Consider the following 56,885-nt stretch of genomic DNA (forward strand, 5'->3'; position numbering starts at 1 on the left):
GGAGCCCGAGGGGAAGCAAAGGGATGGGTGGGTGGGAGATCGCGCGCGAGCAATTTTCAGGCCGGGAGGATGGCTTCCTGGAGTTCGGTTACCCAGGTGGAGGGGTCGCCCATGCCGTACTCCAGGTAGACCTCGCGGGTGAAGCCGACGCTGCGGTAGCCGTTCTCTTCGATCCAGCGGGCCAGTTGCTGGACGGAGGAGTCGACGTCGTCCATGGGGCCGTGGTGGAGGAGGGTGGCGACCTTGTCGATGGCTGGGAGGTCGACGATGGTGAAATCGTGGGTGTCGCTTGGGTCTACGTTGACCGGGACGCTGGCGTGGACGCGGACTCCCTCGGGGACCAGCTCGTAGTAGGCGATTCCAGGGCCGGTGAGGGTGATTCCGGCTTTCTCCAGGCGGCTCATCAGCTCGGGGTAAAGGGGCTGGATCACCGGGCTGATGTGTTCGAATTCATAGCTTTCCGCCACGCCGGAGAGTTCGGCGACGCGGATGGCGGGGACGCTCTTGACGACGATGTCGGCGGGCATGACGCCCTCCCTTTCGATCGTTCGGATCCTCGCCAGGACACCGGCCAGCCGGGCCCGATCCCGGACCACCTGGGCTTCCAGCTCGGCCTGCCGCAGCCGCAGCATGCCGTGCAGCTCATCCACGCTGAGCTTGTCATCGAGCACACCCGCGACCTGCTGCAACGTGAACCCGAGGTCCTTGAGCGCGATCAGCCGGTTGAGCCGCGACAGCTGGGCGGCCTGGTAGTAGCGGTAGCCGGTGGCCGGATCGACCCAAGCGGGTCGTAGCAACCCCACCGTGTCGTAGTGCCGCAACATGCGTATCGACACGCGGCCGATTCTGGCGAAATCTCCGATGCTGAACATAACGCCCCCAGGTCTAGACCCTCACACAATGTCAGAGTCAAACCCCAAGCCCGACCCGGACGGCGCACCCTGACTTATCCCTGAGGTTGCGGTCCAGGACGCGCTTCTTGGGCGTACGCGTCGTACCGTGAAGGCATGGGACGCATTCTTATGATCGCCGCGCTGGTCGTGGTGGGCTTCTTCGTCATCGGCTGGCTGATCGGCTTCGTGGTCAGCATGCTCAAGTGGGTTCTGATCATCGGCGTGCTCGCGCTCGTCGCCATGGGCGTCATGCGCCTGACCAGGTCGGGAGGGTCCAAGACCAACCATTCCGACTACTCATAGGTTTCGTATATTCGTCACATGAGCGGTGACGCACACGGACACGGTCATGGGCACGCTCTCACCAGGGAAGCAGACGGACGTTACCTGACCGGGGCCCTGCTCCTGATCGTCGCGTTCATGGTCGGCGAGGTGATCGCCGGCCTCATCGCTCACTCGCTGGCGTTGATCTCCGACGCCGGCCACATGCTCACCGACGCGGCGGCCATTGTGGTGGCCCTGATCGCGATGCGGATCGCCGCCCGGCCCCCGCAGGGCGGCTTCACCTACGGCCTGAGACGCGCCGAGATCATCAGCGCCCAGGCCAACGGCATCACGCTCCTGCTGCTCACGGCCTACTTCACCTACGAGGGCATCCGCCGCCTGATCACCCCGCCCGAGGTCGAGGGCGGGCTCGTAGTCGTCATCGGCCTGGCCGGGATCGTCGTCAACCTGGCCGCCACCTGGCTGATCAGCCGCGCCAACCGGACCAGCCTGAACATCGAGGGCGCCTTCCAGCACGTCCTCAACGACCTGTACGCGTTCATCGCCACCACGATCGCCGGCGTCGTCATCCTGCTCACGGGCTGGTCCCAGGCGGACGCGCTGGCCGCCCTGGTGGTGGCCGCGCTGATGCTGAAAGCCGGCTGGGGTCTGGTACGCGACTCCGGCCGCGTCTTCATGGAGGCCGCCCCGGCGGGAATGAACCCGAACGAGATCGGCGGCCGGATGGCGGCGCTCGGCTCGGTGGTCGAGGTGCACGACCTGCACGTCTGGGAGGTCACCTCCGGTTACGCCGCGCTGTCGGCGCACGTCCTGGTGGACCCGTCCGCCGACTGCCACGCCATCCGCCTGGCCACCGAGCACCTCCTGCACGACACGTACGGCATCGAGCACACCACCCTCCAGGTCGACCACGCCACCCCCGAACTCCTGCGGATCGGCGACCCGGACTCGCACTGCCACGCCCCCCACGGCCCTGCCCACAAACCAGGAAGCATCGCTTAACTCTCAGCGAACCAGATCTAACTGGACCTACACCATCCGGTTCTCCCAGAGTCGTCGTATGACGATGCTCGTGGCGATGGTGACGCCCTTCCACACTGACGGTTCACTCGACGCCGAAGGTGCCCAGACCCTCGCGACGTACCTGATCGAAAACCAGGCCTGCGACGGCCTGGTGCTCAACGGCACCACCGGCGAGGCGCCGACGACCTCGGACGAGGAGAAGGAGACCCTGATCCGCGCGGTCGCCGAAGCGGTCGGCGGCCGGGCGACGATCATCGCGGGGGCGGGCAGCTTCGACACCCGCCACGCCGTCGAGCTGGCCAGAACCGCCGAGAAGGCGGGCGCCGAGGGCCTGCTGGTGGTGACGCCCTATTACAGCCGCCCCACCCAGGAAGGCATCCGCTACCACATCACCACGATCGTCTCCGCGATCACGACCAAGGCCCCCGGCACCGTCGCCGTCAAAGCCCTGCTCAACGACCGCGGCCTCCCCGCGGGCCCCGTGCGCCTCCCGCTCGTCCCCGCCGACACCGACCTCCTGAACCACCTCAGACAAGCATGCGAGTAGGCTCCGGAGGACATACTTTTCGCCAAAGGGGATCGTCATGACCGTCAAAGTGACCGTCACCGGCGCGGCCGGGCAGATCGGTTACGCCCTGCTCTTCCGCATCGCTTCGGGGCAACTGCTGGGGGCCGAAACCCCTGTCTCACTGAGCCTGCTGGAGATCACTCCGGCACTCAAGGCGGCCGAGGGCACCGCGATGGAGCTCGACGACTGCGCGTTCCCGCTGCTGCAGGGCATCGAGATCACCGACGACCCGAACGTCGCCTTCGACGGCGCTAGCGTGGCGCTCCTGGTGGGCGCCCGGCCGCGGACGGCCGGGATGGAGCGCGGCGACCTGCTGTCGGCCAACGGCGGCATCTTCGGCCCGCAGGGCAGGGCCATCAACGACCACGCCGCGGACGACGTCCGGGTGCTCGTGGTGGGCAACCCGGCCAACACCAACGCGCTGATCGCCCGCAGCCACGCGCCGGACGTCCCGGCCGACCGGTTCACCGCGATGACCAGGCTCGACCACAACCGGGCGCTCTCCCAGCTGGCCGCCAAGCTCCAGGTCCCGGTGACCGAGATCAAGAAGCTGACCATCTGGGGCAACCACTCCCCCACCATGTACCCCGACCTCTACCACACCGAGGTGGGCGGCAAGATCGCCGCCGAGCAGGTGGACGGGGAGTGGCTGCGGGACACGTTCATCCCGACGGTCGCCAAGCGCGGCGCCGCCATCATCGAGGCGCGCGGCGCGTCCAGCGCGGCCTCGGCCGCCAATGCCGCGATCGACCACGTGCACACCTGGGTGCACGGCACGCCCCCCGGCGACTGGACCTCCGCCGCCGTCGTCTCCGACGGCTCGTACGGCGTGCCCGAAGGCCTCATCTCCTCCTTCCCGGTGACCTCCACCGGCGGCCACTGGGAGATCGTCCAGGGCCTGGCCATCGACGCCTTCTCCCGCGAGCGCATCGACCTGTCGGTCCGCGAGTTGCTGGACGAGCGCGACGCGGTCCAGGCGCTGGGTCTCATCTAGCCTTTCCAGCCGGTACGCGTGCCCGGCGGCCACCAGCAGCGCGGCGACCTCCGACAGGACGGTCACCCGCTGGGTCAGCCCGCCGGGCACCAGGCCGGGGTCAAGCCCGAGCATCCTGATCGCGTACGGCACGACCACCATCACCAGCGAGCCGATCGCCACGTAGCTGAGCACCCGGATCACTCGTGACCCGGTCCGCCTGGCGATCAGCAGCCCCGCCGCAGGCATGGCGATGAACGCGACCAGCGCCGCATACCGGTGCACACCCCCGGCCAGCGACAACGACAACCCCGGGCGGTCGGTCGGGAACGCGCCCACCATCAGCAGGCATCCGGACCACACCCCGACCAGCAGCGCCGCCCTGCGGTCCAGCCGCGCCAGCCCGATCGCCAGCACCGCAGAACCGACGGCCAGCGCGGTCAGCGCGACCGGCAGCAGCCAGCCATGCGCCGCCCAGGCGTATTCGCTGATCATGTCCCGCAACGGGTTCAACCCGGACACCGCATGCAGGACCGCCATGGCGGCCACGCCAACCGAAGTGATCAAGAATCCGAACACCATTCCCATGACATCGACTGTCCTGGGAAGCGTCCTTCACCCCCATCGGAGATCGGCCCCACCAACCCCTGATAGCCCCCTTATCCCGCCCTAGGCCGATAGTTCGGTATGCATCGGGGTTGGGGTGGGGTGGGCACCTATCGGCCCAGGTCAGCGCCTAAGGGACCCGTCAGGGTGACGTCGAATCCGCGGGCGCCGTTTCCGGAGCCGAGGCACGGAACCAGCGGCAACCATAGGGTTCCAGGTCGAATCTGGCCAAGCCCTTGTCGGAGATCTCGATCGTCCCATCCAGCAGCAGATCGGTGAGCACCTTGCCGGAGTCCAGCCCGTCCAGGGTGAGCTCGATGTCGATCTTCCGGTCGGCGAAGTTGTGCACCGCCAGGACGGTTCCGCCGTCGATGTCGGCCCGATGGGCCAGCACGGCGGTGTCCCCCGCGTCGAGCACGGCGTAGTCGCCCCAGGCGAGTTCGGGGCATTCCCGGTACTGCTCGATCAGCCGGGTGATCCAGATCAGCAGCGAGCCGGGGTCGCGCCGCTGGGCGCTGACGTTGACCCGCTTCGGGCCGTACGCGCCGGAAGTGATCGGGATCGCGGGTTCGGCGGTGGAGAAGCCGCCGTGCAGGTTCGGGGTCCACTGCATGGGTGTGCGCACCGAGGATCGGCCCTCGATGGCGAGGTTCTCGCCCATGCCGATCTCCTCGCCGTAGAAGAGCACGGGGGTGCCCGGCAGCGAGAACAGCAGGCTGTAGGCGAGCCGGACGCGCCGCTGGTCGCCGGCCAGCATCGTGGGCAGCCGCCGCCGGATCCCCCGGTCGAAGATCCGCATGTCCTGGTCGGGGGCGAAGACCTCGAAGACCTCCTCGCGCTCCTTTTCGGACAGCTTGTCCAGGGTGAGTTCGTCATGATTTCTGACAAAAATCGCCCACTGGCTGTCCCTGGGCGGCTTCGGCCGGTCTCGCAACGAGGCGGCCAGGGGCCGGGCGTCCTGGCGGGCCAGGGCCAGATACATGCGCTGCATGCCGATGAAGTCGAAGCACACGGTGATCTCGTTGCCCAGCAGCGTGTTGCCAAAATAGGTCAATATCTCGGCATAGGGGAGGTTGACCTCGCCGAGAAGGATCGCGCCACCGTCCCGGCGGTTCATGAACGCCCGTAACTCGGCGAAGTAGTCGTGCGGGTCGGGGAGCGTGTCACTGTCCACCACCCGCTCCACCACGAACGGCACCGCATCCACCCGGAACCCGGAAAGTCCGAGTTCCATCCAGAATCCGAGGATTTTTGCGATTTCATTGCGAACGTCCGGGTTGGCGGTGTTTAGGTCTGGCTGAAATTTGTAGAAACGATGGAAGTAGTATTGGCCGCTTCCCTCGTCCAGCTCCCACAGGCTGTCCTCCTGATCGGGAAAGACCACGCCCTTCGGATCGTCGGGTTCCGGCCGATCCGACCAGATGTACCAGTCCCGATGCCGGGAGTCCCGGCTGGCGCGCGCGTCCTGGAACCAGGGATGCCGGTCGGAGGTGTGATTGACGACCAGGTCGGCGATAACTCGAATGCCCCGATCCCGGGCAACCCGCACGAACTCCACGAAATCCCCCAGCGTGCCCAGCCGGGGATCGACGCTGTAGAAGTCGACGATGTCGTACCCATCGTCCTGGTCAGGGGTGGGAAAGAACGGCATCAGCCAGACGCAGGTGACGCCGAGCCGGTCCAGATGATCGATGCGCTGGATCGCCCCCTGGAAGTCACCGATCCCGTCGCCGTCGCCGTCCGCGTAGGTCTCGATGTCCAGGCAGTAGACGATCGCGTTCTTCCACCACAGTTCAGAGGTCTGGCTCAGCCGCATGACCGCGGCACCTACCCGGAAAACAACAACCCGCACCACAGATGTGATGCGGGTTGCTGTCTCGAACAGGCTTAGAGCGGCGTTACGTTCTCGGCCTGGGGGCCCTTCTGGCCCTGAACGGTCTGGAAGCTGACGCGCTGGTTCTCGTCGAGGCTGCGGTAACCACTCGACGTGATCGCCGAGTAGTGCACGAACACGTCAGGGGTACCGTCGTCCGGAGCGATAAACCCAAAGCCCTTTTCGGCGTTGAACCACTTGACCGTGCCTTCAGACAACTGCTTCTCCTTTTACGGGAGCCTCACCGTGCCACCAGGTCGGGGACACGGGGCTGCTTAGCGGACCCTACCCTGCATCCGCGCAATACGCTGGAGAAGCAAGCACGCCCGCTGTCGGAACATTCCATCGGGAAGGTCCCGAGGCGCTTTTTTACAAACACCACTGCAACACGAGCAGCCTACCCGCCCTCGGCCGGATGTCCAAACAGGGCCCCTCCCCGCAGCTCAGACCCCCTGTCAGCTGAGGGTCGGGGCCGCCATGTACCACCGCGCCTCGCCGTCACCCCGAGTCAAGGAGTCAAGTCGCCGGGGCAACTCCTGCCGGGAGAACGGGTCGCCGGTCGCGTTCCTAATGTGGACGCCCACCGCGTACATGTCCCTGATCTCCATCAGGGTGCCGAAGTCCGGCCACTCCCGCAGGTCCGAGCCGTACGCGTGGGCGAACGCGTCCACCTCGCCCGGGGTCAGGCCGAACCGGCGCTGCCCGTGGTAGGTGTGCACCAGGTCCCACTCGCGGGGGCCGACCGCGACGCCGTCCCAGTCGCAGAGCACCGCCTGGCCGTCCCGGCAGCGCAGCAGGTTGTCGATCCAGGCATCCCCGTGCAGGAGGACCGGAGGGCCCGACTCCAGGCTCTGCCAGCGGTCGGTGAGGCTGGAGATCCGGTCGCCGAGCCAGGCCCGCTGGTACGGCGTGAGGACTTCGGCCCGGTGCTCGACCGCGTGCCGCACCTCCGCGAGCGGATCGGTGAGGCGGCGCAGGTTGATCGGCGGGACCGGTTCGCGGTGCAGGTTGCGCAGGACCCGCCCGAGCTCCAGGGTGGTCGGGCGGCCGTTGGAGCGGACGTAGCGCCAGAAGGTGACGGCGCGCCCGCCGTACACGATGGGCTGGCCGGGGATCTCGTCCACCGGGCGCACCGTGGGGAAGCCCCGGTCGGCGAGCCAGCGGGCGACGGCGAGCACCACCGGGAGGCGGGTGAGCGCGTCGGGGGCGGTCGCGATCCGGACCACCATCTCGCTTCTGAGCTTGAACACCGCGTTGCTGCGCAGCCGCATCAGCCGGGCGCCCTCGGCCTCGACGCCGATCTGCCCGCAGACCGCGCGCAGCACTCCGAAGGCCTCTTCGGCCAGGGGTTTCCCGGTGAAGGGATGCGCGATGGTGTGGTTCATATGGCTAGCCGGAGGGAGGACTCCGACAGGACTTGGTTGAGGTGCCGGACCGACGGCAGCCGGGGGTCGGCGTCGGCCAGCAGCGCCCTGGCCCGGGTGACGACGATCGAGGTGCGGTGCTCGGCCGGGACCTGGCCGAGCGCCTGGGCGGCCAGCCGGCAGGCCTCGTCGTGGTCGCCGTGCCGGGCCAGGTGGGTGGCCTGGTCGAGCAGGATCAGGGCGGGGTCGATGGTCTGGAAACCGGTCTGGATGTCGCCGCCGAGCGATTCCAGGCCCTGCACCTGGGATTCGTCGCCGAGCTCCAGCAGGGTGCCGGTGCGGTAGAAGGTCATGCGCTTCTCGGTGAAGACGAAGGCCAGGTCGTCCTGGCTCATGCCGCGCATCCGGGCGAAGATCTGCTCGGCCTCGGCCAGCGCGATCCTGGCCGCCTTGCGGTCGCCCATCCGGGCCAGCGCGCGCGCCTCGGCGGCGGCGGCCAGCGCGGCCGGGGAGCTGGGCGCGGAGCCGGCCAGCATCCTGGCCTCGCGGGCCAGCCGGACGGTCTCGGTGAGGTCGCCGTAGTAGTAGGGCAACATCGTCTGGTTGGCCCGGACGAGGGCGCGCAGGCGCAGGTCGCCGATGTCGTCGGAGGCGGTGCGGGCGGTGCCGTACCAGGCGTGGGCCTGGCGGGTGTCGCCGAGTTTCATCAGCGCGTCGGCGGTCAGCAGGGAGAGCATGGTGGTGGCGGTGAGCAGGCGGCGCTGCACGCTGGCCAGCTGCCGGGCCCCGGCCAGCTTGCGCACGTCGGCGAGTTCCAGCATCACCCGGCAGAGCATCGGCATCGGCGGGGTGGTCATGTACTCCCGGCGGTAGCGGAGCACCTGCTCGTCCAGGCGGTCGAGCTGGTCCTCGGTGACGCTGCCGGTGGCGAGGGACCGATCCACATCGTGGCGGGTGCCCTCCACCTCGGCGAAGAAACGTCCGTTCGGGGTGCCCGCGAGCATCGCCTGGTGGAACAGGGCGCGCCGGTCGGTGTCGTCGTCGGCGAGGTCCTCCACGTGCACGCCGTCGTCGCTGGAGCCGTTGGCGACCACGACCACCTTCTGGCCGCCGCCGCCCGGGTCGTCGCAGTAGTCGGCGGCTAAGCCGAGCCGGACCGCGTTGGCCTTGTACAGCCGGGCCAGCAGGTCGATGGTCTGCGGCCGGGGGCGGGCCCGGTTGTTCTCCCAGGCGTTCAGCAGGTCGATGCTGGCCCGGGGCAGGCCGAGCGCCTGCTGCTCGCAGAGGAACTCCAGCTCCTCGATCGCCTGGCGGGCCGACCAGCCGCGCCCGAGGCGATGGGCCTTCAGCATGCTGACGCCGCAGCAGCCGTGGATCGCCTGGACCGTCTGCCACAGTGTCCACTGCCGGGCTTCCGCCTGCTCGCGCCAGCGGCGCGCGCACGCTGGAGAGTGTTCTCCTCGGGCCATGGTGCCTGCCCTTCCACTACTGGATACGGGGCGTCAGGGTTGAACGGTTGGGGGTCGGGCCGTACCCCAGTCTGCCCGGGAACCACCCTGTTCGGCTATTACGGATATTTCCCACAGGTTAACCGGCACGCACCCAACCGCCAGTACCGTTATGCGTTCGTGCCCCCAGAACCGTGTCTGTTCCACGGAATACCGCAGAGTTCCCTGGTTATTGCACGTATACGTCGAATGGGTCGGATTGCCGGTAGGTCATCCCGGGTTCACCCTTTCCGGTGAAAGGTCCCAACATCCCCGGGAGACCACGATGGCCATGAAGGCAGATCGCAGCGAGGCGATGGACCACCTTGAGCGGCTGGCCGCCCAGTTGGAGGCGCACTCGTTCCAGGTGCGCCTGACGGCGCCGGCCGGCCTCTACCCGCGGTTGCGGGTGGTCAACCCGATGGCCCCCACGGTGGCCGAGGACGTGCTCGCGTCCAACGCCAACGACGGCGAGTGGTGGTACTGGCTGTCCTGGGCGGGCCGCATCGGCCACGCCTCCGACGTCGTCACCGCCGCCGAGCGCATCGCGAGCGTGCTCCACGTCATCCGCCGCTAGCCCATCCCGCTGCTAGCTCCGCCACCCAGCCGGTACGGCTCGCGCCACGCGATCCATGCGACCCGCGTGCCCCCATTCCACCCACACCGGGACGCGGGCCGTACCTTGGGGTGTTAGCAGAGCGTTAGCCGCGGTAGCTGCGGTGTTAGCGGAACAACGGCAGGATGTCTACCATGGAAGCGGGATCCCGGGGTGGTTCCGGCCTATTAATTGCCGTTTGACGTGTCTCACAATCAGGCATTCGTGATGTGCAGCCCTCACCTCGTCGAATCCTATCGACAGCGACGGGAATGGTCGCTTACCCTCGGGTAGGTGGGTCTCCGCCTTTACGATACTTTCAGTCGCTCGGTCCGCGATTTCTCCCCCCGAATTCCGGGAAAGGTCTCGCTTTATCTGTGCGGTCCCACCGTGGTCGTCCCGCCGCATGTCGGCCAGATCAGGTCGCAGGTGAATTTCGATATTCTGCACCGCTGGCTGAGGCACCTGGAATATGAGGTCATATTCTGCAGGAATGTCACCGACATCGAGGACAAGATCATCAGTAGGTCGCTCAGCGAGGGCGTGCACTGGTGGCGGATCACCGATCCGGTGTACCGCTCGTTCCGCAGCACGTACGAGGCTCTCGGCTGCCTTCCGCCCAGCGTGGAGCCCCGGGCCACCGGGCACATCCCGGAGATGATCGAGCTCGTCGAGCAGTTGCTCGGGGCCGGGAACGCGTACGAGGCGGACGGCGACGTGTATTTCTCGGTGAGTTCCTTTCCGGCGTACGGCGCGCTGTCCGGGCAACGCCACGACCAAATGCGCGGCACCGAGGAGAACAGCCACGGAAAACGCGATCCACGCGATTTCGCATTATGGAAGAGAGCCCGCCCCGGCGAGCCGATCTGGACCGCGCCGTGGGGTGAAGGCCGCCCCGGATGGCATCTCGAATGTTCCGCGATGGCCCGCAAGTATCTCGGCCACGAATTCGACATCCACGGCGGCGGCGCCAATCTGATTTTCCCGCACCACGAAAACGAGATCGCCCAGTCCCGGGCCGCCGGAGATGAGTTCGCGCGTTTCTGGATTCACAACGGACCGGTCACCCACCGGGGCGAGAAGATTCGCAAAGTCGTGAAGAATCCGATGGCCGTGCACACGTTACTCCGGCGCATCAGGCCGGTCGAACTCCGCTATTACCTGGCGGCCGCGCACTACCGTTCGCCGATGGAGTTCTCGGTGGCCGCGGTGGAGGAGGCGGCCACCGCCTACCGGCGGGTCGAGCGGTTCGTGGACCGGGTCGCCGAGCGCCCCGCCGACCGGCTTCCGGCCCAGTTCAGCGAGGCAATGGGGAACGACCTAAACGTGCCGCAGGCGCTGTCGCGGGTGCACGCGGCGGTGAACGAGGGAAACGCCGCCCTCGATTCCGGCGACCCGAAACTGGCCGCCGAAAAATGCGGCGAGGTGCGCGCGATGCTGGAAATCCTGGGGCTTGATCCGCTGGCCGGGAACTGGGCCAGAGAAACCCGGCTCCAGGAGGTCGCGGGGGCGGTGCTGCACGTGGTCAGGAATCTCGCCGACGCGAGCGCGGCACAAGGCGAGGTGGAGCGGGCGCACGCCATGCATCGGCAGATCGACACCGCCTTGATCGACGGCGCTCTCATCGATCGCCGGGTGAATCACCGGCTGCGGGTCTGACTACTAAGCTCCAATCCGTGGCACCAAAAAAGATCGTTATCGATTGTGATCCGGGGATTGACGACGCGCTGGCGATCGCGCTGGCGCACGGCAGCCCCGCGCTGGAGATCGTGGGCATCACCACCGTCGGCGGGAACGTCTCGCTGGAGCGCACCACCGACAACGCGCTCCGGCTGCGGGAGTTCCTGGGCTTTCCCGAAGTGCCGGTGACCCCGGGCGCGGCCGGGGCCATGCTGCGCAGCGCGATCGAGGCGGCGCATGTGCACGGCACCGGCGGGCTGGGCGGCGCGGTGCTGCCCGAGGCCACGCTGCCGGTGGCGCCCGGGCACGCCAGCGACTACATCATCGAGACGCTGCGCGCCCACCCGGGCGAGATCACCCTGGTCGCCATCGGGCCGCTCACCAACATCGCGCTGGCCGTGCTCAAGGAGCCGCGGGTGGTCGACTGGGTGCGGGAGTTCGCCATCCTGGGCGGGACGTACACCCGGGGGAACCGCACCCCGGCCGCCGAGTTCAACATCGCCGCCGACCCGGAGGCGGCCGCGATCGTGTTCCGGGCCGGGTGGACGGTCACCCAGATCGGCCTGGACGTGAGCACCACCGCGCAGGCCACCGAGGCCGTGGTGAAGCGCATGCGCGCGCTCGGCCGCCTCGGCGAGGACCTGCTGGTCCCGTGCGCGACCTTCTACGGCATGGTCAGCGCCAGCGAAGGGCCGGCCATCCACGACGCGTGCGCGCTCGCCTACCTGGCCGACCCGAGCCTGATCGAGTTCGAACCCGCCTGGGTCGAGGTGGAGACGGCCGGCCGGTTCACTTCGGGGATGACGGTGATCGATTTCGCGCTGGGCGACCGTGTGGCCAACGCGCAGGTGGGGACGTCCATCCAGGTGGACCGGTTCTGGGAGCTCGCGTTGTCGGCGTACGAGCGGGTGAGCTTGCGCCTCCCGTGAGGATGAGCCGCAATCTCCGTGGCGGAACGACCAATGCCCGAAACAATCCCGGAGTTTGCGCGAAACATCCGTTTCCTACCCTCCGGTCATGGCGGACATATTCGACTCATATGCCCTGGCCGATGCATGGGACGAGATGTTCGAGCGTCCGGGCGTGCCCCGGGCGCCCTACCAGGGGCTGTTCGCGGCCCTGCAACCGCTCGGAGCCGACGAGCTGCGATTCCGGGCCGACCAATTAGCCCGCGTCTTCACCGATCGAGGGGTCACCTTCGACTACGCGGGCGAAGAGCGCCCGTTCCCGCTCGACCTGATCCCCCGCGTCATCGACGCGGCCGAGTGGGACCTGATCGCCCGCGCGGTCCGGCAGCGGGTGCGCACCCTGGAGGCCTTCCTCGCCGACGTGTACGGCGGCCGCCAGGTCTTCCACGACGGCATCGTGCCCTGGCGGCTGCTCCACTCCTCCCCGCACTTCCACCGCGTGGCCGACGGCATCCGCCCGGCCAACGGCGTCCGGGTGCACATCGCCGGAATCGACATCATCCGCGATGAGGCGGGCGACTTCCGGGTGCTGGAGGACAACGTCCGCACTCCCTCGGGAGTGAGCTATGTGCTGGAGAACCGGCTGGCCATGATGCGGACGCTGCCCGCCCTGTTCGCGGGGCCTGGACGGGACGGCGTCGGAGCCGAGCAGCGGGTGCGGCCGGTGGACGACTACCCGCCGCGCCTGCTGGCGGCCCTGCGCAAGGCCGCCCCCGGCAGCGTGACCGACCCGACCGTGGTGGTGCTCACCCCCGGCGTCTACAACGCCGCCTACTTCGAGCACGCGCTGCTGGCCCGGCTGATGGGCGTCGAACTGGTCGAGGGCCGGGATCTGGTCTGCGAGAACAATCGCGCGTACATGATCACCACGCACGGCAAGCGCCCGGTGCACGTCATCTACCGGCGGGTGGACGACGACTTCCTGGACCCGCTGCACTTCCGGGCCGACTCCACGCTCGGCTGCCCCGGCCTGCTCAACGCGGCCAGGGCGGGCACGGTCACGATCGCCAACGCGGTCGGCAACGGCGTCGCCGACGACAAGCTCCTCTACACCTACGTGCCGGACCTGATGAAGTACTACCTCGGCGAGCAGCCGCTGATCGGCAACGTCGAGTCGCACCGGCTGGCCGACGCCGACACCCTCGAATGGGCGCTTGAGCACCTGGACACGCTGGTGCTCAAGCCGGTGGACGGCGCGGGCGGCAAGGGCATCGTGATCGGGCCGCGGGCCGACGAGCAGACCCTGGCCGCGCTGGCCGAGGCGGTGCGCGCCGACCCGCGCGGCTGGATCGCGCAGCGCCCGGTGGCGCTGTCCACCTCGCCCGCGCTCATCGGCGACCTGCCCCGGCCGCGCCACATCGACCTGCGCCCGTTCGCGGTCAACGACGGCGACGACGTCTGGCTGCTGCCCGGGGGTCTCACCCGGGTGGCGCTCCCGGAAGGAGAACTGGTGGTCAACTCCAGCCAGGGCGGCGGCTCCAAGGACACCTGGGTGCTGTCGGAGCCCGGCCCCCGCCCGGCCCCGCCGGAACCCACCCCCGCCCAAGTGCACTGGGAGCCCACCAGGAACGCCGCCTGGGACGGCCAGCAATGACCCGCGAGCTGCTCAGCCGGATCGCCGAGACCCTCTACTGGATCGGCAGGTACGTCGAGCGCTCCGACGACATCGCCCGCCTGCTGGACGTCTCCCTGCACCGCGCGCTGGTCGGCCAGGAGGACTGGGCCACCGTCTTCGCCACCCTCGGCCACCAGGGCGCCGAGTCCCCCACCACCGAGACCATGGTCCAGCGCCTGGCCTACGACTCCGACACCCCCGGCTCGATCGCCGGCTGCGTGCGCGCCGCCAGGGAGAACGCCCGCGGGGTACGGGAGATCGTCTCCAGCGAGGTGTGGGAGTGCCTCAACGTCACCTGGAACCAGCTGCCGCTCCGCCAGGTCGGCGCGGAACGCCTCGGCCCGCACGGCTACCTCCGCTACGTACGCGAACGAGCCGCGCTCTTCTTCGGCCTGGCCGACGCCACCATGAGCCGCGACGACGGCTGGCGCTTCATCGTGCTGGGCCGCAGCCTGGAACGGGTGGACATGCTCGCCCGCCTGCTGACCGTGCACCACGAACCCGGCCACACCGGGAACGTACGGCTGCTGCTGGAGGCCTGCGGCGCGGACGAGTCGTTCACCCGGACCCATCGCGGCGACGCCCGCCGGGTGCTGGAGTTCCTGCTGCTGGACCGGCTGTTCCCGCGCTCGGTCATGCACGCGCTGGCCACCGCCGAACAGTGCCTGGCCGAGCTGACCCCCGACCACGACCGGGCCGGCATGTCCGACACCGCCCGCGCCGCCATCGGCCGGGTCCGGATGACCCTGGAGTACGCCGACGTGGCCGACCTGGACGACCAGCTGCCCGAGCTGCTCACCGCCCTCCAGGCGGTCTGCGTGATCGCGTCCGAGGCGATCACCGACCGGTTCTTCCAGCACGTGGCGTGGGGAGGCGCGACATGGCAGACGGCTGGCGTGTGAGGATCAGGCACCTCACCCTGCTGGAGTACGAGGGCGAGGCGCAGTCCTCCTACAACGAGGTCAGGATGACGCCGCTGGACGACCGCGGCCAGACCACCCTGGACCAGCGGCTGACCATCCGCCCGACTACGCCGGTCTGGACCTACCGCGATTACTGGGGCACCCAGGTGAGCGTCTTCGACGTGCCGAACGGGCACCGCGCGCTGACCATCGAGGCGGTGAGCCGGGTGGAGACGGCGGGACCGCGCCCGCTGGGCAAGCCGCTGAGCTGGGCGGCGCTGCGGGCGGCGGACGGGCCGGTCGCCGAGTACCTGCGCCCCACCGAGCGGACCACGATCACCCCCGGCGTCGGGCTGGCGCAGGTGCCCGGCCGCGACCCGCACGAGGCGGCCGAGGCGATCGCCTGGGCGGTGCACGAGCGGGTGGCCTACGTGCCAGGCTCCACCGGGGTGCTGACCAGCGCGCAGGAGGCCTGGGACCGGCGCGAGGGCGTCTGCCAGGACATGGCCCACGTCACCGTGGCGCTGCTGCGCGAGGCCGGGCTGCCCGCCAAGTACGTCTCCGGCTACCTGCACCCGCACCGGAACGCGGCCATCGGCGAGCCGGTGCTCGGGCAGAGCCACGCGTGGGTGGAGTACTGGGCCGGGGACTGGGTCGCGCTTGATCCAACAAATCAGTCAAAAGTGGGCGAATCACACGTGGTGGTAGCGCGCGGGAGAGATTACGCTGACGTACCCCCTTTGAAAGGTATTTACCAAGGACCACCTGCGGGAAGACAAGTAGTGAAGGTCGAAGTGACCCGCCTGGCGTGATCTTGGCGCAATTATGGGAAAGCTGAGACCAAACGATGAGAGGAGCGCCTCTGTGAAAAGGGTCCAGATCGTTCAGCGGCCTCGGCCTCCACGCCGTCCCGTCCCCATCGACCTGCGCACCCCGTCCGGACGGATACTTCCGTTCTAAGCGCCTGAACTCCCTGTTGAATCACGACTTGCCGCCCCGAGCCAGCGCGTAGCACCGGTCGAATCCCTCCAGCACGGCCGGCCACGAGCAGCGCACCGGCGCGGTCTCCCGGTTGTGCTCCGCGATCGAGGTGCGCAGCTGCGGATCCCTGGCCAGCCTGGCCACCGAGCCGACCAGCTCATCGAAACTTCTGCCGAGCAGCCCCTCCTTGCCCGGCCTGACGAAATCGGCGACCCCGCTCTGGGCCCGGGCCACCACCGGCACTCCGGCCGCCCGGGCCTCCAGCGCGGCCAGCCCGAACGACTCGCGCGGCGCGGGCGCCACGAACACGTCGGCCACGGCCAGCAGGTCGCGGATCTGGTCGCGGGTGTAGCGGCCCGGCATGTGCACCCAGTCCATGCCGTGCGCCCGCAGGTAACGTTCCATCGATCCCCGAGCCGGGCCGTCCCCGACGATGGTGGCCCGCATCGCCACCTCGGCGGGCACCCGCGCCCGGGTGGCCGCCAGCAGCTTCAGCAGCCGGACCGGCTGCTTGCGCGGCGCCAGCCGCCCCACCGCGACGATGTGCACGGGATCGCCGGACGGCACCGGACCCGACGGACCCCAGCCGGAGAGGTCCAGGCCGTTGGAGACCACGTGCACCGGCACCCGGGGGCCCGCGACCGCCCGGATCGGCCGGGCGGCGGCCTCGCTCACGGCGGTCGCCACCAGACCCCAGCGGTGCCAGTCCCCCAGCGCCCGCAGCGCCCGGTAGAGGCCCTGGGTGACCGGATCCCACATGCTGTGCACGGTGACCACGGTCGGCAGCCCGGCCCGGTGCGCGGCCCGCGCGCCCATCCAGGCGAACGGCGAGACCGCACCGGTGTGCACGTGCACCACATCAGGACGGGAGGCCGTCATCAGCCGGATCAGATGCCCGGTCCCGCGCGGATGGACCGGCAGGTCGAACGGCATCCGGGCAACCAGCCTGCGCACCCCCGGCAAGGGCTCCCCCGGCGTCGCGGTGGCCACCACCACCTCGTGGCCGGCCTCCCGCTGGCTCCTGATCAGGTCCGCCACCTGCACCTCGATCCCGCCCAACCGGGGAAGGTAACAGTCGCTCACATGAAGGATCCGCACCGAGCCAGACTGACACATCAAAGCGGGTGGAGGGACATGGGATCATTGGATGCGTGCAGACCGCCGTGTTCTTTCACGCTCACCCCGACGACGAGGCGCTGCTGACGGCCGGGACGATGGCGATGCTGGCCGCCGAAGGGCACCGGGTGGTGCTGGTGGTGGCCACGGCGGGGGAGCGCGGGCTGGCCGATATGCCGCACGGGGACGAGCTCGGCGCGGCCCGGATGAACGAGCTGTACGCATCGGCCGCCCGGCTCGGCTGCGCCCGGGTGGTACGGCTCGGGTACGGCGACAGCGGGCTCGGCGCCGACGGCGGAATGGCCGAGGACCGGCCGGACAACGCGTTCATCGACGCCGACCTGGAGGAGGCCGCCCAGCGGCTGGCCGCCATCCTCAAGGAGGAGACGGCCGAACTGCTCACCATCTACGACCCGGCCGGGGGCTACGGCCACCCCGACCACGTGATGGTGCACCGGGTCGGCGCCCGGGCGGCAGAGATCGCCGGGACGCCCATCCTGCTGGAGGCCACGGTCAACCGCGACCCGCTGCTGAAGGGCATCCGGCTGGCCGCCCGCTTCTACCCCAAGCTCGACGTGCGCGCCTTCGAGAGCGCGTATTCCGCGGGTTCCGACATCACCCACCGCATCAACGTGCGCAAACACGCGAAGGCCAAGCGGGCCGCGATGTCCGCGCACGCGACCCAGGCCACCGGCGGCGACGGGGACCGTACGCTGGGGGCGATGCTGAGAATCCCCGCCCCGATCTTCCGCTACGTGTTCGGCACCGAGTGGTACGTGCGGCGCGGCCTCCCGCCGGGAACCCGGCTGAGACATCCGTTCGACCAGCCGAGCTGAGGGGGAACGTGAACAAGTGGCTGCGGGTGGCCCTGTCGGCCGCCTCGCTCGGCCTGGCCGTGACCTTGATCGTGTTCCTGCCGCGCATCGTCGGCGGGCTGACCGGCAAGCACGTGTCGTGGACCGAGATCGGCGCCCTGTTCGGGCGGCTCGACTGGGGCACGGTGCTGCTGATGGCGGCCGTCTGGCTGGCCAGCCTGATCGCCTACAGCCACGTGCTGACCAGCTCGCTGCCCGGCCTCAGCCACGCCCAGGGGCTGACCTTGAACGCGGCGGGCAGCGCGGTCAGCAACCTGCTGCCGTTCGGCGGCGCGGCGGGGGTGGCGCTCACCTTCGCGATGACCAAGGGCTGGGGCTTCCCGGTTCGCTCGGTGGTGGTGCTGACGCTGGTGAGCGGCATCTGGAACACGCTGTTCCGGTTCATCCTGCCGGCGGTCGGGATCCTCGCCCTGGTCGCCTCGGGGCAGGCGATGAGTCCCGCCGTGTCCCGCGCGGGCTGGGTCGGCGGCGTCTCGATCCTGGCGCTGGTCACGGTCGTCGCGGCGGCGCTGTACTGGGACCGGGCGGCCGCGGTTCTCGGCCGGGCCCTGGACACGATGATCAAGCTGCTCCCGCATCGCTTCCGCCCGGCGGAACACGCCGCTTCTGAAGCGTTGAACCGGCTCAGGGCCGACACCGCCGGGGTGGTCCACACTCGGTGGGCGGGGCTTTCGGCCGGAATGGTGTTGTTCCTCGGCTTGCAATGGTTGATCATGGTGCTCTGCCTGCAGGCCACCGGCTCTTATCCAGGACTGGCCCAGTCGATCGCCGTCTTCGCGCTCAGCCGGGTGCTGACCACCGCGTTGATCACGCCGTCCGGTGCCGGGATCATGGAGGGCGGGGTGGCCGCGCTTCTGATCACCTTTGGCCAGCCAGCGGGCGGGGCCACTGCGGCGGCGCTGCTGTTCGGGTTCTGGACGTACACAATCGAGATCCCGTGGGGGGGTCTGGCGCTCGGCGGCTGGGCGATACTCCGTAAGCGGGGTAACAGCCTGCCGACTGAGGCGGAGCGCGCCCCGACAATGTGATCTTGCGGGACAATGACCCGATCACAGTTGGAGATAGTGAGGATGTCGGCCATGTCTAGAAGCTTGTGCACAGTTTGGCGGCGCGCATAGCGTGGCGGCTGACATGAGCAAGGTGGTCTTCCGGGTCCTGGGACCGGTCGAAGCGTACGGCGCCGACAACGAGAGCGAGAGTGAGCTCGACCTCGGCGGCCTGCGGCAGCGGGCCGTGCTGGCGCGGCTTCTGGTCGCCCGCGGGCAGGTCGTGCCGGTGGACACGCTGATCTTCGACCTGTGGGCGGACGACGCCGCCAAGGGCGCGCAGTCGGGCCTGCAGGTGTACATCTCGCGGCTGCGCCGGGTGCTGGAGCCCAACCGGCCGCGCGGCGGCCCCAACCGGCTGCTGGTCACGGTCGCCTCCGGCTACGCGCTGCGGGCCGCCCCCGAGCAGGTGGACGCGCTCCGGTTCGAGGCCACCGTGCGGGCCGCCGGGGAACGCCTGGACGAGAACCCGCAGACGGCCAGGGCCCGGCTGGAGTCCGCGCTGGGGCTGTGGCAGGGCACGCCGTACTCCGACTTCGCCGACCAGTCGTGGGCCGAGGCCGAGGTGACCCGGCTCAACGAGCTGCGCCTGGTGGCGCGGGAGCGGCACGCCGACGCGGGGCTGCGGCTCGGGCTGCACGCCGAGACCGTGCCCGACCTGGAGGCGCTGACCACCGAGAACCCGCTCCGCGAGGAGGGCTGGCGGCTGCTCGCGCTGGGCCTGTACCGGTGCGGGCGGCAGGGTGACGCGCTGGCCGCGCTGCGCAAGGCGCGCAACATCCTCGCCGACGAGCTGGGCATCGACCCGGGCCCGGCGCTGCGCAAGATGGAGTCCGACATCCTGGCCCAGGACTCGGGCCTGGAGCTGACGGCCGCGCCGCGCCGCCTGGAGAGCACGGCCAGCTGGCCGCCCCGCCCGGTCGAGGTCGGCTCGGTGCCGCCGCTGGAGCCGGAGCCGTTCGTCGGCCGGGACGCCGAGCTCACCACGCTGGCCGCCGCCGCGCCTCGGGCCAAGTCGGGACGGCTCACCATCGCCGTCATCGGCGGCGACGCGGGCGCCGGCAAGACCATGCTGCTGCGCCAGCTCACCGGGCAGCTGGAGAGCCACGGCTGGATCGCGGCCGGCGGCGCCTGCCCCGACAGCCCGGCCACCCCGCCCGGCTGGGCCTGGGTGGAGGTGCTGCGCACGCTGATCGCCCGCCGCGGCGCGGGTGAGTACGGCGCGCTGCTCGCCCCCCTGCTGGACGACCACGCCCCCGACACCGGCGACGACGAGGCCTCCGGCGGGTTCCGGCTGCACCGCGCGGTCGGCGGCTTCCTGTCCGGCGTGGCCCGCGAGGCCCCGCTGCTGATCACCCTGGAAGACCTGCACTGGGCCGACGACCAGACGCTGGCCCTGCTGCGCGCGCTGCCCAGCCTGCTCGCCGCCAGCCGGGTGCTGCTGGTGGTGACGTGCAGGGACAACGAGCTCAACGACCCGCAGCAGGACGTGCTGGCCGCGCTGGCCCGGCTCGGCCCGGTCCGGGTGGAGCTGGACGGCCTGTCCCCCGCGGACACGGCCGCGCTGGTGCGCGCCACCAGCGCGGGCGACGTGGAGGACGAGGTGGTCGCCGCGATCGTGGAGCGGACCGGCGGCAACCCGTTCTTCGTCATCGAGACGGTGCGGCTGCTGGCGGCCGAGCAGGACATCTCCGAGGTGCCGTCCGGGGTGCGCGACGTGCTGCGGCGGCGGATCGCCCGGCTGCCGGAGAAGGCCCAGCAGATCCTGCTGCAGGCCGCCGTCATCGGCCGGGACGTGGACGTGGACGTGCTGGTGGACATCTCCGGCGACGAGGACCTGGTGGTGGACGCGGTCGAGGCCGCGCTGCTGGCCGGTCTGGTCACCGAACCAGGCCCGGGGCGGCTCCGGTTCGACCACGGCCTGGTCCGCGACACCCTCTACTCCGACGCGTCCCGGCTGCGCCGCTCCCGGCTGCACGCCGCGGTGGCCTCGGTCATCGAGAAGCGCAACCCGGGCGACGTGGCCGCGCTGGCCCACCACTACGACCTGGCCGGCACCGCCGAGACCGCGGCCAAGGCCGTCAGGTACGCGGGCCTGGCCGCCGAGCAGGCCTCCTCCCGGTTCGCGCACCGGGAGGCGGCGTCCCAGTGGGAACGCTCGATCGCGGCCTTCGACCGGGCCGGCGGCAGCCCGGGCAAGGAGCGGCTGGAGCTGCAGCTGCGGCTGATCCGGGCGCTGGCGCTCTGCGGCGACATGGCCGCCGCCCGGGCGCACCGGCGGGACGCGATGGACGTGGCGCTGCCGCTGGGCGACCTGGAGATGACGGCCCGGGTGGCCGCCGCTCTCGCGGTGCCGCACAAGGGCATCGCCCGCGACTTCACCAGGACCGCCTGGGAGATCGTCGACGTCACCGAGAAGGCACTGCTGGAACTCCCAGCGGGCGAGGGCGAGCAGTCGCTGCGCGCCAGCCTGCTGGCCACGCTCGCGCTGGAGCTGGAGGGCTCGGCCACCCCCCGGGGCGGACAGGCGTCGCTGGAGGCCGAGGAGCTGGCCAGGGCGAGCGGCGACCCCGAGCTGCTGGCGATGGCGCTGAGCGGGCGGCTGCGGCAGTCGTACACGATGGCGCAGGTCGACGAGCGCGAGGACATCGGCAGGGAGCTGCTGCGCGTCGGCGCGGAGTCGGGGCAGATCGCGGTGCAGACGCTGGCCCACCTGGTGCTGCTGGAGTGCGCGGCGGCCCGCGGCGACTTCGCCGAGGCGGACCGGCAGCTGGCCAGGGCCGAGCGGCTCGGCCAGCAGTACGACCTGTCCGCGCCGGCCGCCGTCGGGGCCTGGTACGCGGGCCAGCGCCTCATGATCTCCGGAGACTACCCGGGCGCCGAGCGCGCCTACCGGAACGCGGCCCGGCTGACCGCCCGAGCCGGGATGCTGGAGGGCCGCCAGGACCTGCCGCTGATCGCCACCTTCTGCCTGCACCTGGTGCAGGGGCAGGCCGCCGACATGGTGGACGCGCTGGAGGAGGCGCACCAGCGGGGCGCCAAGTGGACCCTGGACGCGTACGCGGTGACGCTGGCCTCGGCCGGGCATCTGCGGGACGCGCAGGTGATCGCCGCCACCCGGGAACCCGTCCGGGGCGACTTCCTTTACGAGCTGGCGATGATCTGGCGGGCGCTGGCCGGGCTGCTGCTCGACGACGCCGACCGGATGCGGGAGGCGTACGCGGCGTTGAAGCCGTTCAACGACCGGATCGCGGGGGCGGGCACGGGGGTCGTGGCGCTGTGGCCGGTGGCCAGGACGCTCGGGGATCTGGCCGTCAAGCTGGGCTTACCTGAGGCGACCGAGCACTACCAGAAGTCGCTGGCGGTGGCGCGGCGGGTGGGCGTGCCCCGGTGGGTGACCGAGGCGGAGCGGGCGCTCAGCAGCTGACCTCGAACTTCTCGCTGCGGTAGGTGTCGCCTTCGACGGCGAGCACGGCCCGGTACCAGCCGGGGTTGGCCACCACGCGCGGGTCCCAGCGCAGGGTCCTGGCGTCCCCGGCGAAACCGCCCGAGGTGACCAGGTAGCTCTGCCAGGCGCGCTCGCCGGTGCTCCAGCGCTGGAGCGTCCAGCCGTAGCTGACGCCGCCGGGGGCGGGCGGGACCACGCTCTGCACCCGGTAGGAGCGGTCGCAGCCGGTGCCGGCGTCGAGCGCGGCGACCGAGACGATGCCGACGGCGGGCGCGGCGGCGACCTCGGCGGGGACCGTGCGCGCCGACAGCGTGATCGACCGTTCTGGCGTGACGTGGGCGATTCCCACGCCCACGTACGCGCCGATGGCCGCGAGCGTGGCCAGGAACAATCTGACGGCCGTGCCGGTGCCCCCGGCCAGAACCGGCATGATCTCGCCATGTGTATTCATGATCTTCCCTCCAGCTACGCTCACACTTAGATGTACGCGCGGATGGTTGATCGGAGCTTGCCGTCCGCTTGCAGTTGCGGAACCGGCATTGATTAGGTAAGCCTGTCCTTAGGTATCGACGCGTTCCGGGGAGGTCGCACCATGGATAGCCTCTTCGGGATCGTCGACAGCGTTCCGTACTGGCTGCTGGTGCTGGTGGGCGGGATCGCCCTGTTCGGCGCGTTCCAGTTCTACTACTGGGGCGGCAAGAAGCTCGGCGCGAAGCTGCCCGAGACGCGGGTCGGGCGCAAGATCGGCAAAGAGCGCATCGCGAAGGTGGAGAACCTGGTCCGGCGGTGGGGCGCGCTCTCGGTTTTCGGGTGTTTCTGGGTGCCCGGCGGGCTGCGCCACACGCTGCCGTGGGTGGCGGGCGCGCTGCGGGTGAACTATCGCTGGTATCTGGTGGCGAGCGCCGTCGGCTGCGTGACCTGGGTCCCGGTGACCGCGTTCGGCCTGTACGCCGGGGTGTGGGCGTGGCTGAAACTGGCCGCGACCTCTCCCCTCTACGGGGGTCTGACGCTGGCCGCGCTGATCGCCGTCGTCGTGCTGCTGGTGTGGCGGCGCCGCCGGCGCGCGAACGCTCCGGCGGCGCGGGAGAACGAACCCGCCGAGGTCTAGATCCGGAGCGGCTCCAGCGCCGAATCGTCGATCTTGGCGTCCACCGCGTGCCGCCGCACGGCCTCCACCCCGTTCACGCACGCCGCCTTGCTGGCGTAGCCCTCGCTGACCGCGAGCGTCTGGCCGTTGCCCGCGACCAGCTTGAACCGGAAGACGCCGCCCTTGTCCTTGCTGATGATGAAACGTCCTGCCATCTAATCCCCCCCGAGACGAACCGGCTGTTTCGCAGCCTTACCCCGACCGGCCGGCATGCGATCATGACCACATGCGTATGCGCCTCGGGGCCCTCTTCGCACTGATTCTGATCCTCGCCTTTCCCGGCACGGCTGTCGCGGCACCCGCGCCTCCGGTCTCGGCGCGTGTCGCGTACCTGGTGGACGCCACCACGGGAACGATCCACTACGCCAAGCGGGAGACCCGCCGGGTTCCGGTGGCCAGCCTCACCAAGGTCATGACCGCCTACGTGGTCCGCCGGGAGTCCTCGCTGGACGACGTGATCAGGATCACCAGCGCCGACGTAAGCTACGCCGCCTCCCGGGGCGCCACCACGGGCGGGCTGCGCGCGGGCGAGCGCCTCACCGTGCGCGCCCTGCTGTACGCCCTGCTCCTCAACTCGGGCGCGGACGCCTCGCACGCCCTGGCCGAACGGTACGGCCCCGGCACGCGCAAGTTCGTGGCCAAGATGAACGCCGCCGCGCACCGGTTGAACCTGCGGAACACCCGCTACGTCAATCCGGACGGGCTGCCCGCGTCCGGGGCCTACTCGACCGGGCGGGACCAGGTCACGCTGGCCCGCGTGGCGATGCGGGACCCGGTGATCGCCACCATCGCCAAGACCAAGGCGCGCAAGTTCGGCCGCCACACCTGGCACAACACCAACGAGCTGCTGGGCCACGGCGTGATCGGCCTGAAGACCGGCTACACCAGCGCGGCGGGCTACTGCCTGAGCTTCGTGGCCACCAAGCTCGGCCACACCTACATGGGCGTCGTGCTCGGCGAGGCCACCGAGGCCCGGCGTTACGCCAGCGCCCGCACAATGATCGACTGGGCGGTCGGCCGGACTAGCGCAGCAGCGCGTGGCAAGCGATAGCGGCGGCGGCGACCACGTTGAGGGAGTCGACGCCGAGGGCCATCGCGTTCGGGCTCATCGGGATCGACACGCCGTGGTCGGCCTCCGCCAGCCAGTGCGAGGACAGGCCGTCGCCCTCGGAGCCCAGCAGCAGGGCGACCCGGTCGGCGAGGGGGATCTTGTCGATCGCGGGGGCGTTCTGGTCGGGGGTGAGGGCGAGGGTCTGGAAGCCCGCGCGGCGCAGGTCGGCGAGGCCGCCGTACCAGTCGGCCATCCGGGCGTACGGGATGGCGAAGACGGCGCCCATGGAGACCTTGACCGCGCGGCGGTAGAGCGGGTCGGCGCAGCGCGGCGAGAGCACGACCGCGTCCACGCCGAGCGCGGCGGCGCACCGGAAGATCGCGCCGACGTTGCCGTGGTCGACCAGGTCCTCCAGGACCAGGACGCGGCGCGCGGGTCCCAGCAGATCCTGGACGGCCGGGAGCGGCAGGCGGCCCATGGACGCGAGGGCGCCCCGGTGGACCTGGAAGCCGGTGATGTTCTCCATCACCGCGTCGGAGACCACGTAGACGGGCGCGTCGGCGGGCAGGTCGGCGAAGGAGGGCAGCCACTTGCGGGTCGTCAGCAGCGAGCGGAGCGGGTGGCCGGTGGCCAGGGCGCGGCGGATGACCTTCTCGCCCTCGGCCAGGAACAGGCCTTGTTCGCTCTCCAGCGCCTTGCGCAGGTCGGTGTCGCGCAGGCGGGTGTAGTCCGCGATCCGCGGGTCGGCGGCGGAGTCCACCTCGATGACCATCAGGCCAGCGTACCGTTGCCGCTCCTTTAAGCCATCAGTCGCCGATTACCTATGGTGACCGATACAGTACTCTCCGCTGCATGTGGCCGGATGGGCGACGATCGGAGGTCAAGGTGCCTGACCAGCGAACGCACGTACATCCGGCCGTGCAGGAAGCCGGCTGGCTGAGGGACGCGCGCCGGGCTCGCCTGTTGTCCGTGGCGACCCTCGGCTGGCTCGGCGCCGAGAGCCTGCTCGGGCTGTGGTCGGGGGCGCTGGCGCATTCGGTGGCGCTGGTCGGCTGGGGTCTTTCCGCGCTGGTCGAGGCACTGGCCAGCCTCATCGTGATCTGGCGGTTCACCGGCGCCCGGCTGCACTCGCTGAACGCGGAGCAGACCGCGTCCCGGGCGGTGGCGGTGAGCTTCTGGCTGCTGGCGCCCTATCTCGTGCTGCACGTGGCGCACGATCTGAGCCAGGGCTACCGGGCCACGCCGAGCACGCTGGGCATCGTGGTCACCACGATCAGCTTGGTGAGCATGCCCTTGCTGGGGGTGGCCAAGCGGCGGGTCGGGGCCAGGCTCGGCTCGGCGGCCACGGAGGGCGAGGGCACCCAGAACCTGCTCTGCGCGGTGACCGCGGCGGGGGTGCTGCTGGGGCTGGCGCTGAACACGATCGGCTGGTGGTGGGTGGATCCGGCGGTGGCGCTGATCCTGGCGGCGGCGGCCGTGCACGAGGGGCGCAAGGCGTGGCGCGGCCACTCCTGCTGCCACTGAAGGGTCACCACCGCGAGGTCGAGACCGGCCGCGCGGAGTTCGCGGATCACGCACTGGGCGCCGCCGGGGTCGGTCCAGGCGCGGCAGAGCCGTTCCTTCATCACGATTTCGCGTAGATTCGCCAGGCCGCGCAGGCTGTGCCGTACGGCGGGGGTGACTCCGGGCGGCGCGAACTGGATCAGTAACAGGTCACCCGGACGGCGCCTGACCACCACGTCTCGCGGCTCCCCCGGCGTCCCCTGCACAGCAACCCCTGCACCAAAACCCGAAATTTCGTGACCGTTGCCCATCACGATACATCGCGTCTTGGCCATGTCAAGATGTATCGCGTCCACCGATACAGACCAAATCTCTATATATACGGAAAGTAATCATTGCACTAGAAGTGCGGTTTTGCCGTTCTTAGGCTTGCCGCTATCGTTCCGTAAGCATTACGGAGAATCTCCCTATATGGCGTAACGCTGGCGCGTACCGTCGGGAGTCAATCGACACCAAAGAGGCCACCGTGGGCGGACGCCATCGCACCGATGAACTCGAAGGCGGCTACAACCCCTACCCGGAGCCCCCGCCGCGGCGGCGCGGTGGCGCGGGCAAAGTGCTGGTGCCACTGGCCGGCGCGGTCGCGCTCGCGGTGCTGCTCGGCGTGGCCGCGTACGTGGTGGTCAACAAGGAGGGCCCCGGCTGCGGCGTGGACAAGGTGGCGCTGAAGGTCGTGACGTCCAAGGACGTCGAACCGGCGGTGGCGAAGATCGCTGAGCGGTTCGGCAAGTCCGGCAAGACGGTGGACGGCAAGTGCATAGCGGTCACCGTCTCCGGATCCGACTCGGCGGGCGTGGCGGCGGCCTTCTCCGGGGTCGGCGACGCGCCCCGGCCCGACCTGTGGATCCCCGATTCCAGCCTCTGGCTGGCCGGGCTGCCCAAGGAGAGCGCGCCCGAGGTGCTCGGCAACGTGGCCCAGTCCCCCGTGGTGCTCACCGCGCCCAAGGCCGCCGCCGAGCAGCTGGCCTCCGCCTTCACCCCGAGCTGGACCGGCATGGTGAACGCCGCCAACGCCGCCAACCCCGACGGCCTGGCCAAGAAGGTCCGGGTGCTGGTGCTCGACCCCGGCCTGAACGCGGCCGGGCTCGGCGCGCTGGCCGCCGCCGCCGGAGTGCTCAAGGCCAGCGGCGGCGCCAACACCGACGAGCTGCTGGTGGGCGTGCTCCGGCAGCTGTCGGAGTCGAAGGTGACCTCCCCCGACAGCCTGTTCGCCACCCTGGCCAAGACCGCCAACCGGGTGCCCATCGGCGTCACCAGCGAGCAGTCGGTCTGGGCGTTCAACGCCAAGAACGACGCGGCGGCGGTGGCGCTCTACCCGGCCGAGGGCACGGTCAACCTGGACTACCCGGTCGTCAGCACGATCAAGAACGACGCAGCGGCCACGAAGGCCGCCAAGGAGTTCGTCACCGAACTGGGGTCCGCCGCGTCCAAGAAGACCATCCAGGAGTACGGCTTCCGCACCCCCGACGGCATCGGCAGCGCGCTCACCGCGGCCCAGGGCCTGAACCCGAAGGCCCCCACCGCCCTGCCGCTCCCCGACGCCAAGACCGTCACCACGCTGGCCCAGTCCTGGAAGCGGGTCAGCCTCGGCACCCGGCTGCTCTCCCTCGTCGACATCTCCGGCACGATGGCGCTGCCCGCCGACAACACCGGCGTGACCCGGATGAAGGCCATCTCCGATGTCGGCATCGAGGGCCTCAAGCTGTTCCCGGACAAGACCGAGATCGGCACCTGGGTCTTCTCCGACAACCTGAACGGCCAGAAGGTGGACTGGAAGGAGACGATCCCGATCGGCCCGCTGGCCCAGCAGCTGAACGGGGTCACCCGGCGCGAGCTGGTCGCCAAGAACCTGGCGGAGCTCAAGGCGATCCCGACCGGCAACACCGGCCTGAACGACACGCTGTGGGCCGCCTACCAGAAGATGACCAAGGAGTACCAGGCCGACAAGATCAACACGATCCTGCTCTTCACCGACGGCGTCGGCAACGACGACCCGTCCGGCGGGATCTCCAACGCCGGGATCCTGCAGCGGCTGAAGAAGGCCTTCGACCCGCAGAAACCGGTCAGCATCCTGATCATCTCGTTCAACACCGAGGCCGACGGGAACCGCACCCAGATGACTCGGATCGCCCGCACGACCGGCGGCACGGCCTACTTCCCGCAGACCGTGCTGGAGATCCGCAACATCTTCCTCAAGGGCATCGCCCGCCGTCTCTGCACCCCCAACTGCCCCAGCGCGGTGCAGTAGCGCGGTCCCACCAACACCACCGGCACGCCGGGTCCCACCAGGGGCCCGGCGTCCCTGTTTTCCCAGCTCATGCCACTTGGGCATGGATCAGTGCGCCGTAAACGCGCGTCCGGAAACGAGCGTCTTTTTCGTGTGGGGCCTGGCAGAGCACGCCGATTCCGTTACTGGTCCCGATCTCGGGGAGGACACCGTTGCCCGGATGGCCGAACGTCGGCCGCGCCGACGATCACCGTTTACTGGAGGCGCTGCGCCAGGCCGACGCGCACGCACCCGCCAGTCTCTACGACGCGTACGCGGACCGGCTGACCGACTACGCCTACACCTGCCTGCGCGACCTGGACGCCGCCGCGGACGCCGTGCACGACGCCATGGTCACCGCGCAGAGCTCGGTGCACCGCCTGAAGGAGCCGATCCGGCTGCGCGCCTGGCTGTACGCGCTGACCCGCTTCCAGTGCGCCGCCCGCTCCTCCGGCCGTACGGCCACGGGAGCGGCCCCGGCCGTGGAGGAGGCCGAGGACCCGGAGCTGAGCCTGGCCGTGCACGAGGCGCTGGGCGAGCTCAGCCGCCAGGAGCGCGAGGTGCTCGAACTGACGCTCCGGCACGGTCTTGCCCCGGCGGAGGTGAGCGCGGTGCTCGGGCTCACCGCGCGGCAGGCCGCCCAGCGGCTGACCCGGGGCGTCGACCATCTGGAGAACGCGGCCGCCGCCGTGATCCTGGCGCGGGTCGGCCGGGCGCACTGCCCGCAGGTGTCGGCCCTGCTCGACTCCTGGGACGGGCCGCTCAGCGCGCTGCTGCGGCAGAAGCTGACCCGGCACATCGCGGGCTGCGAGGTCTGCGCGGAGGGCCGCAAGAAGCACGTGGCGGCCGGGCGGCTGCTGGACCTGGTGCCGATCATGTATCCGCCGCTGTCGCTGCGCCGCCGGGTGGTGGACACCTGCGTCAACCCGGACCGGGACCAGACCCGGGTGCTGATCACCGAGCGGGCCGACCGGTTCGACCGGGAGGGCTTCCCGGTGACCGCCGAGTTCCGGCAGAAGCGGGGCCGCCGGGCCGCGCCCGACCGGCGCAGGGCGCGGGGACGGCGCAAGGTGACGCCGATCGTGGCCACGCTGGCCTGCGTGGTGGCGGCGGCCGGGTCGCTGGCCTGGGTCAGCGGCCAGGACGCGGCCGGCAGCATCAGGATCGAGGCGATGCCGCCGCCCAGCACGCAGCCGCAGCTGGACCTGCCTTCCGATGGATCGATCCAAGATCCTGAGGAGACCCCGGCGGAGATCCCGTCGGAGGATCCGCCGGAGAGCTCCACCGCCGCGCCGGGCTCGGCCCCCGCGGTCCAGCCGACCCCGATCTCCCAGCCCAGGCCGACGCCGACGCCCACCAAGAGCCGCACGGCCCGGCCCACCTCCCCCGCGCTGGGCCTGAGCTGCCCCGGCGACATCGGCGACACCACCGGCGACGTGATCTGGCTGACCGCGCGCAACGCCGCCCTGTCCTGGACGGCCACCGTCTCCGGCGGGGCCACGATCTCGGCCAGGAAGGGCCGGCTGAAGGCGGGCGCGACCGGCAGAGTGACGCTCACGGTGAGCGAACCTGGCGAGGCGGGGAGCGCGACGGTCGCGTTCCGGTCCGCGGGCGGCAATCCGGTGTGCAAGGTGTGGTGGCGCGGCGAGAACGCCCAGACGCCGCCGGACGGCGTGCCCCAGCAGACGACGACCCCGCGCGCGCCGAGCCCGTCGCCGACGGTGTCCGCGTCCCCGACGCCGACCGTGCCCGCCGCGAGCGAGCCCACATAACCCCCCGAACACGTCCAGAGATCATAAGTTTCGCGCAGAGATCACAAGGGGAGAAAACAGGCGACCAAGGACATGAGGGGGCACAGTGGCCCAGGCATGGCTACCCGTTGCCAGTCGAATTCCCGCTCCCCAGGACGCCGGCCCCATGAACGGCGGCGCGCCTCGGGTGGTCTGGTTCATCTGGCCGACCGACCCACAAGGGATCTCGGCCAAATCCGTCGCTCAGCGGCTCGTCCAGCTGAACCGCCCCGCGCACCTGGTGTGGAACCCGGTGCTCGGGCAGATCGTCCAGCAGCTCCCGCCCTCCCGGGCGGCCTGCGGCCTGGGCGGCGACCTGAACCGGCATGGCCGGGCGTGCATCCAGATCAGGGTGCTCGGCTCGGTACAGGAACCCTTCACCGACAGCAAGCTCGACGGGCTGGACGAGATCCTGGCCTGGCTCGACTCCTGGGAGGTGCCCCGCCGCTGGCCGGCCGGTCCACCCCTGCCGTTCCCGCACTCCCTCGCAGGCGGAGGCGATGGCCGCCTGTGGGCGCGAGGAGGGCATTTCGGCCACTCCCAGGTGCCGGGGGCCCGCGAGGGCGATCCGGGCGCGATCGACGTACGGCGCATCCTGGGCACTCCTGCCCTTGAGGTGCCCCGCCCACGCGAAGAGCTCCGCCTCCTGGAACGCGTGATCTAGGGGTACGGCTGCCGCCGACGGCTCGACCGTTCTCTTTGGCGTTCCCTTCGACGCGCGAAGTGGTCCTGTCCAGAGTGGTCCATTGTTCTTACAAAAACGGACATAGTCCGAGAGGTCTCCTTTTGTCGCCCTAACGTTGATCCGCTCACGCGGCGTCACACGTCAATTCCGAACAATCCGGTCAACCGATCGGTTCGGCAGGGCGTCTACTTCATGCACCACCACAGGAGGCCTCCATGGTTCCCCCCGGCGACTGGCGCGTACCCGGCTATGCCGAGGTGCGCACTCTCGGAGTCGGCGGCGGAGGCCGAGTCGTGCTCGCGGTGCACGAGGCGTCCGGCGCCCATGTGGCCATCAAGTACCTCTCCGAGGACTTGCGTGGGCAGCCGGGCTTCCTCGACGGTTTCCGCGACGAGGCCCGCCTGCTCGTCGAGGTCGACGACCCGCACGTGGTGAAACTGTACGAATACGTGCAGACACCCGAAGGCGCGGCCATCGTGATGGAGCTGATCGACGGCGCGCCGCTGCGCGCGCTATTGCGGGCCGAAGGCGGCACCGGGGCCGAGGCGGCGCTGGCCGTGCTCAAGGGCTCGCTCCTCGGCCTGGCCGCCGCCCACCAGCGGGGCGTCGTGCACCGCGACTACAAGCCGGAGAACGTGGTCGTCCCGGCCGACGGCAGCAGCAAGCTGGTCGACTTCGGCATCGCGGTGAAGGCGGGCGACGCCGGCACCCCGGCCGGGACCCCGGCGTACATGGCGCCGGAGCAGTGGGCTGGGCATCCGGCCTCCCCCGCCACCGACGTGTACGCCGCCACGGCGGTGTTCTACGAGTGCCTGACCGGGCGGCGGCCGTACCAGGCGACCGAGCATGTGGTGCTGATGCACATGCACCAGACCGCGCCGATCCCAGCCGGGGACGTGCCGGTGCCGGTGCGCGGCCTGATCGAGCGGGGCATGGCGAAGGACCCGCGCCTGCGGCCCGCCACCGCGGCCATGTTCGTGGCCGAGCTGGAGGCGGTGGCCGTCGCCGCGTACGGGCCCGACTGGGAGGCGACGGGCCGCCGCAAGCTGGCCGCGCTGGCCGGCCTGGCCGCGGGCCTGTTCCCGATGGGCGGCGGCGGGAGCGTGCCGCAGGTGGGCACCACGCTGTTCAAGTCCTCGCTCGGCGCGTTCGGGCGCAGCCTGCTGGGCAAGGTCGTCATCGGCGCCGTGGCCCTGGTCGTGGCGGGCAGCGGGATCACCGCGTACGTCCTGGGCTCCAGCGACGAGCCGATCAAGGACGTGACCCCGGTGGTGGCGGAGGAGCTGCCGTCGCCGACCGCGGAGTTCACCGAGGAGCCGACGGAGGAACCCACCGAGGAACCCACCCAGGAACCAACCGAGGAACCCACGGAAGAGCCGACCGAGGAACCCACCCAGGAACCGACGCCTGAACCCGATCCGACGCCCACCCCCACCCCCACGAAGGACGCGCCGACCAAGGTGCTCGGGGTGAACGTCGGCGGTCTCTCGCTGGCCTCCTCGGCGTCGGCGCCGCTGGCCAAGGGCACGGTCTCGGTGGTCACCGACGGCGTCGCCAAGACCACGCTGACCGTGAAGTTCACCGTGAACGGCAAGGTCGTCGGCTCCCAGTCGATGGCGCTGAGCGGGGCGAAGAAATACACCAAGGCGGTCAGCCGCGACCTGGGCACCCGGCCCTGCGCCGGCACCTGGGGCATCGTGGCCACCACCAGCCCGGCCGCCGCCACCGGCGCCGTGACCGCCACCGCCAAGGTCGCCGCCTGCCCGACCCAGGTGACCGACCTGGCCGTGCAGTCGGTCGCGATCGACAAGAGCGGCAAGACCGCCACCGCGACCGTCAAGGTGGCGACCGACGGCACCGGCCGGATCGAGCTGAACGGCGACTTCACCGGCGCGAGCCAGTCCTCCACCCTGCAGGCGCTGCGCCTGTCCGGCCAGCGTTCCTACACCAGGACCTTCACCTACACCTTCCCGAAGGCGGTCTGCACGGGCGCGGTGGGCTTCACCGCGAGCACCGATCCGGACGGACCTTCCGGCAGCGTGCGGAAAGAGGTCAAGGCGGACTGTGACCCGCCCAAGGTCATCGGCCTCGCGGTGAGCCTGGGCGGGCAGCGGGACGGCAACGGGAACATCACGAGCACGGTCCGGGTGACCACGGACGGCCCGGGCCCGGTCAAGCTGACCACCACCTACGCGCGCGGCGAGGGCGGCTCCAACCCGGTGAACACGCAGACCTTCGCGCTGTCGGGCGAGACCAGCTATTCGGTCACGGTGACCTTCGACTTCGGCACGCTCTGCGACACCTACTACAGCCTGGCCGCGGTGACCGACCCGGCCTTCGGCCGCGCGCCCACCCGAGACCAAAAAGTCGCCAATTGCGCGATCATCCAATGACATTTCGTCACGTACGCCACAATGGTCTCTTTCTGACACCATCCACGACTATGTCGTGACTATTCGCTTCACCGTCTTGTGGATCACTAGGATACGTGTTCGTCGTGGCGGGGGGCCCGGGGATTGTAAGGAGACCGTTATGTACGGCAGACCGGCCGCCTGGCGCGTTCCCGGCTACACCGAGATGCGCGAGCTGGGGACCGGCGGCGCGGGGCAGGTGGTTCTCGCCAGACACGATGCCGACGGCACGCTGGTGGCGATCAAATACCTGTCCGAGGAGCTGCGTTCCGACCTGAGCTTCGTGGCCCGCTTCCGGCACGAGGCCCGCCTGCTCGCGCTGATGGAGCGCAACCCGCACGCCGCCAGATTCTACGAGTACGTCGAGCACCCCCAGGGCGCCGCCATCGTGATGGAGCTCGTGGACGGCGTCTCGCTGCGCGCGATGCTCCGCTCCGAGGGCCCGACCGGTCCCGAGGCGGCGCTGGTCGTGCTCAAGGGTGCGGTGATCGGCCTGGGGATCGCCCACGAGATGGGCATCGTGCACCGGGACTTCAAGCCCGAGAACGTGATGGTGGAGGCCGACGGCCAGAGCAAGCTGGTCGACTTCGGCATCGCCGCCCGGGCCGGGGAGGGCACCAACGTGTCCGGCACCCCGGCGTACATGGCGCCGGAGCAGTGGTCCGGCGCGTCGGCGGGCCCGGCCACCGACGTCTACGCGGCCACCGTGGTGTTCTTCGAGTGCCTCACCGGCACCCGGCCGTTCCGCGCCACCAACCTGGCCGCGCTGGCCCGCCAGCACCAGGCCGCCGCGCCCCCGATCGAGGAGGTCCCGCCCCAGCTGCAGGGCCTGATCGAGCGCGGCATGGCCAAGCATCCCGCGGACCGCCCGCCCTCGGCCGAGTCGTTCCTGCGCGAACTGGAGGGCGTCGCCGCCGACGCGTACGGCGACAACTGGGAGGAGCGCGGGCGGCGCCGCCTGGCCGCGCTGGCCGGGCTGCTGCTGCCGTTCTTCCCGCTCACCGAGGAGGCCCCCGAGGTCAACACCGCCCTGGGCGAGAGCAAGCTGGGCGGCGGCCTGTTCAGCAAGGCGATCATAAAGATCGGCATCACCGTGGTCGGCATGGCCGTCATCGCCGGGGGCACCGCGGTGGTGGTCGGGTCGCTCAGCGGCACCACCCTGCAGGCCGGGGAGACCACGGTCTCGCCGACCGCCTCGGCGGTGGACGCCGAGGTGCCGGTGGAGGAGGTCGAGGACACCGAGGAGCCGGTGGTCCCGGAGGAGTCGACGGCACCGGCGGAGGACCCCACCGACCCCGCCCCGCCGACCACCGCGCCCACCACCCAGGCTCCGCAACCCCAGCCGACCCCGACGCCCAAGCCGACCAAGAAGCCGACGCCCAAGCCGACCAAGAAGCCGTCGAAGTCGCCGACCCCGGAGGCGCCCGACCCGACGGCGACGATCCCCGGCAACCCGCCGAACCCCACCCCGTCGCGGACGCCGACGCCGACGCGGACGCCCCCGCCGTCCACTCCCCCGCCGACCACGCCGCCGCCGACCACGCCGGCGCCCAGCACCGAGCCGCCGACCACGCCGCGGGAGGAGCCGACCGTCGGGCTCGCCAGCCCGGACGCCGCGCCCAGCGAGAGCCCGCTGGCCACGACCGCGGCTGGGGTGTTCGCCGTCGGCCTGATGACGACGGGCCTGATTCCCGCCACACTTGCCGTGAGGCGATTCGTGGGAAGGCATCGGAGGCGGCGGTAAATGCACGACGGGGGGAGCGTCGCCGGGCACCGGCTGACCGGGCGGGTCCGGATCAGCGAGGTCGGCACCTGGCATGACGCGGTGGCGCCGGACGGCACTCCGTCCGGCCTGCTGCGTTTCGAGCAGCGCCTGCTGGCCGATCCCGCGGCGCGGGACCGGCTGGTGGCGGCGGTCAGCGCGGACCGGCGGCTGCAGCAGGGCGGGCACACCGGCCTGCTGCCGGTGGCCGACCTGGTGACCGCGCGCGGCGACGTCTGGCTGATCAGCGGGCGCCGGGCCATGCCCACGGTGGCCGAGCTGCTGGTGGACGGCGGGCGCACGCCCGACTCGGGCAGCGCCGCCACCATCCTGGTGGAGTCGGCCCAGGCCCTGCTCACCCTGCACGCCGCCGGTCTCACCCATGGCGCGCTGCACCCGGGCACGATCGTGATCGGCGAGGACGGCACGGCCCTGCTGGCCGAGCGCGGGCTGCTGGAAGCGCTGCGCAGCGAGCCCACCTCGGTGGAGCGGGACGTGGCCGCCTGGTCGGGCCTGGCCAGGGGTCTGGCCGCCAGCTGGGCCGCCGGCCAGTCCGCGCAGTTGCTGGACCGGGCGGCGGCGATGGCCGCCACCCGGGGTCTGAGCGCGGCCAGGGACACCCTGCTGGGCGGGCGGGACGTGCTGCCGGCCGGGTTCACCACCCGCGAGCGGCTGGTCCAGACGCTGCACGTGTGGTCCTCCGCCAGCGTGCCGACCTCGCCGCCCCCGGCCGCCGTGCCGGAGACGGGCGAGATGCGCACGCTGCTCGACCCCGCCGTGTTCCGCGGCCAGGACCCGACCCAGCCCGGTCCCCGGTCCGGTCCCTCGGACGGGCAGGGCCTGCGGTTCGGTCCCGGGGTTCCGGTCGAGACGTCGGCCGCGCAGATCTGGCGGCAGGGGCAGTCCACCCAGCACACTCCCGACCTGCGCGGCCACGTGGGCCCGGTCGCGGCCAAGCGCCCGTCCCGGCGGCGCACCGCCTGGGCGGGCAGCATCCTGCTGGCCATCCTGGTCGCCGCGGTGATCCTGTGGATCCGGCAGGCGCCCGGGCTGGTCCTGGAGGTGGCCAAGGTGGACGTGCGGGCTCCGAAGAAGGTGCAGGGCTGCGACTCCACCGCCAAGATCGTCGCGTTGGTCAGCACCAACGGCGGCGCGGGGACCTTCTCCTACGTGTGGGAGCAGAGCGACGGGCGCAAAACCCGGCAAACCCAGCGGGTGGAGTCTGACACGAAATCGGTGGAATTGCCGCTGCTCTGGAAGGTGACAGGGCCGGGTACCCTCAAGGGCACCGCGACCCTGCGGATCCTGGATCACACCGCTACCGGGAAACCCATTCAGGACAGAGCGAGCTTCTCGTACAAATGCTGACTTCACTAGGCTTTCGGGCATGACGACGACCCCGGCCGGTTGGTACCCCGACCCTTACGGCTCCCCCCAGCTTCGTTGGTGGGACGGTTCGCAGTGGACCGATGCCACCCATCCGCTTGAGCAGCAGGCCGCCGCGACGACTCCAGCCGATCCCGCGGCGGCGGCGCCCACGGCGGTGCAGCCGCTCCCCGGACCGTCGACGCCCCCGGCACCCACGACACCGTCGACGCCGTCGACGCCCTGGACCCAGCCGAGCGGCCAGCAGCCGCAGCAGCAGTGGGGTCCCGGACCTGGCGGGCAGCCGCAGTGGGGGCAGCCGAACCCGACCTCCATGCTGCCGCAGCCGCAGTTCGGGCCGCCGAAGCAGAGCTCGCCGGCGCCGTGGATTCTGGGCGGGATCGCGATCGTGGTGGCGCTCGCCCTGATCGGCGGCGCGATCTTCGTGTTCGTGAACAGGGGGGAGGAGACGCCCGTCGCGCAGCCCAGCACGACCGAGCCGGCGCTGCCGCCGGAGACCCAGCCCCAGGACCCGCCGAGCGAGGAGCCCTCGCCGCAGCCCAGCCAGCAGCCGCTCACCGAGCTGCCGCAGCCGAGCGGGGACCGGATCCAGGACCCGGTGGCCGGGTTGTCCTACCTGTTCCCCGGTGATCCGTGGACGGTGCCGAAGGCGGACAGCATCAACTCCCCGAGCAATCCCTCGATGCCGGTGTTCACCAGCGGCTACCAGGCGATCTCGCAGGAGAACTTCGACGGCAACGAGGGCAACCACTGGGTGGGCTCGATCTACGCCGCGCGGTTGCCCGAGGTGTTCCCGTACAGCGGGCCGCAGGATCTGCGGAATGTGACCAGTGCGCTGCTCGTCGCGTACGAACCGATTTTTTACCGTCCGGCGCACGAGCGGAAGATCGTCAAGAATGAGGCGATCAAGGTGAGCGGGAAGGATGCTTGGGTCGTCTCGTACGTGATGGATTTCACCGAGCAATCCAAGGCCAACAACTGGAAGTGGAAGACCGAGCCGGGCGCGTTCGTGCTGGTGGATCAGGGTCCGGGGCAGCGACCTTCCCTGTTTTACGCCTCGATTCCCGACAATCTCAACGTGTCCGTACTTGACCAGGTGCTGGACTCGCTCCAAGCGGGCTGACCACGCGCACTACTCTTAGGTCATGAACGACCTGCTGGTCTGGATCGACTGTGAGATGACCGGGCTCGACCTCGGCCGGGACGCGCTCGTCGAGGTGGCCTGTGTGGTCACCGACGGCGAGCTGAACCAGGTGGACGCCGGGGTGGATGTCGTGATCAAACCGCCGCCGGAGGCGCTGGAGCAGATGTCGGAGGTCGTGCGCTCGATGCACACCGCCTCCGGGCTGCTGGAGGCGCTGGCCGAGGGGGTGACGCTGGCCGAGGCCGAGTCGATCGTGCTGGAGTACATCCGCGGGCACGTGGCCGAGCCGAAGAAGGCGCCGCTGTGCGGCAACTCGATCGCGACCGACCGTTCGTTCCTGGCCCGCGACATGCCGATCGTGGACGCCTTCCTGCACTACCGGATGATCGACGTCTCCTCCATCAAGGAGCTGGCCCGGCGCTGGTATCCGCGGGTCTACTTCGCCTCGCCCGAGAAGCAGGGCGGGCACCGGGCCCTGGCCGACATCACCGAGAGCATCCGGGAACTGCGGTACTACCGGGCCGCGGTCTTCGTGCCGCAGCCCGGTCCGGACTCGGCCACGGCGCGCGACGTGGCCGAGGCGATTACAAGTTCGTAGTTGGCACCTGAAACCGCTACACTCATCCTTGTACGCAGCGATCAAGCGGCGGACATGGTGGGTGTAGCTCAGCTGGCAGAGCGCCAGGTTGTGGTCCTGGATGTCGTGGGTTCAAGTCCCATCACTCACCCCAGCGAGAGAGGCCGGTCCCTAGGGACCGGCCTTCCGCTTTTCCCGCCCGCGGTGCCGCCAACCGGGCAATTGCGCGCGAGTAGTCGGCCGACATCGCCCCAAAGGTCCGTATCGCGGGTTATGCTCGCACTCAACCGCTAGCCACAACCGCTACGCCGGACGCGCGGGGGCCTCGGCGCCTTGACTCTGCCCACGGAGGCCGGATGAGAGTCGATGACCGGACCGGAATGAGCCTCAGCAAGCGCGAAACCGAGGTCATGGACCTCATCGCCACCGGACACTCCAACGGCGAGATCGCCCAACGGCTGTTCCTCAGTGAGAAGACCGTGAAGAACCACGTCAACCGGATCTACTCCAAGCTCGGCGTGGACTCCCGGGTCACCGCCATCGACCTCTGGCGTGCCGCGAACACCGCGGAGTAGGCGCATCAGGGCCGCAGCGCGGCGGCCAGGCGGCTGAGGCCGAAGTCCAGGTCCTCCGCCGCGACGTTGAGCGCCGGACGCAGCCGGACCGAGCGTTCGCCACACGGCAACATCAGGACGCCCTCGTTTTCGCGCAGTCTCCTGATCAGCTCGCCGCGATCGCCAGGCACATCGAAGGCGCACATCAGTCCCCGGCCCCGGGCGTGCTCGACCAGGCCCTCGTCCTCCAGGCCGCGCAGCGCGCCGAGCAGCTTCTCGCCCAGGATCGTGGCGCGCGGGATCAGCCCGTCCCGCTCGATGATCTCCAGCAGCCGCCGGGATCGCACCATGTCCACCAGGTTGCCGCCCCAGGTGGAGTTGATCCGCCCGCTCACCTGGAACACGTTGTCCGGCACCAGGTCCACCCGCCGCCCGGCCATGATCCCGCCGACCTGCGTCTTCTTGGCGAACGCCACGATGTCCGGGGCCAGACCCAGCTGCTGGTACGCCCAGGGCGTCCCGGTCAGCCCGCCCCCCGTCTGCACCTCGTCCAGCACGAACAGCGCCTCGTGCCGGTGGCACAGCTCCTGCATGGCCTGGAGGAACCCGGCCCGCATGTGGTTGTCGCCGCCCTCGCCCTGGATCGGCTCGGCGATGAAGCAGGCGATGTCGTGGGGATGCCGCCGGAACGCCTCGGCCGCCTGGTCCAGCGCGCGCTCCTCGGCCCGCTCGACATTCCCGAAGTGGATCGCGGGGACATCGACGCGGGGCCAGCCGAACTTGGGGAACCGGTCGGTCTTCACGGGTTCGGTGTTGGTCAGCGAGAGGGTGTAGCCGCTGCGGCCGTGGAAGGCGCGGCTCAGGTGCAGCACCTGGGTGCCGAGCCCGGGATGGCGGCCATGCCCCTCGTTCCAGCGGCTCTTCCAGTCGAAGGCGCACTTGACGGCGTTCTCCACGGCGAGCGCGCCGCCTTCCACGAAGAACAGGTGCGGCAGCTCAGGATCGCCCAGCACCCGGATGAACGTCTCCACGAACCCGGCCAGCTCCTCGGTGTAGAGGTCGGAGTTGGCGGGTTTGTTGGCGGCCACCCGGCCCAGCCGGGCCAGGAACTCCGGCTCGTCGTCGAACGGGTTCATCCCCAGCGGCGCGGAGGCGAACGACGTGTAGAAGTCCAGATATTTCCTGCCGTCGCGGGCATCGACCAGCCAGGAGCCCTTGCTCCGCTCCAGATCGAGAACCAGCCGATACCCGTCGACCAGCAGGTGCCGCCCCAGCCGCGCGTGCACGTCATCCATGTCGCCTCCTCATCGAGTCGTACGGACAACATGATTGCCTCACACACGGCCGGAAATGTGAATAGCTTCCTCCTATAGAGGTCTATTCCCGGATGTTCTTCACGCCGCCATCGGATGCGCGCGATGCCCGGGATGGTGCGTCACGTGCCGCGCCCGGAACGCCAGCACCAGCATCGCGGCGCCCAGCACGATGGCGAAGATCGCGATCAGCGCCACCAGCGCGACCGCGCCCGCGCCCGGCCAGAGCATCAGGATCAGGCCGAAGAGCGCCGCGAGCACGCCGTTCAGGAGCATGCTCCAGTCGCCCTCGACCTCCTTGCGCCGCATCACCGCGCCCACGATCTCGACGATGCCGGTGATGAGGAACCAGGCCCCGATCAGCCAGATCAGAGCCAGTGTGGTGATGCGCGGCCAGACCAGGGCCGCGATACCCGCGGCCAGGCTGACGAGGCCGGAGAGGATCAGCCAGCCGCGTTCCCCGCTGGGCCGGTCCCGGAACGCGCCCAGGATCGTGGTCGCTCCGTTGATCAGCGCGTACACGCCGAAGACGATGACCAGGGCCTTCAGGGTTATCGCGGGCCAGATCAGCGCGATGAGACCGAAGATGATCGCCAGTACGCCGCGGACGGCCAGCGTCCACCATCGTTCTGGCGCCATCTCCGTGCCCTTGGCCCCGGAGTGGATGTCGGTATTCCTATTGGCCATGACGCCACCTCCATCCCTAGTACGTGTCCACCAGGAGGCCGTCACCAAGCCCTCATATCACCCAAATTGCCGTCAATCATGACAAAAACGACTACAGAGCGTTGAGGAAGCGGGCCGCGACCGGGACCGCGGCGCCCGCGCCCGTGCCGCCGTTCTCGACGAAGACGGCGAACGCCAGATCGTCCTGATAGCCCACGAACCACGCGTGATCGGGCCGGCCCTGCCCGACCTCGGCGGTGCCGGTCTTCCCGGCCACGCCGGCGGGCAGCCCGCCGTTCATCGCGGTGCCCTCGGTGACCACGGCCGCCATCATCACGCGCAGCGCGGCCACCACGTCGGCGGGCAGCTCGCGCGGCATCGGCTGCGGGAGCTGGGCGGCGGGCAGCAGGTGCGGCGAGCGCCAGGTCCCGTTCTGCACGGCCGCCGCCATCGCCGCCATGCACAGCGGGCTGGCCTCCACCGTGCCCTGCCCGAAGGAGTCCTCCGCCATCGCGTCGTCGTTCCCCGGCGGCGTGAGCGACCCGCAGGTGCCGCCCGCGCCGGTGGCCAGGTCGCCGCCGAAACCGAACCTGCCCGCCTCGGCGACCAGCGTGTCGGCGGTCAGGCGCTCCACCGCGAGCTGGGCGAACGTGGTGTTGCAGGACTGCGCGAACGCCTGCCGGAGGGAGAGCGTGCCGTGTTCCCTGCTCTGGTAGTTGAGGATCAACCGGCCGTTCGGGATCTGGTAACGCGCCGGGCAGGCCACCGGGGTGTCCGGGGTCAGTCCGGTGCCGAGCACCGCCGCCGCGGTGACGATCTTGAAGGTGGAGCCGGGCGGAAACTTCTGCTGGAAGGCGCCCTTGCCGCCGAGCCGGTCGGCGACCGCGAGTACCTCGCCCGTGGACGGCCGGATGGCGACCAGGGCGGCCGGATTGGCCACGCCGTCCAGGGCCCGCGCGGCCGACATCTGGATGTAGCGGTCGATCGTGGTGGTGACCCGGGGCGCGGGCCCGTCGCCCTCCTCGCGGACCAGCTCGATGGCCGGTTCCCCGGGGTTCTGGATCTCCGCGAGCCACCCCGCCTCCCCTGGGTGCGCCCCCACCATCAGATCCGCCACGTACGGCTCGGCCCCGCTGTCCAGCGGCAGCGGATCGCCCTCCCGGGTCGCCAGCCGGGGCGCCTGGCCGGGGATCGGGCTGCGCACCACGTGGCCGCCGAACTGGAGGTCGGGGTGGATGACGTCGGGCAGCCAGTCCACCTTCCAGGAAGGACCGGACTTCAGCAGCCGGAGCACCGAGGGGTAGGTGATCTCCTCATCCCCCTTCAGCTGCCATTTGCCGGTGAAGGGAAGTTCCACGCTGTTCGGGCCGGTCGGATTGACGCTGCCGGACGAGAGCACGATCGAGTCGGCGCCGACGGCGGTGCGGAACTCGCGGTGCAGGGTGGCGAACTCCGGGGGCACGTCGACCAGCAGTTCCGCCATGGCGTCCATGTCGCCCTTGGCCCAGGCTTGCAGGTAGGCGGTGCCGACTTCTTCCGGCGTGTCCCCCTCCTCGTCCACCCGGGGGTCATCGGCCGGGACGCTGGCCTGAGCGGTAGGCGTGGCTACGGTGTCGGTGGCGCCGGGTTCGTTCCGGCCGCTCATGATCAGGCCGGTCACGCCGGAGATGAATATGGCGAGTGCCACCGAGATCAGGACGAGCAGCGGCCGCCTGCGCATACGGTTTCTCCTGGACGTTGGAGAGTGCACTCCTGGATATATCACGCATAGGAGACAGAATGGCGAAGGTTGTGAAGGAGCCCCTGCCGGGACGGTATCCGGTGAGTTACGGCGAGGTGGAACTCCTGCGCGACCTCGACCGGCCGTACGGGTGGGTGCTCTGCAGCGGCGGGGTGCCGCAGTCCTATGTGGATCTGGCCGATCCCACCTATCTGGACTTCGAGTATGTGCAGCTCATGGGCACGGTCATCGACATCCTGCCAGGTGGGTCGCTGGATGTGGTGCACGTGGGCGGCGGGGCGTTCACGCTGCCCCGGTATGTGGCGGCCACCCGGCCGGGGTCCCGGCAGATCGTGATCGAACCGGATGAAGGGCTTGTTCAGCTGGTTCGCGACCAGCTCGGGCTCAGGTCCGTACCACGCCTGAAGGTGCGGATCACCGACGGGCGGCGGGGCGCGACCGGGATCGAGGACGCGTTCGCCGACCTGGTCGTGCTGGACGCGTTCACCGGCGCGATCATGCCGGTGGAGCTGGCCACGGCCGAGTATCTGGCCGACGTCGCGCGGATCCTGCGGCCGGGCGGCACGCTGCTGGTCAACGCCGCCGACGGCAAGGGCCTGATGTTCGCGCGGCGGCTGGTGGCCACGCTGCGCCGCGCGTTCCGGCACGTGCTGCTGCTGGCCGAGCCCGGCGTGCTGCGCGGGCGCAGGTTCGGCAACCTCATCCTGGTCGGGTCGGCTCGCGAGCTGCCGGTGGACCGGCTGGTGCGCAGTGCGGCGGGCGGCCTCACGCAAGCCCGCTGCGTGCACGGCGAGGACCTGACCAATTTCATCGCCGGAGCCGCGCCGATCAGGGACGGCGAACCGGTGGTCGCCCCGGTGCCGCCCCCGGACGTCTTCGGCTATTAATTAGAAAGTCGTGATCTGGACGGCCGCAGCGGTGAGTCGCCTGGTCGGCGGCTATGCGGCTGGCTATGGGACGGGTTTCTGATTAACAAGAGCCGCCCTGTTCGGCCACGATCCGGTCGATGTGCCCGGCCAGCTGGTAGTCCCGGTCGGTGAGCCCGCCGGTGTCGTGCGTGGTGAGCGCGAAATGGACCGTACGCCACCGGATGTCGATGTCCGGATGGTGGTTCATGCGTTCCGCCTCCACCGCCACGGCGGTCACGATGCCGATCGCGGTCGGGAAGTCGGGTGCGGTGACCGTGCGGCGGAGGGTGTTGCCGTCCCTCGTCCAGGAGGGCGGCTCGGGCTCATTTTCCATGGCCCGAGCCTAACCATCCCCGGCTCAGAACATCGGAGCGCCACTCCCCGGCGCGGGCGAGGTCTTCGCCCGGGACCGGCGGGCCATGGACATGACCCCGCGCACCATATGGGTGGCGTGGGTCTGCTGCCGGGTCGCGATCGACTCGGCCAGGATCGGCTCCAGCTCCGGCATCAGCCGGGGCAGCTGGGTGACACTCCACTCGTGCCACCGGGAGAACTCGGTGCCGCCGCTGTCGCTGTCCTCGCCCCGGTAGGCCATCATGACCGGACAGTGATCGTTGGCGTAACCGAGCCAGGACTCGATCGCCGAATTGAACCGTTCCACACGTGAGACGGCCGCGTAGAACCAGCCGTCATCCCCCAGGTAATCCTCATCGCCAGACTTGGCCGGGTAGGCCCTGGCCAGCGCACCGTGCAGAAACAACCCACTCGCGACGACCAGCTGCCGCCCCTCGGACCAGTCGATCGTGTCCTGGAGCGGTCCAGGACAGCTCGATTCGATGGCCGTGCGCTGGTAACTCGAGGGTTCTCGCTCGAAACGCACGTGGACCTCGGCCCACATGTAGTACTTGGCTTCGCCTGCCCCGAAGAAGGGGAAGGGAAATTCGTTCATCTGATCTCCCAGAAGGCGGGATCGGTGACATCACGGTGTCAGGTCCCCCGAACTCCTAGCATCCGTAGTATTACGGGACTTTACTGGGTCCCGTGTTCGTCGGACGTGTCGCGGAGTTGACAGCGCTCGCTGAGGCGGCTGAGCGTGGTGGTCTCGCCGAGGTGGTCGGGGAGCCTGGGATCGGCAAGACCCGGCTGCTCACCGAGTTCGCCCGGCGCGCGGAGAAGCGCGGCCTGACCGTGCGCCGCGGCCGGGCCACCGAGTACGAGCGGGAGATGCCCTACCGCGCCTTCGAGGAGGCGTTCGATCCGTTCCCGACCGGCGACCGGCTGGTGCTCGCCCGGGAGGTGCGGGCCCAGCTCGCGGCGGACGCCCCCGCCGTGCTGATCCTGGACGACCTGCACTGGGCCGACCCCGGCTCGATCGAACTGCTCGCCTACCTGCTCCGCCGCCCGCTCCCCTCCGAGCGGGTGCTGCTGGTCTGCGCCTACCGCGACCGGCAGGGCGGCGTACGGCTCCCGGCCGCGCTGGCCGAAGCCGGGCCCGCCGCCGTGCCGCACACCCGGATCGAGGTCCCGCCGCTGGCCCTGGCCGACGCGGAGGCCCTGATCGGCAACCGCCCCGGGCTGCGCGCCCTCTACACGGAAAGCGGCGGCAACCCCCTCTACCTGGAGGCCCTGGCCGGCCAGGAGGACCGCGGCTCCGGCCATCGCCACGACCTCACCGGCCTGCTGCTCGGCGAGATCGCCCTGCTGTCGGCCACCGAGCTGCTGGTGGCCCAGTCGGCCGCGGTCCTGGGCGACGAGTTCACCCCCGACGACGTCGCCATGGTGCTGGACTCCCCGCACACCGAGGCCCTCGGCCGGCTGGCCGCGCGCGACCTGATCCGCCCGGACGGCAACGGCAGGTTCCGCTTCCGGCATCCCCTGCTCCGCCGCCTGATCTACGAGAAGGCCGACCCCGCCTGGCGGATGAGCGCCCACCGGGTGGCCGCCCGCGAGCTCACCCTGCTCCGCGCGCCCGTTCGCGAGGTGGCGCACCACGTCTCCCGTACGGCCAGCAGGCACGACCCCGGCGACCTGAAGACGCTGATGGAGGCCGCCAGGGAGGCCATCATGGTCGCCCCCGCCGCGGCCATCGACTGGCTGACGGCCGCCCTGCCCCTGGTCGGGGACCTCACCGATCCCGCGTCTGTCGAGCTGCGCGTGCTGCTGGCCAGGGCGTACACCTTCGACGGGCAGCTGGAGGCGGCCAGGACGGCCATGCACGAACTGCTGCCGCACCTGCCGGTGGGCACCCGCGGTGAGGTGGTGGCCGCCTGCGCGGTGGTGGAACGGCTGCTGGGCCGCTACCAGGAGTCGGCCTCGCTGCTGGCCGCCGAGGTCGGGCAGGGCGGCAAGGGCGCCTGGCTGCACCGCGAGCTCGCCACCCTGCGGCTGCAGATGGGCGACGTCGCCGGCGCGCTGTCGGAGGTGGCCGAGGCGATCGCCGCGGCGGACGCCCCCGAGGAGGAGGCGGCGGCGCACTCCCTGCTGGCCTTCACCGCCGCCTACGAGGGCAATCCGCAGGCCTCCGGCGAGGCGATCGCCGAAGCCCGGGCGCTGGCCGACGGCCTCAGCGACGCCGAGGTCATGCGCGAGCTCACCTGCCTGAGCCGGCTGGCCTGGGCCGAGCTCTTCATGGAGCTGCACGCCGACGCGGAACGGCACGCCCGCCGCGCGCTCGCGCTGGCCCGGCCGCTCGGCCGCAGCGGCATCCTGGCCGACGTGCTCACCGCCGCCGCCCAGATCTGCGGCCGCACCGGCCGCCTGGCCGAGGCCATCACGTTCGGCCAGGAGGCCGAGGACGTCGCCCACCAGTCCGGCAGCCCCACCCTGCTCGCGCTGGTCCAGGCCATCCACGCCGAGGCCCTCTCCTTCGTGGACCTGGGCCGGGCCGTGCACCTGGCCACCCGGGCCGGGGAGTCGGTGGCCGGGGTCGACGGCTGGTGGTCGGCCACCACCGTGTGCCTGTCCGCCCAGGTCATGCTGGTCGCCGGGGAACCCGACCGGGCCCGCTGGATGCTGCTGGGCATCGGCGGCGGGGTCGGCATGCCGCAGTGCCAGCCCGGCTACCGGCCGATGTGGCTGGAGTCGCTCACCCAGGCCGCGCTCGGCTGCGACGAGATCGCCTGGGCCAGCGCCGCCGCCGGCGCCGCCATGGCCGCGGCCGACGCGCTCACGCTGCCCGCGCAGCGGGCCTTCGCGCTGCGCGCCCAGGCCTGCGTCCGCCTGGCCGAAGGCGACCAGCGCACCGCGGAAGCCCTCGCCGAGCAGGCGATCGGCCTGTTCAACGACGTCAACATGCGCCCGCATGTGGCGCGCACCCTGCTGATGACGGCGGGCGCCCGCGCCGACCCCCACCACGCGCTGGCCACCGCCAAGAACATCGCGCTGGACATCGGGGCCACCGTGCTGGTGGAGGAGGCCGAGCGGGAGCAGCGCCGCCTGGCCGCCCGGGCGCCGCGCCGGGGCGAGCTGCTGACCCGGCGGGAGCGCCAGATCGCCGAGCTGGCGATGACCGGCCTGACCAGCAAGGAGATCGCGACCAAGCTGCTGCTCAGCAGCCGCACGGTGGACGACCACCTGGCCCGCGTCTACCGCAAGCTGGGCGTCTCCTCCCGCGCGGCCCTGGCCGGGGTGCTGCTGACCTGAGCTACTTGCCCACGCCTGCGGTGAGGCCGGACTGGATCTGGCGCTGGAAGATGACGTACACGATCAGGATGGGGATGATGGCCATGCTCAGCGCCGCGAACAGGGCGGCCCAGTCGGCTTCGTAGCCCGCGCTGGTGGAGATGTTGGCGATGCCCTGGGTGATCAGCCACAGGTCCTGCTTGTCGCCGGGGAGCAGCACGATGGGGAGCAGGTACTGGTTCCACTGGCCGATCACGTTGAAGATCGTGATGCTGATCAGGCCGGGCTTGGCCATCGGCATCATGATCTGGAAGAACGTGCGGGTGTGCGAGGCGCCGTCCATCACGGCGGCCTCGGCGACCGTGTCCGGGAGCGCCTTGAAGAAGGCCGCCAGGAAGAAGACCGTGAACGGCAGCGAGAACGCCACGTACACCAGGACGACGCCGACGTGGGTGCCGAGCAGCCCCAGGTTCTGGACCACCTTGTACAGCGAGGAGAGCGCCAGGAACGGGGGGATGGACAGGCCTGACACGAACAGCAGGTAGATCAGGCGGTTGCCGGCGAACCGGTAGCGGGCCAGGACGTACGCCGCCATCGAACCCAGCAGCATGGTGAAAAATGTGGAGATGGCCACCACGATCACGGTGTTGATCATGTACTGGCCGATGTTGGACTTCTCCCAGGCCCGGCCCCAGGCGTCCCAGTGGAAGTTGGCCGGCAGCGCCAGCGACTTTCCGCCGAACAGCTCGGTGTTGGTCTTGAACGAGCTGAGGAAGGTGTAGACGATCGGGGCGACCGTGAGGATCGTCCAGATGAACAGCGCGAGGTGCGACAGCCCCCCGAAGACGCCGGGGCCCTGGCGTCTGGTCCCGAGGCGTCTGGTCCCAGGGTTTCTGGTCCCGGAGCTTCTGGTCACGGTGCGAGTGGCCATGATCTAGTACTCGATCCTCTCGCGCCGGGTCACCCGGAGGGTGAGCGCCGCGAACGTCAGCACCAGGAAGACCAGGGCGACGCCCATCGCGGACGAATAGCCGAACTTGTAGTACGTGAAGGCCTGCCGCCAGATCTCCAGCGGCAGCACGGTGGTGGCGTTGTCCGGCCCGCCGCGGTCCACCGAGAGCACCTGGACCAGGGCGAAGCAGTCGAACGCGGCGATGCCCAGATAGACCCAGCCGACCTGCACGGTGTTCCAGATCAGCGGGATGGTGACCCGGAAGAACAGGATGAACCGGCCCGCGCCGTCCAGCGCGGCGGCCTCGAAGATCTCCTTCGGCACCGAGGCCATGCCCGCGGAGAACAGCACCACGTAGAAGCCGACCGCCTGCCAGACCGCCACCCCGATGATGGTCCACAGCGCCAGGTTCGGGTCGATCAGCCAGCCGACCGGGTCGATCCCGATCAGGCCGAGCGCGCTGTTGAGGATGCCGTCCTTGTCCGGCCGCAGGATCGCCTGGAACAGCACGCCCACGATGGCGACCGCCAGCACCTGCGGGAAGAAGAAGACGACCTTGTAGAAGCCCGAGCCCCAGACCCCCGCCATGCGCCCGTTCCGCTGCCCGCCGCCCAGGTTCAGGAGGAAGGAGAAGAACAGGGCGATGATCAGGGACACGAGCGGCATGGCAAGCAGGATGACCCCGTGGTGCCGGACCGCCGCCCAGAACACCTCGTCGTCGAAGAGCTTCGTGAAGTTCTCGAACCCGACATACTCGAACGTCGGCGAGATGCCCCGCGAGTTCGTGAACGCCAGCTGGATGGCCTGCAGGTTCGGGCTGACGAAGAAGACGATGTAGAGCACCAGCGGCGCGATGAGGAACGAGAAGATAAAGCCGTACCTGCGCAGCACCGGGGGCGTCAGCTTGCCATGCCGCATCGGATCACACGTTCCGGGTCTGCTTGGTGATCGAGGAGTCGTTCTTGGTCTTGTCCGCGGCCTCCTGCATCTTGGTCGCGAACTCCTCGGCCGAGATGCGCCCGAACATCAGCGCGTTGGTCTGCTTGCGCAGCTCGGTCTCCAGCTCCTTGTACCAGCCTTCGAACGTGGAGAAGGTGACCACGTTCTGGCCGGCCGCGGTCTGCATGTCGGCGACGCTCTGCAGGCCCGGCGAGAGGGTCAGGCCCTCGGTGGCGCCGATGACCACGGTGAGGCTCTTGGTGCGCTCGGTGAAGTCCTTGGCGCCCTGCTTGGACAGCATCTGGCGCAGGTACTCCAGGCCGCCCTGCGCGTTCTTGCCCTTGGCCGGGACGACGAAGCCCTCGGCCGCGGCGGCGCGAACCGCCTCGTACGGCATCTTGTCGGCCGCGGTGACGCTGGGCGTCGGGGCGACCGCGTACTTGAACTCGGCCGGGGTGTCCTTGGCCTGCTCGGCCTCCAGCCACGAACCCGACGGGTAAAGCGCGATCTTGCCCTGGTTCTGCTGGGTCTGCACCTCGGTGTGGATCAGGCCCTCGTAGGACTTGTCCATGTATTTGCCGATTTCGGCCCACGCCGCCGCGGACTGCTTGATCGCGTCGTTGTTCCAGGCTCCGTCGACCAGGTTGTCGATGTTGAGCAGGATCTCGTTGCCACCGATCTTGGCGGCCGAGATGAGGATCATCCAGTACGCGTAGTACGAGGCGTTCTTGCCCGCGTACGCGAACGGCACGATGTCCTTGGCCTTGGCCGCCTCGGCGAAGGTCTTGAACTCCTCGAACGTCTTCGGCGGGGTCCAGCCCTCCTTCGCGAACAGCGCCGAGTCGTACCAGAGACCGTAGGCGGTGTAGACGTAGTTCAGCGTGTACGGCTTGGCGGGGTCGCCGCCGAGGCCGGATTCGATGGTGCCGGGGACGATGATGTCCTTGACCTTCTTGGCCGGGTCGTCGACCGAGGGGGCCTCGAACAGCGGCGTCAGGTCCAGCAGCTGGCCGGCGCCGATCAGGGCGCCGCCGTCCAGGGCGTCGGTGCCGGAGTTGTTCACCACGTCGGGCACGTCGCCGGAGGCGAAGCGCGGGGTCAGGGTCTGACCGATGGTCTGGATGCCCTGGTGCTTGATCGTGGCGTTGGGGAACGCCTTCTTGTACAACGGCTCGTGCGACTGGGTGGCGTACTCGTCGCTGTACCCACCCTTGAAGATCACGACCTCAAGCGGAGCGTCGGCCTTGACCCCGAACGGGTTGCTGGCGGACACGGCGGCGGCGGTGGACGCGGCGGCCGTGGGGGCCGCCTCCGAGCCACCGGAGGTGGCGCACGAGCTCAGCAGACCGGCGGCGGGGCCGGCCACGAGGGCGGTGAGGCCGACGCGACGCAACATCTGGCGGCGCGTGATCTCGCGGGGCGTGTTGGTCATGCAACTCTCCTGGCGGGGATCAATTAGGAAAGTTTCCTAAACGTTTGAGGAACGTACGGCTAGCTCACGAAGGCGTCAAGACTTCGGGATCGGTCTAGACCAACCCGTAACCCGACTGCGATGAATCTTCACAGTCCACGCACTCCTTTCCGCCGTTTTGCCTGGTTATGCCTAGTTACAAACGTAGGATGACCGGAGGATCATTTGCCGTCCTGGAGGTGCCTTGGGTCCACCATAACGGTAACTGGTATAGACCGGCTGGTGTTATATCGGACAATTGCCTAGATTGACCGGCATGTTGGAGTTAAGACGAGATCTGTGCAGGTACGGCCGCCGCGCCGTCGAACTCGGGCTCGTCATCGGCACCTCGGGCAACCTGAGCGCCCGTTCCGGAGATCTCGTCGCGGTGACCCCCTCCGGCGTGGCCCTGGACGCGCTCGAACCCGACGACTGCCCCATCGTCTCCCTGGACGGCCACCTCGTCGAGGGCGACCTCCAGCCGTCCTCGGAAACCCCCATGCACCTGGCGGTCTACACCGCCACCGGGACGACCGCCATCGTCCACACCCACGCCATGTTCACCACGGTCGTCGCCAGCACCCTGACCGAACTCCCGCCCATCCACTACAACGCCCTGCTCCTCGGCGGCCCCATCCGGGTAGCCCCCTACGCCACCTACGGCACCCCCGAACTAGCCGAAAACGTCCGCACCGCCCTAGAAGGCCGAAAAGCCGCCCTCATGGCCAACCACGGCGGCATGACCATCGGCACCACCCTCACCGAAGCCTTCGACTCCACCCGCCTCCTCGAATGGCTCTGCGAGCTCTACGTCCGCTCCCTAACCATCGGCAAACCCACCATCCTGACCGACGACCAACTAACAGACGTGATCAACCGCGCCCTCAACCCACCGGCGTTCCCCCGCAGGGAGGAGAAACCCTGACCCAGCGCCGCAGCCTTTTCCCGACTCCGGCGCGAAACACGAATCCCGACCGATTGGTGACCGAGGCTCGGCGCAAGGCCGGAGGGTGGCCTTGTCCCACTCGCCTTCGGAGATCGGGACCGAGAAGGCGTTGCTCTGGGCGGGTTCGGGTGGGGCCACAAAACCGCCTCTTCGGCCCCACCGCTGACCTTTCTTGGCGCCGGTGCGGCGAGAAGCATCACCTGCGTAAACGGCGCCGGATAACGGCGCGTAACCCGGATGTTCTCAGGAACCCAGTGCCGCCATCCTCGCCAATCCGAGTGGCAACCCTCCGCTCCCGGCGAGCACGTCATGAAATGTCCGCAGATCCCCCTGGAATTCGGCCCGGATGCTCTCGATCTCGATCGCGCCTGTCAGGTAGGAAGGCGCCTGCGTCGGCCACGCGCAGTACCGGCTGACCTCACCCTTGGCCGTCCCCGGCGACAGTGACGCCTTCGTCGACATGAACGTTTCGGCCTCTTCGACGGTCATCTCGCCACAGTGCAACGCGGTGTCCACCACGATCCGCGCCGCCCGGAAGATCCGGCAGTCCAGATGCGCCAACTCGGTCTGCGGCGTCGTGAAATATCCCTGTTCGTGCATCATCCGCTCCACATACAGAGCCCACCCCTCCGCGAAATACGGCGTCCGGAAGATCTTCCGTACCCGCCGGGGATTACTCGCCATCCAGGCCAGATGCCAGTGATGCCCCGGATAGGTCTCATGCACGGCGATCGACGGGATCTGCGCGCGCGAGTTGGTGCGCAGGCGTTGCCGTACCTGCTCGGCGGAGAAGCCGTCCGGCGTGTACGGCACGAAGAACACCCCCGTGCGGGACGGCGTCAGCGGCGGCGGCGCCAGGTAGCTGGCCACGGCCAGGATCGGGCGCTGGAACTCCGGCGAGGGCAGCACGAAGCACTCCTCCCCGTCCGGGAAGGTGACCAGCTCGTGATCACGGACGAAGTCGCGCGCCCGCATGGTCTCGGCCTCGTACTCCTCCCGCATCGCCTCCAGGGTCGGCGGATGGTCGTCCATCAGGGACTCCATCGCGGCCCGCCAGTCATCCGCGCCCAACCGGCGCGCGACCTCGCCCATCCGCAGATCCAGCGCGGCCCACTCGGCCTTGCCCTTCTCGTGCAGCTCGGCGGAGCCGTACCCGAGCAGCTCCCGCTCGCGCAGCAGCGTCGAGTAGAGCTCTTCGCCCATCCGCCAGCTGCCGCCCGCCTTGAACCCCGCCAGGAAGTCGGCCAGCTCGTCGAACGCGGCCGCCGCGGGTTCCGCCGCCTCCGCCAGGCGCGCCCGGAGCGTGGGATCCTCGACCACGCCGGGGATCGTTTCGGTGAGGAAACGCCGGGCCGTACGAGCCTGGTCCAGACCCCGCGTGACGAGCAGTTCGGCGGCGAGATCCGGATCGAGGTTGGCCCGGCAGGCGGCGAGCACGCCCGGCACCTCGGCCAGCCGGGACAGCGCCGCCTTCACCAGCTCCGCCTCCGGCCGCAGCCGCTGCTGGAACGGCGTGTACAGCGACCCGAACACGGTCCCCAGGTAGGGCGCGGGATCGCGCCGCCAGTCCGGCCAGCGCGCGCTCGCGACCGTCCCTCGCAGGTACGACAGCGCCAGCTCGTGATCGATGCGATCGTCCAGATCGGCCGGAACCACCCCTTCCAGCCGCTCCAGCCAGAGCTCCGCCGCGCGCTCCCGCCGGGCGAACCCCGCTTCGGTAAAGTCCCCAAGGGTCCGGTCGTACCCATCCGCCCCGAGCAGATCCGCCCGGACCGGATGCTGATCGAGGTACCAGTCAACGAACTCATCCAGCAGCGTCATGCCGTGACCCTACATTTCCCCGCCCGCACGGACATCCGTCACACTGTTCCCGTAAGCCCCCTAAATTGGAGCAATTCGGTGCCCCTGCAGATGACCGGCGCCCCCAGCGACCCCGACCTGATCCGGCTCCCCTGGGACATCCCGCTGGAGGACTGGCCCGAACACCACCTGGTGACCCTCCCCCGGGGCATCTCCCGGCACGTGGTCCGCTTCGCCCGCCTGTCTGGATGCGTCTACGCGATCAAGGAGATCAGCGAGCGCTACGCCAAACGCGAATACAAGCTCCTGTGGGACCTGGCCCGCCTGGACGCCCCCGCCGTCGAACCCGTCGCCGTCGTCACCGGCCGCACCGACGCCGACGGCCAGCCTCTCGACTCCGCGCTGATCACCCACCAACTCCAGTTCTCCCTGCCCTACCGCGCCGTCCTGTCCGGCACCCTCCGCCCGGAAACCCTGACCCGCCTGCTCGACGCCCTCACCGTCCTGCTGGTACGGCTGCATCTGACCGGTTTCTACTGGGGCGACTGCTCCCTCTCCAACACCCTGTTCCGCCGCGACGCGGGCGCCTTCGCCGCCTACCTCGTCGACGCCGAAACCGGCGAACTCCACCCGATGATCAGCGAGGGCCAGCGCCACCACGACATCGACGTCGCCCACATCAACATCTACGGCGAGCTCCTCGACCTGGAGGCCGGCGGCCTGCTCCACGCCTCCATCGACCCGCTCCTGTTCGCCGAGCAGATCGTCGAGCGCTACCACCGCCTCTGGGGCGAGCTCAACTCCGACGAGATCATCGAGGAGGTCGACTGGCACCTCGTCGAGCAGCGCATCCGCCGCCTCAACTCCCTCGGCTTCGACGTCGCCGAGATGATGGTCCGCCGCAAAGCCGGCACCGGCCGCCTCATCGTCCGCCCCAAGGTCGTCGACGCCGGCCACCACCAGCGCCGCCTGCTCCGCCTCACCGGCCTCGACGTCGAGGAGAACCAGGCCCGCCGCCTCCTCAACGACCTCGACTCCTTCCGCGCCGCCAACGACCTCCGCCACGAGGACGAGGCCATCGTCGCCCACCGCTGGCTCGCTGAGGTCTTCCACCCGGTCGTCAGCGCCGTCCCCGCCCCTCTCCGCCGCAAACTCGAACAGGCCCAGCTCTTCCACGAGGTCCTCGACCACCGCTGGTTCATGTCCGAGGCCGCCGGCAAGGACGTCGGCCTCCCCGCCGCGGTCGCCTCCTACGTGAAAACCGTCCTCGTCCATAAACCCGACGAGAAAGCCATCATCACGGACCTGGAAGAGACCCTGTACTAATTGGTTTCCAGAGTCGCCAGATAGGTCGCCGCGGCGGCGATGTCGTCTTCGCCGAAAACCCGGATGCCGTTGGCGGTCAGCAGCGCGGCGGTGACACCCTGTCCCGGGGTCGCGTGTCCGGCGAAGGTGCCGTCATAGATCTTCAGTGGGCCGCAGGAGGGGCTTCCCTCTTTGAGGATGGCGAGGCGTACGCCATGACGATGGGCGGCGGCGAGCGCCGCGTGGGCTCCGGCCACGAACGCGTCGGTCACGTCCGTGCCGTCGGCGCGCAGGACGTGGGCCGTGCCTGCGAGGACGGCGTCGCCGCCCGCGCCGCGTTCGATTTCGGCGGGTGGGCGGGGCACCGGCAGGCCTCCGGCCACCTCTGGGCAGAACGAGACCAATCTGCCCTCCGTGCGCCAGCCTGCGAGCAGGGCATCTTCGCTGGTCTTGGCCTTGCCGTCGAAGCGTACGCGGCTGCCGAGCAGGCACGCGCTGACCAGTATCCGATGCATAGTCCTATTCTCCCAGGCGCCCGCATTGAGATGAACAATCCTCACAAATCCCCTCCGAATATGCGTTTCCTTCTATCCGGGGGAGCAATCCTTACTCATGATTATCAATCCTTCCGCCTGGTCTCAGGCGTCCCATAGATCCATGTAGTTGATATTCCGGGATTTCTCTACTCTTGGCCGGGTTGTCAGGCGGGAGGAGAGTCACGGGTGATCACAATTGAGGACTGTCTCTTCGAGGCGATGTCCATTCCCGGGGCGCTCGGCGCGATCCTCGTGGACCACGCGAGCGAGACCGCCGTCGCCACCCGGGGCATGTCCGATCCGGAACGCTCGGCGAGCGGGCTGAGCGAGGCCTTTCGCGCCATCCAGACCGGCCTGGCCCTCTCCTCCCCCACTGGAACGGTCCGAATCGACGACGTGATCGTCACCACCGATCAGGGGTACCAGCTGATCAGGCCGATGGACACGCCCTTCGACGGGCCGTTGCTGATCTGCGTGCAACTTGATCTGAACCGGGCCAATCTGGGCCTGGCACGACATCGGCTGCAGAGCATCTCGCGCCAGCTGATCGCCTCGTGAAGCATGGGCGACAGCATCGAGGCGACGCTGACCAGCCTGGCCGACGGCGGCGCGACGGGCGCCCTGCGGGCGGGGCGGGCCGGGACGATCTACCTGCACGAGGGACGGGTCTGCCTGGTGGAGTGCCAGGGCACGCCGAGCGTGGAGGAATTGCTGACCACGTCCGGGCGGATCAGCGCCAACGGGGTCAGGACCACCCGGCAGGCCGCGGCCGGGGACGGCGGCGACATGCTGGTCAGGCGTGGCGTGCTGACCCGGGGGGAGCTTCAGCTCTGCGTGCTCGGAGCGACCCTGGACGCGTCGTTCTTCCTGTTCGGCATGGCCGGGCCGAAGCTCAGGTTCAAGGACGGGGACCGGCACTGGCTGGGCACGTACTGGTACTTCGACGTGCCGGCGCTGCTGCTGGAGTGCCGCCGGAGGAGGGCCAGATTGGACCGGGCCTGGCCCTCGGCCGAGCTGGACGGCAAGCCGGTGCGGCCGGTGCGGCGGATCGGCTCCAAACATGTGGTGGTGTCGTCTGCCCAGTGGGAGATCCTGCTGGCCGCCGACGGCGAGAGCACCCCCGCCGAGCTGGCCAAGAAGATCGGCCTGTCCGCGTACGCGACGCTGGTGGCCGTCCGCGAACTCGCCGCCGCGGATCTCCTTGTACGGCCCGAGCCCGAACCGAAACCCGAACCGAAACCCGAACCGCAGCCGGACGCTGTGCTGCCGCGCCGCACCGACCGGTCGGGGCTGCGCCCAGGGCTGGGCGCGCCGTCGCACACGATCACGCCGCAGACCACGGGAGACCCGACGGACGTGAATCTGCTCATCAGGCTGCGTGACGCGCTGGAGGCCCTCCAGTGATCGCGCGCCCGTGGCTCAAGCGGGCCGGAAAGGGTTTCTCCATGGATCTGCGCCGCGAAATACACGAGGAGATGCTGCTGCTGCGCGGCCGTACCCCGGAGATCACCGGGGTGCTGACCTGCACGGTCGACGGCATGCTCGTGTCGGCCGACCTCCCCGGCGCCGTCGACCAGACGGCGGCGCTGACCTCGGCGGTGCTCTCCATGAGCCGCCGCATGACCGAACTGACCCAGGTCGGGGACCTGGAGGAGACGCTGATCTCCGGCACCCGCGGCCACACGGCCTGCTACGCCGCGGGCCCCAAGCTCGTCCTCACCGTGCTCGCGGCCCAGGGGGCCAACCTCGGGCTGCTGCGGATCGAGGGCAGGAAGACGGCGGCGAAGATCGCCGCCATCGTCGAGCACCAATAGACACCAAGGAGCAGAACCATGGCGAACATGGACGTCTCACTCAAGGAAATGATGGCCATCGACGGCGCCATCGGCGCGGCCGTGGTCGACTACAGCAGCGGGATGGCACTCGGCACCCTCGGCGGCTCCAAGGATCTGGACCTCCAGATCGCGGGGGCCGGGAACACCGAGGTGGTCAAGGCCAAGCTGCGGACCATGGAGTCGCTCGGTATCCAGGACACCATCGAGGACATCCTCATCTCGCTGAGCGGCCAGTACCA

Annotated in this window: 51 protein-coding genes, 1 tRNA gene and 2 pseudogenes (1 of these 54 running past the window's edge); 34 read left to right on the forward strand and 20 right to left on the reverse strand. The window is 69.9% G+C overall.

What is annotated here, in order from left to right:
* Positions 1–56 precede the first annotated feature (56 nt).
* Positions 57–872, reverse strand: a complete 816-nt coding sequence (locus Amac_RS35150) for a MerR family transcriptional regulator (protein WP_155358737.1) — start codon at positions 870–872, stop codon at positions 57–59.
* Positions 873–1,007: 135 nt separating this feature from the next.
* Here Amac_RS35150 and Amac_RS35155 point away from each other — a divergent pair, with 135 nt between their 5' ends.
* From Amac_RS35155 to Amac_RS35170, 4 genes and pseudogenes are all read left to right on the forward strand, one after another.
* Complete coding sequence (locus Amac_RS35155; protein WP_155358738.1) at positions 1,008–1,196, forward strand: hypothetical protein; 189 nt, start codon at positions 1,008–1,010, stop codon at positions 1,194–1,196.
* Between the two features lie 18 nt (positions 1,197–1,214).
* On the forward strand, positions 1,215–2,180 hold the full coding sequence (locus Amac_RS35160) for a cation diffusion facilitator family transporter (protein WP_155358739.1): 966 nt from the start codon (positions 1,215–1,217) through the stop codon (positions 2,178–2,180).
* A 64-nt stretch (positions 2,181–2,244) separates the two neighbouring features.
* Positions 2,245–2,610: pseudogene (locus Amac_RS35165) on the forward strand (dihydrodipicolinate synthase family protein); the annotation flags it as partial.
* A gap of 175 nt (positions 2,611–2,785) precedes the next feature.
* Complete coding sequence (locus Amac_RS35170; protein WP_155358740.1) at positions 2,786–3,763, forward strand: malate dehydrogenase; 978 nt, start codon at positions 2,786–2,788, stop codon at positions 3,761–3,763.
* Positions 3,764–3,847: 84 nt separating this feature from the next.
* Here the strand turns inward: Amac_RS35170 and Amac_RS58140 are convergent.
* From Amac_RS58140 to Amac_RS35195, 5 genes and pseudogenes are all read right to left on the reverse strand, one after another.
* Positions 3,848–4,330: pseudogene (locus Amac_RS58140) on the reverse strand (DUF998 domain-containing protein); the annotation flags it as partial.
* 160 nt (positions 4,331–4,490) lie between these two features.
* Positions 4,491–6,164 (reverse strand): alpha-amylase family protein, encoded by a 1,674-nt coding sequence (locus Amac_RS35180; protein ID WP_155358741.1) that lies wholly within the window; start codon positions 6,162–6,164, stop codon positions 4,491–4,493.
* A 71-nt stretch (positions 6,165–6,235) separates the two neighbouring features.
* Positions 6,236–6,439: a cold-shock protein gene (locus Amac_RS35185; protein ID WP_155336120.1), complete on the reverse strand. Its 204-nt coding sequence runs from the start codon at positions 6,437–6,439 to the stop codon at positions 6,236–6,238.
* A gap of 237 nt (positions 6,440–6,676) precedes the next feature.
* Positions 6,677–7,606, reverse strand: coding sequence for a phosphotransferase enzyme family protein (locus Amac_RS35190; RefSeq protein WP_155358742.1), 930 nt, complete (start codon positions 7,604–7,606; stop codon positions 6,677–6,679).
* Complete coding sequence (locus tag Amac_RS35195) at positions 7,603–9,054, reverse strand: helix-turn-helix domain-containing protein (RefSeq protein ID WP_155358743.1); 1,452 nt, start codon at positions 9,052–9,054, stop codon at positions 7,603–7,605. The genes Amac_RS35190 and Amac_RS35195 overlap by 4 nt, the downstream gene beginning before the upstream one ends.
* Before the next feature lie 304 nt (positions 9,055–9,358).
* Here Amac_RS35195 and Amac_RS35200 point away from each other — a divergent pair, with 304 nt between their 5' ends.
* From Amac_RS35200 to Amac_RS35225, 6 genes are all read left to right on the forward strand, one after another.
* The gene (locus Amac_RS35200; RefSeq protein ID WP_239162152.1) at positions 9,359–9,649 is read left to right on the forward strand and encodes a hypothetical protein; all 291 of its coding nucleotides are present in this window, start codon (positions 9,359–9,361) and stop codon (positions 9,647–9,649) included.
* 312 nt (positions 9,650–9,961) lie between these two features.
* A complete protein-coding gene (gene cysS, locus Amac_RS35205; protein WP_155358744.1) occupies positions 9,962–11,326 on the forward strand; it encodes a cysteine--tRNA ligase in 1,365 nt (454 codons plus the stop codon).
* A gap of 17 nt (positions 11,327–11,343) precedes the next feature.
* A complete protein-coding gene (locus Amac_RS35210) occupies positions 11,344–12,276 on the forward strand; it encodes a nucleoside hydrolase (RefSeq protein WP_155358745.1) in 933 nt (310 codons plus the stop codon).
* Positions 12,277–12,364: 88 nt separating this feature from the next.
* Positions 12,365–13,909: a circularly permuted type 2 ATP-grasp protein gene (locus Amac_RS35215; protein ID WP_155358746.1), complete on the forward strand. Its 1,545-nt coding sequence runs from the start codon at positions 12,365–12,367 to the stop codon at positions 13,907–13,909.
* Positions 13,906–14,832 (forward strand): alpha-E domain-containing protein, encoded by a 927-nt coding sequence (locus Amac_RS35220; protein WP_155358747.1) that lies wholly within the window; start codon positions 13,906–13,908, stop codon positions 14,830–14,832. The genes Amac_RS35215 and Amac_RS35220 overlap by 4 nt, the downstream gene beginning before the upstream one ends.
* The gene (locus Amac_RS35225; protein WP_246268933.1) at positions 14,829–15,644 is read left to right on the forward strand and encodes a transglutaminase family protein; all 816 of its coding nucleotides are present in this window, start codon (positions 14,829–14,831) and stop codon (positions 15,642–15,644) included. The genes Amac_RS35220 and Amac_RS35225 overlap by 4 nt, the downstream gene beginning before the upstream one ends.
* A gap of 169 nt (positions 15,645–15,813) precedes the next feature.
* Here Amac_RS35225 and Amac_RS35230 read toward each other — a convergent pair whose 3' ends face one another.
* The gene (locus Amac_RS35230; protein ID WP_155358749.1) at positions 15,814–16,911 is read right to left on the reverse strand and encodes a glycosyltransferase family 4 protein; all 1,098 of its coding nucleotides are present in this window, start codon (positions 16,909–16,911) and stop codon (positions 15,814–15,816) included.
* A gap of 53 nt (positions 16,912–16,964) precedes the next feature.
* On the opposite strand from Amac_RS35230, the gene Amac_RS35235 reads away from it, so the two are divergent.
* The 3 genes from Amac_RS35235 (at position 16,965) to Amac_RS35245 (ending at position 22,277) form a co-directional block, all read left to right on the forward strand.
* Entirely contained in the window at positions 16,965–17,765 is an 801-nt protein-coding gene (locus tag Amac_RS35235) for a PIG-L family deacetylase (protein ID WP_246268934.1), read from the forward strand.
* Positions 17,766–17,773: 8 nt separating this feature from the next.
* Complete coding sequence (locus tag Amac_RS35240) at positions 17,774–18,832, forward strand: lysylphosphatidylglycerol synthase transmembrane domain-containing protein (protein WP_155358750.1); 1,059 nt, start codon at positions 17,774–17,776, stop codon at positions 18,830–18,832.
* 103 nt (positions 18,833–18,935) lie between these two features.
* A complete protein-coding gene (locus tag Amac_RS35245) occupies positions 18,936–22,277 on the forward strand; it encodes an ATP-binding protein (RefSeq protein WP_155358751.1) in 3,342 nt (1,113 codons plus the stop codon).
* Here the strand turns inward: Amac_RS35245 and Amac_RS35250 are convergent.
* A complete protein-coding gene (locus Amac_RS35250) occupies positions 22,267–22,749 on the reverse strand; it encodes a hypothetical protein (protein ID WP_155358752.1) in 483 nt (160 codons plus the stop codon). The two genes, Amac_RS35245 and Amac_RS35250, sit on opposite strands and share 11 nt — an antisense overlap.
* Before the next feature lie 141 nt (positions 22,750–22,890).
* On the opposite strand from Amac_RS35250, the gene Amac_RS35255 reads away from it, so the two are divergent.
* Positions 22,891–23,406 carry a DedA family protein gene (locus Amac_RS35255; RefSeq protein WP_155358753.1) on the forward strand — a complete coding sequence of 172 codons (516 nt, stop codon included), beginning with the start codon at positions 22,891–22,893 and terminating at the stop codon, positions 23,404–23,406.
* On the opposite strand, the gene Amac_RS35260 is transcribed toward Amac_RS35255, so the two are convergent.
* Entirely contained in the window at positions 23,403–23,600 is a 198-nt protein-coding gene (locus tag Amac_RS35260; protein WP_155358754.1) for a YegP family protein, read from the reverse strand. The genes Amac_RS35255 and Amac_RS35260 overlap by 4 nt on opposite strands.
* Before the next feature lie 71 nt (positions 23,601–23,671).
* On the opposite strand from Amac_RS35260, the gene Amac_RS35265 reads away from it, so the two are divergent.
* On the forward strand, positions 23,672–24,496 hold the full coding sequence (locus Amac_RS35265) for a D-alanyl-D-alanine carboxypeptidase family protein (protein WP_246268935.1): 825 nt from the start codon (positions 23,672–23,674) through the stop codon (positions 24,494–24,496).
* Here Amac_RS35265 and Amac_RS35270 read toward each other — a convergent pair.
* Positions 24,468–25,268, reverse strand: coding sequence for a TrmH family RNA methyltransferase (locus Amac_RS35270; protein ID WP_174900265.1), 801 nt, complete (start codon positions 25,266–25,268; stop codon positions 24,468–24,470). The two genes, Amac_RS35265 and Amac_RS35270, sit on opposite strands and share 29 nt — an antisense overlap.
* A 113-nt stretch (positions 25,269–25,381) precedes the next feature.
* On the opposite strand from Amac_RS35270, the gene Amac_RS35275 reads away from it, so the two are divergent.
* From Amac_RS35275 to Amac_RS35325, 11 genes are all read left to right on the forward strand, one after another.
* Positions 25,382–26,020, forward strand: a complete 639-nt coding sequence (locus Amac_RS35275; RefSeq protein ID WP_246268936.1) for a cation efflux transmembrane domain-containing protein — start codon at positions 25,382–25,384, stop codon at positions 26,018–26,020.
* A 505-nt stretch (positions 26,021–26,525) separates the two neighbouring features.
* Entirely contained in the window at positions 26,526–28,307 is a 1,782-nt protein-coding gene (locus Amac_RS35280; RefSeq protein ID WP_155358757.1) for a substrate-binding and VWA domain-containing protein, read from the forward strand.
* Positions 28,308–28,498: 191 nt separating this feature from the next.
* Complete coding sequence (locus tag Amac_RS35285; protein WP_155358758.1) at positions 28,499–30,097, forward strand: sigma-70 family RNA polymerase sigma factor; 1,599 nt, start codon at positions 28,499–28,501, stop codon at positions 30,095–30,097.
* A gap of 145 nt (positions 30,098–30,242) precedes the next feature.
* Complete coding sequence (locus tag Amac_RS35290) at positions 30,243–30,779, forward strand: hypothetical protein (protein ID WP_155358759.1); 537 nt, start codon at positions 30,243–30,245, stop codon at positions 30,777–30,779.
* 236 nt (positions 30,780–31,015) lie between these two features.
* Positions 31,016–33,193, forward strand: coding sequence for a serine/threonine-protein kinase (locus Amac_RS35295; RefSeq protein ID WP_155358760.1), 2,178 nt, complete (start codon positions 31,016–31,018; stop codon positions 33,191–33,193).
* Positions 33,194–33,332: 139 nt separating this feature from the next.
* Positions 33,333–34,955: a serine/threonine-protein kinase gene (locus tag Amac_RS35300; protein ID WP_155358761.1), complete on the forward strand. Its 1,623-nt coding sequence runs from the start codon at positions 33,333–33,335 to the stop codon at positions 34,953–34,955.
* Positions 34,956–36,341, forward strand: coding sequence for a protein kinase family protein (locus tag Amac_RS35305; protein ID WP_155358762.1), 1,386 nt, complete (start codon positions 34,956–34,958; stop codon positions 36,339–36,341).
* A 19-nt stretch (positions 36,342–36,360) separates the two neighbouring features.
* Positions 36,361–37,482 (forward strand): DUF2510 domain-containing protein, encoded by a 1,122-nt coding sequence (locus Amac_RS55480; protein ID WP_218041475.1) that lies wholly within the window; start codon positions 36,361–36,363, stop codon positions 37,480–37,482.
* 22 nt (positions 37,483–37,504) lie between these two features.
* A complete protein-coding gene (orn, locus tag Amac_RS35315; RefSeq protein ID WP_155345685.1) occupies positions 37,505–38,101 on the forward strand; it encodes an oligoribonuclease in 597 nt (198 codons plus the stop codon).
* Between the two features lie 57 nt (positions 38,102–38,158).
* Positions 38,159–38,234: transfer RNA gene (locus tag Amac_RS35320), tRNA-His, on the forward strand.
* A gap of 202 nt (positions 38,235–38,436) precedes the next feature.
* Positions 38,437–38,655 carry a helix-turn-helix domain-containing protein gene (locus Amac_RS35325; RefSeq protein ID WP_155358763.1) on the forward strand — a complete coding sequence of 73 codons (219 nt, stop codon included), beginning with the start codon at positions 38,437–38,439 and terminating at the stop codon, positions 38,653–38,655.
* A 5-nt stretch (positions 38,656–38,660) separates the two neighbouring features.
* On the opposite strand, the gene lat is transcribed toward Amac_RS35325, so the two are convergent.
* The 3 genes from lat to Amac_RS35340 form a co-directional block, all read right to left on the reverse strand.
* The gene (gene lat, locus Amac_RS35330) at positions 38,661–39,929 is read right to left on the reverse strand and encodes an L-lysine 6-transaminase (RefSeq protein ID WP_155358764.1); all 1,269 of its coding nucleotides are present in this window, start codon (positions 39,927–39,929) and stop codon (positions 38,661–38,663) included.
* A 99-nt stretch (positions 39,930–40,028) separates the two neighbouring features.
* Positions 40,029–40,634, reverse strand: a complete 606-nt coding sequence (locus tag Amac_RS35335) for an HdeD family acid-resistance protein (RefSeq protein ID WP_246268937.1) — start codon at positions 40,632–40,634, stop codon at positions 40,029–40,031.
* Positions 40,635–40,725: 91 nt separating this feature from the next.
* Positions 40,726–42,333, reverse strand: a complete 1,608-nt coding sequence (locus tag Amac_RS35340) for a penicillin-binding transpeptidase domain-containing protein (protein ID WP_155358765.1) — start codon at positions 42,331–42,333, stop codon at positions 40,726–40,728.
* 59 nt (positions 42,334–42,392) lie between these two features.
* On the opposite strand from Amac_RS35340, the gene Amac_RS35345 reads away from it, so the two are divergent.
* Complete coding sequence (locus Amac_RS35345) at positions 42,393–43,241, forward strand: spermidine synthase (RefSeq protein ID WP_155358766.1); 849 nt, start codon at positions 42,393–42,395, stop codon at positions 43,239–43,241.
* Between the two features lie 82 nt (positions 43,242–43,323).
* Here the strand turns inward: Amac_RS35345 and Amac_RS35350 are convergent, their stop codons facing one another.
* Both Amac_RS35350 and Amac_RS35355 read right to left on the reverse strand, forming a co-directional pair.
* Positions 43,324–43,596 (reverse strand): 4a-hydroxytetrahydrobiopterin dehydratase, encoded by a 273-nt coding sequence (locus Amac_RS35350; protein WP_155358767.1) that lies wholly within the window; start codon positions 43,594–43,596, stop codon positions 43,324–43,326.
* Positions 43,597–43,620: 24 nt separating this feature from the next.
* A complete protein-coding gene (locus Amac_RS35355; protein ID WP_155345691.1) occupies positions 43,621–44,211 on the reverse strand; it encodes a hypothetical protein in 591 nt (196 codons plus the stop codon).
* Between the two features lie 92 nt (positions 44,212–44,303).
* On the opposite strand from Amac_RS35355, the gene Amac_RS35360 reads away from it, so the two are divergent.
* Positions 44,304–46,904 carry an ATP-binding protein gene (locus Amac_RS35360; RefSeq protein WP_155358768.1) on the forward strand — a complete coding sequence of 867 codons (2,601 nt, stop codon included), beginning with the start codon at positions 44,304–44,306 and terminating at the stop codon, positions 46,902–46,904.
* A 1-nt stretch (position 46,905) separates the two neighbouring features.
* Here the strand turns inward: Amac_RS35360 and Amac_RS35365 are convergent, their stop codons facing one another.
* The 3 genes from Amac_RS35365 to ngcE are packed head-to-tail and all read right to left on the reverse strand — an operon-like array spanning position 46,906 to position 50,206.
* Positions 46,906–47,814, reverse strand: coding sequence for a carbohydrate ABC transporter permease (locus tag Amac_RS35365; protein ID WP_155358769.1), 909 nt, complete (start codon positions 47,812–47,814; stop codon positions 46,906–46,908).
* Positions 47,815–47,817: 3 nt separating this feature from the next.
* A complete protein-coding gene (locus Amac_RS35370) occupies positions 47,818–48,753 on the reverse strand; it encodes a carbohydrate ABC transporter permease (RefSeq protein WP_155358770.1) in 936 nt (311 codons plus the stop codon).
* 4 nt (positions 48,754–48,757) lie between these two features.
* On the reverse strand, positions 48,758–50,206 hold the full coding sequence (gene ngcE, locus Amac_RS35375; protein WP_155358771.1) for an N-acetylglucosamine/diacetylchitobiose ABC transporter substrate-binding protein: 1,449 nt from the start codon (positions 50,204–50,206) through the stop codon (positions 48,758–48,760).
* 295 nt (positions 50,207–50,501) lie between these two features.
* Between ngcE and Amac_RS35380 the strand changes: the two genes are divergently transcribed.
* Positions 50,502–51,149 (forward strand): class II aldolase/adducin family protein, encoded by a 648-nt coding sequence (locus tag Amac_RS35380; protein WP_155358772.1) that lies wholly within the window; start codon positions 50,502–50,504, stop codon positions 51,147–51,149.
* A gap of 264 nt (positions 51,150–51,413) precedes the next feature.
* Here the strand turns inward: Amac_RS35380 and Amac_RS35385 are convergent, their stop codons facing one another.
* Entirely contained in the window at positions 51,414–52,991 is a 1,578-nt protein-coding gene (locus Amac_RS35385; protein WP_155358773.1) for a DUF885 domain-containing protein, read from the reverse strand.
* A gap of 78 nt (positions 52,992–53,069) precedes the next feature.
* On the opposite strand from Amac_RS35385, the gene Amac_RS35390 reads away from it, so the two are divergent.
* Positions 53,070–54,296: a DUF4032 domain-containing protein gene (locus Amac_RS35390; RefSeq protein WP_174900266.1), complete on the forward strand. Its 1,227-nt coding sequence runs from the start codon at positions 53,070–53,072 to the stop codon at positions 54,294–54,296.
* Here Amac_RS35390 and Amac_RS35395 read toward each other — a convergent pair.
* Positions 54,293–54,790 carry a 2-thiouracil desulfurase family protein gene (locus Amac_RS35395; RefSeq protein WP_155358774.1) on the reverse strand — a complete coding sequence of 166 codons (498 nt, stop codon included), beginning with the start codon at positions 54,788–54,790 and terminating at the stop codon, positions 54,293–54,295. The two genes, Amac_RS35390 and Amac_RS35395, sit on opposite strands and share 4 nt — an antisense overlap.
* A 207-nt stretch (positions 54,791–54,997) precedes the next feature.
* Here Amac_RS35395 and Amac_RS35400 point away from each other — a divergent pair, with 207 nt between their 5' ends.
* The 4 genes in view from Amac_RS35400 to Amac_RS35415 are tightly spaced (at most 18 nt apart) and all read left to right on the forward strand, a layout consistent with a single transcriptional unit that may run on beyond the window.
* Entirely contained in the window at positions 54,998–55,369 is a 372-nt protein-coding gene (locus tag Amac_RS35400; protein WP_155358775.1) for a roadblock/LC7 domain-containing protein, read from the forward strand.
* A 3-nt stretch (positions 55,370–55,372) separates the two neighbouring features.
* A complete protein-coding gene (locus Amac_RS35405) occupies positions 55,373–56,215 on the forward strand; it encodes a MarR family transcriptional regulator (protein WP_155358776.1) in 843 nt (280 codons plus the stop codon).
* Positions 56,212–56,625, forward strand: coding sequence for a roadblock/LC7 domain-containing protein (locus tag Amac_RS35410; protein ID WP_246268938.1), 414 nt, complete (start codon positions 56,212–56,214; stop codon positions 56,623–56,625). The genes Amac_RS35405 and Amac_RS35410 overlap by 4 nt, the downstream gene beginning before the upstream one ends.
* Before the next feature lie 18 nt (positions 56,626–56,643).
* Positions 56,644–56,885, forward strand: partial view of a hypothetical protein gene (locus Amac_RS35415; RefSeq protein ID WP_155358777.1) — the 5' portion only. The gene runs 130 nt beyond the window's last position; 242 of the gene's 372 nt are visible here — the first part of the coding sequence; the start codon lies at positions 56,644–56,646; its stop codon lies beyond the right edge, outside the window.

The sequence above is a fragment of the Acrocarpospora macrocephala genome, assembly GCF_009687865.1.
Lineage (GTDB): Bacteria > Actinomycetota > Actinomycetes > Streptosporangiales > Streptosporangiaceae > Acrocarpospora > Acrocarpospora macrocephala.

Excerpts from the sequence above, each read along its gene's own strand:
- Amac_RS35150 (WP_155358737.1), bottom strand. The coding sequence starts at position 872 with ATGTTCAGCATCGGAGATTTCGCCAGAATCGGCCGCGTGTCGATACGC.
- Amac_RS35155 (WP_155358738.1), top strand. The coding sequence starts at position 1,008 with ATGGGACGCATTCTTATGATCGCCGCGCTGGTCGTGGTGGGCTTCTTC.
- Amac_RS35160 (WP_155358739.1), top strand. The coding sequence starts at position 1,215 with ATGAGCGGTGACGCACACGGACACGGTCATGGGCACGCTCTCACCAGG.
- Amac_RS35170 (WP_155358740.1), top strand. The coding sequence starts at position 2,786 with ATGACCGTCAAAGTGACCGTCACCGGCGCGGCCGGGCAGATCGGTTAC.
- Amac_RS35180 (WP_155358741.1), bottom strand. The coding sequence starts at position 6,164 with ATGCGGCTGAGCCAGACCTCTGAACTGTGGTGGAAGAACGCGATCGTC.
- Amac_RS35190 (WP_155358742.1), bottom strand. The coding sequence starts at position 7,606 with ATGAACCACACCATCGCGCATCCCTTCACCGGGAAACCCCTGGCCGAA.
- Amac_RS35195 (WP_155358743.1), bottom strand. The coding sequence starts at position 9,054 with ATGGCCCGAGGAGAACACTCTCCAGCGTGCGCGCGCCGCTGGCGCGAG.
- Amac_RS35200 (WP_239162152.1), top strand. The coding sequence starts at position 9,359 with ATGGCCATGAAGGCAGATCGCAGCGAGGCGATGGACCACCTTGAGCGG.
- Amac_RS35215 (WP_155358746.1), top strand. The coding sequence starts at position 12,365 with ATGGCGGACATATTCGACTCATATGCCCTGGCCGATGCATGGGACGAG.
- Amac_RS35220 (WP_155358747.1), top strand. The coding sequence starts at position 13,906 with ATGACCCGCGAGCTGCTCAGCCGGATCGCCGAGACCCTCTACTGGATC.
- Amac_RS35245 (WP_155358751.1), top strand. The coding sequence starts at position 18,936 with ATGAGCAAGGTGGTCTTCCGGGTCCTGGGACCGGTCGAAGCGTACGGC.
- Amac_RS35250 (WP_155358752.1), bottom strand. The coding sequence starts at position 22,749 with ATGAATACACATGGCGAGATCATGCCGGTTCTGGCCGGGGGCACCGGC.
- Amac_RS35255 (WP_155358753.1), top strand. The coding sequence starts at position 22,891 with ATGGATAGCCTCTTCGGGATCGTCGACAGCGTTCCGTACTGGCTGCTG.
- Amac_RS35260 (WP_155358754.1), bottom strand. The coding sequence starts at position 23,600 with ATGGCAGGACGTTTCATCATCAGCAAGGACAAGGGCGGCGTCTTCCGG.
- Amac_RS35265 (WP_246268935.1), top strand. The coding sequence starts at position 23,672 with ATGCGTATGCGCCTCGGGGCCCTCTTCGCACTGATTCTGATCCTCGCC.
- Amac_RS35270 (WP_174900265.1), bottom strand. The coding sequence starts at position 25,268 with ATGGTCATCGAGGTGGACTCCGCCGCCGACCCGCGGATCGCGGACTAC.
- Amac_RS35290 (WP_155358759.1), top strand. The coding sequence starts at position 30,243 with ATGAACGGCGGCGCGCCTCGGGTGGTCTGGTTCATCTGGCCGACCGAC.
- Amac_RS35295 (WP_155358760.1), top strand. The coding sequence starts at position 31,016 with ATGGTTCCCCCCGGCGACTGGCGCGTACCCGGCTATGCCGAGGTGCGC.
- Amac_RS35300 (WP_155358761.1), top strand. The coding sequence starts at position 33,333 with ATGTACGGCAGACCGGCCGCCTGGCGCGTTCCCGGCTACACCGAGATG.
- Amac_RS35305 (WP_155358762.1), top strand. The coding sequence starts at position 34,956 with ATGCACGACGGGGGGAGCGTCGCCGGGCACCGGCTGACCGGGCGGGTC.
- Amac_RS55480 (WP_218041475.1), top strand. The coding sequence starts at position 36,361 with ATGACGACGACCCCGGCCGGTTGGTACCCCGACCCTTACGGCTCCCCC.
- orn (WP_155345685.1), top strand. The coding sequence starts at position 37,505 with ATGAACGACCTGCTGGTCTGGATCGACTGTGAGATGACCGGGCTCGAC.
- Amac_RS35325 (WP_155358763.1), top strand. The coding sequence starts at position 38,437 with ATGAGAGTCGATGACCGGACCGGAATGAGCCTCAGCAAGCGCGAAACC.
- lat (WP_155358764.1), bottom strand. The coding sequence starts at position 39,929 with ATGGATGACGTGCACGCGCGGCTGGGGCGGCACCTGCTGGTCGACGGG.
- Amac_RS35335 (WP_246268937.1), bottom strand. The coding sequence starts at position 40,634 with ATGGCCAATAGGAATACCGACATCCACTCCGGGGCCAAGGGCACGGAG.
- Amac_RS35340 (WP_155358765.1), bottom strand. The coding sequence starts at position 42,333 with ATGCGCAGGCGGCCGCTGCTCGTCCTGATCTCGGTGGCACTCGCCATA.
- Amac_RS35345 (WP_155358766.1), top strand. The coding sequence starts at position 42,393 with ATGGCGAAGGTTGTGAAGGAGCCCCTGCCGGGACGGTATCCGGTGAGT.
- Amac_RS35350 (WP_155358767.1), bottom strand. The coding sequence starts at position 43,596 with ATGGAAAATGAGCCCGAGCCGCCCTCCTGGACGAGGGACGGCAACACC.
- Amac_RS35355 (WP_155345691.1), bottom strand. The coding sequence starts at position 44,211 with ATGAACGAATTTCCCTTCCCCTTCTTCGGGGCAGGCGAAGCCAAGTAC.
- Amac_RS35365 (WP_155358769.1), bottom strand. The coding sequence starts at position 47,814 with ATGGCCACTCGCACCGTGACCAGAAGCTCCGGGACCAGAAACCCTGGG.
- Amac_RS35370 (WP_155358770.1), bottom strand. The coding sequence starts at position 48,753 with ATGCGGCATGGCAAGCTGACGCCCCCGGTGCTGCGCAGGTACGGCTTT.
- ngcE (WP_155358771.1), bottom strand. The coding sequence starts at position 50,206 with ATGACCAACACGCCCCGCGAGATCACGCGCCGCCAGATGTTGCGTCGC.
- Amac_RS35380 (WP_155358772.1), top strand. The coding sequence starts at position 50,502 with ATGTTGGAGTTAAGACGAGATCTGTGCAGGTACGGCCGCCGCGCCGTC.
- Amac_RS35385 (WP_155358773.1), bottom strand. The coding sequence starts at position 52,991 with ATGACGCTGCTGGATGAGTTCGTTGACTGGTACCTCGATCAGCATCCG.
- Amac_RS35395 (WP_155358774.1), bottom strand. The coding sequence starts at position 54,790 with ATGCATCGGATACTGGTCAGCGCGTGCCTGCTCGGCAGCCGCGTACGC.
- Amac_RS35405 (WP_155358776.1), top strand. The coding sequence starts at position 55,373 with ATGGGCGACAGCATCGAGGCGACGCTGACCAGCCTGGCCGACGGCGGC.